This window comes from Micromonospora sp. NPDC049903, assembly GCF_044460945.1.
GTDB lineage: Bacteria > Actinomycetota > Actinomycetes > Mycobacteriales > Micromonosporaceae > Micromonospora.
On the sequence record NZ_JBITKL010000033.1, the window covers coordinates 1 to 54,899 of the forward strand.

At 72.7% G+C, this 54,899-nt stretch carries 45 protein-coding genes, 1 other RNA gene and 3 pseudogenes; 19 read left to right on the forward strand and 30 right to left on the reverse strand.

Going from position 1 to position 54,899, the window contains the following annotated elements; translation table 11 throughout:
- From ACIBO1_RS29225 to ACIBO1_RS29235, 3 genes and pseudogenes are all read left to right on the forward strand, one after another.
- Nucleotides 1–612, forward strand: a pseudogene (locus ACIBO1_RS29225) (type I glutamate--ammonia ligase); the annotation flags it as partial.
- A gap of 88 nt (nucleotides 613–700) precedes the next feature.
- Nucleotides 701–1,069, forward strand: a complete 369-nt coding sequence (locus ACIBO1_RS29230; RefSeq protein ID WP_396752104.1) for a PadR family transcriptional regulator — start codon at nucleotides 701–703, stop codon at nucleotides 1,067–1,069.
- Nucleotides 1,066–2,040 carry a hypothetical protein gene (locus tag ACIBO1_RS29235; RefSeq protein ID WP_396752031.1) on the forward strand — a complete coding sequence of 325 codons (975 nt, stop codon included), beginning with the start codon at nucleotides 1,066–1,068 and terminating at the stop codon, nucleotides 2,038–2,040. The genes ACIBO1_RS29230 and ACIBO1_RS29235 overlap by 4 nt, the downstream gene beginning before the upstream one ends.
- A gap of 533 nt (nucleotides 2,041–2,573) precedes the next feature.
- Here the strand turns inward: ACIBO1_RS29235 and mptB (ACIBO1_RS29240) are convergent.
- Together mptB (ACIBO1_RS29240) and mptB (ACIBO1_RS29245) are read right to left on the reverse strand one after the other, a co-directional pair.
- A complete protein-coding gene (gene mptB, locus ACIBO1_RS29240; RefSeq protein ID WP_396752033.1) occupies nucleotides 2,574–4,370 on the reverse strand; it encodes a polyprenol phosphomannose-dependent alpha 1,6 mannosyltransferase MptB in 1,797 nt (598 codons plus the stop codon).
- A gap of 14 nt (nucleotides 4,371–4,384) precedes the next feature.
- The gene (gene mptB, locus ACIBO1_RS29245; protein WP_396752035.1) at nucleotides 4,385–5,794 is read right to left on the reverse strand and encodes a polyprenol phosphomannose-dependent alpha 1,6 mannosyltransferase MptB; all 1,410 of its coding nucleotides are present in this window, start codon (nucleotides 5,792–5,794) and stop codon (nucleotides 4,385–4,387) included.
- A gap of 35 nt (nucleotides 5,795–5,829) precedes the next feature.
- Here mptB (ACIBO1_RS29245) and ACIBO1_RS29250 point away from each other — a divergent pair, with 35 nt between their 5' ends.
- Nucleotides 5,830–7,599: a hypothetical protein gene (locus ACIBO1_RS29250; RefSeq protein WP_396752037.1), complete on the forward strand. Its 1,770-nt coding sequence runs from the start codon at nucleotides 5,830–5,832 to the stop codon at nucleotides 7,597–7,599.
- A gap of 72 nt (nucleotides 7,600–7,671) precedes the next feature.
- On the opposite strand, the gene ACIBO1_RS29255 is transcribed toward ACIBO1_RS29250, so the two are convergent.
- Nucleotides 7,672–10,791 carry a bifunctional [glutamine synthetase] adenylyltransferase/[glutamine synthetase]-adenylyl-L-tyrosine phosphorylase gene (locus tag ACIBO1_RS29255; RefSeq protein WP_396752039.1) on the reverse strand — a complete coding sequence of 1,040 codons (3,120 nt, stop codon included), beginning with the start codon at nucleotides 10,789–10,791 and terminating at the stop codon, nucleotides 7,672–7,674.
- The gene (locus ACIBO1_RS29260; RefSeq protein ID WP_350700664.1) at nucleotides 10,791–11,558 is read right to left on the reverse strand and encodes a type 1 glutamine amidotransferase; all 768 of its coding nucleotides are present in this window, start codon (nucleotides 11,556–11,558) and stop codon (nucleotides 10,791–10,793) included. Before ACIBO1_RS29260 ends, ACIBO1_RS29255 begins: the two co-directional genes overlap by 1 nt.
- A 126-nt stretch (nucleotides 11,559–11,684) precedes the next feature.
- Here ACIBO1_RS29260 and ACIBO1_RS29265 point away from each other — a divergent pair, with 126 nt between their 5' ends.
- Nucleotides 11,685–12,560, forward strand: a complete 876-nt coding sequence (locus ACIBO1_RS29265) for an LD-carboxypeptidase (RefSeq protein ID WP_396752106.1) — start codon at nucleotides 11,685–11,687, stop codon at nucleotides 12,558–12,560.
- 134 nt (nucleotides 12,561–12,694) lie between these two features.
- On the forward strand, nucleotides 12,695–13,192 hold the full coding sequence (locus ACIBO1_RS29270; RefSeq protein WP_396752041.1) for a hypothetical protein: 498 nt from the start codon (nucleotides 12,695–12,697) through the stop codon (nucleotides 13,190–13,192).
- A gap of 54 nt (nucleotides 13,193–13,246) precedes the next feature.
- Here ACIBO1_RS29270 and ACIBO1_RS29275 read toward each other — a convergent pair whose 3' ends face one another.
- The 3 genes from ACIBO1_RS29275 to glnA form a co-directional block, all read right to left on the reverse strand.
- Entirely contained in the window at nucleotides 13,247–15,958 is a 2,712-nt protein-coding gene (locus ACIBO1_RS29275; RefSeq protein ID WP_396752043.1) for an alpha-amylase family glycosyl hydrolase, read from the reverse strand.
- A gap of 263 nt (nucleotides 15,959–16,221) precedes the next feature.
- On the reverse strand, nucleotides 16,222–16,647 hold the full coding sequence (locus ACIBO1_RS29280; RefSeq protein WP_350698551.1) for a DUF350 domain-containing protein: 426 nt from the start codon (nucleotides 16,645–16,647) through the stop codon (nucleotides 16,222–16,224).
- Nucleotides 16,648–16,745: 98 nt separating this feature from the next.
- Nucleotides 16,746–18,095, reverse strand: a complete 1,350-nt coding sequence (glnA, locus tag ACIBO1_RS29285) for a type I glutamate--ammonia ligase (RefSeq protein WP_131054872.1) — start codon at nucleotides 18,093–18,095, stop codon at nucleotides 16,746–16,748.
- A 205-nt stretch (nucleotides 18,096–18,300) separates the two neighbouring features.
- Here glnA and ACIBO1_RS29290 point away from each other — a divergent pair, with 205 nt between their 5' ends.
- The 3 genes from ACIBO1_RS29290 to ACIBO1_RS29300 all read left to right on the forward strand — a co-directional run bounded on the left by ACIBO1_RS29290 (nucleotide 18,301) and on the right by ACIBO1_RS29300 (nucleotide 21,668).
- A complete protein-coding gene (locus ACIBO1_RS29290; RefSeq protein WP_396752046.1) occupies nucleotides 18,301–20,082 on the forward strand; it encodes an NAD+ synthase in 1,782 nt (593 codons plus the stop codon).
- Nucleotides 20,083–20,193: 111 nt separating this feature from the next.
- Nucleotides 20,194–21,039: a 3-methyl-2-oxobutanoate hydroxymethyltransferase gene (gene panB / locus ACIBO1_RS29295; protein ID WP_396752049.1), complete on the forward strand. Its 846-nt coding sequence runs from the start codon at nucleotides 20,194–20,196 to the stop codon at nucleotides 21,037–21,039.
- 107 nt (nucleotides 21,040–21,146) lie between these two features.
- Nucleotides 21,147–21,668: a hypothetical protein gene (locus ACIBO1_RS29300; RefSeq protein ID WP_396752051.1), complete on the forward strand. Its 522-nt coding sequence runs from the start codon at nucleotides 21,147–21,149 to the stop codon at nucleotides 21,666–21,668.
- Between the two features lie 58 nt (nucleotides 21,669–21,726).
- Here ACIBO1_RS29300 and npdG read toward each other — a convergent pair whose 3' ends face one another.
- The 4 genes from npdG to ACIBO1_RS29320 form a co-directional block, all read right to left on the reverse strand.
- On the reverse strand, nucleotides 21,727–22,425 hold the full coding sequence (npdG, locus tag ACIBO1_RS29305) for an NADPH-dependent F420 reductase (RefSeq protein WP_350698541.1): 699 nt from the start codon (nucleotides 22,423–22,425) through the stop codon (nucleotides 21,727–21,729).
- 283 nt (nucleotides 22,426–22,708) lie between these two features.
- Nucleotides 22,709–24,142, reverse strand: a complete 1,434-nt coding sequence (locus tag ACIBO1_RS29310) for an RNB domain-containing ribonuclease (protein ID WP_396752053.1) — start codon at nucleotides 24,140–24,142, stop codon at nucleotides 22,709–22,711.
- 602 nt (nucleotides 24,143–24,744) lie between these two features.
- Entirely contained in the window at nucleotides 24,745–26,415 is a 1,671-nt protein-coding gene (locus tag ACIBO1_RS29315; RefSeq protein ID WP_396752055.1) for a hypothetical protein, read from the reverse strand.
- A gap of 76 nt (nucleotides 26,416–26,491) precedes the next feature.
- Entirely contained in the window at nucleotides 26,492–26,701 is a 210-nt protein-coding gene (locus ACIBO1_RS29320; RefSeq protein WP_396752057.1) for a hypothetical protein, read from the reverse strand.
- A gap of 330 nt (nucleotides 26,702–27,031) precedes the next feature.
- Here ACIBO1_RS29320 and ACIBO1_RS29325 point away from each other — a divergent pair, with 330 nt between their 5' ends.
- Both ACIBO1_RS29325 and ACIBO1_RS29330 read left to right on the forward strand, forming a co-directional pair.
- Nucleotides 27,032–27,541 (forward strand): NUDIX hydrolase, encoded by a 510-nt coding sequence (locus ACIBO1_RS29325; protein ID WP_396752059.1) that lies wholly within the window; start codon nucleotides 27,032–27,034, stop codon nucleotides 27,539–27,541.
- On the forward strand, nucleotides 27,534–28,328 hold the full coding sequence (locus ACIBO1_RS29330; RefSeq protein ID WP_396752061.1) for a nucleotidyltransferase domain-containing protein: 795 nt from the start codon (nucleotides 27,534–27,536) through the stop codon (nucleotides 28,326–28,328). The genes ACIBO1_RS29325 and ACIBO1_RS29330 overlap by 8 nt, the downstream gene beginning before the upstream one ends.
- 4 nt (nucleotides 28,329–28,332) lie before the next feature.
- Here the strand turns inward: ACIBO1_RS29330 and ACIBO1_RS29335 are convergent, their stop codons facing one another.
- The gene (locus tag ACIBO1_RS29335) at nucleotides 28,333–29,199 is read right to left on the reverse strand and encodes a GyrI-like domain-containing protein (RefSeq protein WP_396752063.1); all 867 of its coding nucleotides are present in this window, start codon (nucleotides 29,197–29,199) and stop codon (nucleotides 28,333–28,335) included.
- A 395-nt stretch (nucleotides 29,200–29,594) separates the two neighbouring features.
- Here ACIBO1_RS29335 and ACIBO1_RS29340 point away from each other — a divergent pair, with 395 nt between their 5' ends.
- Complete coding sequence (locus ACIBO1_RS29340) at nucleotides 29,595–29,966, forward strand: hypothetical protein (protein ID WP_396693278.1); 372 nt, start codon at nucleotides 29,595–29,597, stop codon at nucleotides 29,964–29,966.
- Entirely contained in the window at nucleotides 29,963–30,427 is a 465-nt protein-coding gene (locus ACIBO1_RS29345) for a roadblock/LC7 domain-containing protein (protein ID WP_396752066.1), read from the forward strand. Before ACIBO1_RS29340 ends, ACIBO1_RS29345 begins: the two co-directional genes overlap by 4 nt.
- Nucleotides 30,428–30,540: 113 nt before the next feature.
- Here the strand turns inward: ACIBO1_RS29345 and ACIBO1_RS29350 are convergent, their stop codons facing one another.
- Both ACIBO1_RS29350 and ACIBO1_RS29355 read right to left on the reverse strand, forming a co-directional pair.
- Nucleotides 30,541–31,224, reverse strand: coding sequence for a hypothetical protein (locus ACIBO1_RS29350; protein ID WP_396752068.1), 684 nt, complete (start codon nucleotides 31,222–31,224; stop codon nucleotides 30,541–30,543).
- Nucleotides 31,225–31,456: 232 nt separating this feature from the next.
- Complete coding sequence (locus ACIBO1_RS29355) at nucleotides 31,457–31,681, reverse strand: winged helix-turn-helix domain-containing protein (RefSeq protein ID WP_396752070.1); 225 nt, start codon at nucleotides 31,679–31,681, stop codon at nucleotides 31,457–31,459.
- A gap of 513 nt (nucleotides 31,682–32,194) precedes the next feature.
- Between ACIBO1_RS29355 and ACIBO1_RS29360 the strand changes: the two genes are divergently transcribed.
- The 3 genes from ACIBO1_RS29360 to ACIBO1_RS29370 all read left to right on the forward strand — a co-directional run bounded on the left by ACIBO1_RS29360 (nucleotide 32,195) and on the right by ACIBO1_RS29370 (nucleotide 34,800).
- Nucleotides 32,195–33,382, forward strand: a complete 1,188-nt coding sequence (locus tag ACIBO1_RS29360; protein WP_396752072.1) for a helix-turn-helix domain-containing protein — start codon at nucleotides 32,195–32,197, stop codon at nucleotides 33,380–33,382.
- A 122-nt stretch (nucleotides 33,383–33,504) separates the two neighbouring features.
- On the forward strand, nucleotides 33,505–34,224 hold the full coding sequence (locus ACIBO1_RS29365; RefSeq protein ID WP_396752075.1) for a GntR family transcriptional regulator: 720 nt from the start codon (nucleotides 33,505–33,507) through the stop codon (nucleotides 34,222–34,224).
- Nucleotides 34,225–34,440: 216 nt separating this feature from the next.
- Nucleotides 34,441–34,800: a hypothetical protein gene (locus ACIBO1_RS29370; protein ID WP_396752108.1), complete on the forward strand. Its 360-nt coding sequence runs from the start codon at nucleotides 34,441–34,443 to the stop codon at nucleotides 34,798–34,800.
- A 65-nt stretch (nucleotides 34,801–34,865) separates the two neighbouring features.
- Here ACIBO1_RS29370 and ACIBO1_RS29375 read toward each other — a convergent pair whose 3' ends face one another.
- The 3 genes from ACIBO1_RS29375 to rnpB form a co-directional block, all read right to left on the reverse strand.
- Nucleotides 34,866–35,423 carry a DUF6036 family nucleotidyltransferase gene (locus ACIBO1_RS29375; protein WP_396752077.1) on the reverse strand — a complete coding sequence of 186 codons (558 nt, stop codon included), beginning with the start codon at nucleotides 35,421–35,423 and terminating at the stop codon, nucleotides 34,866–34,868.
- On the reverse strand, nucleotides 35,420–35,917 hold the full coding sequence (locus tag ACIBO1_RS29380) for a helix-turn-helix domain-containing protein (protein ID WP_396752079.1): 498 nt from the start codon (nucleotides 35,915–35,917) through the stop codon (nucleotides 35,420–35,422). The genes ACIBO1_RS29375 and ACIBO1_RS29380 overlap by 4 nt, the downstream gene beginning before the upstream one ends.
- A gap of 157 nt (nucleotides 35,918–36,074) precedes the next feature.
- Nucleotides 36,075–36,491, reverse strand: an RNA gene (gene rnpB, locus ACIBO1_RS29385) — RNase P RNA component class A.
- A gap of 151 nt (nucleotides 36,492–36,642) precedes the next feature.
- Between rnpB and ACIBO1_RS29390 the strand changes: the two genes are divergently transcribed.
- On the forward strand, nucleotides 36,643–37,101 hold the full coding sequence (locus ACIBO1_RS29390) for a DinB family protein (RefSeq protein ID WP_396752081.1): 459 nt from the start codon (nucleotides 36,643–36,645) through the stop codon (nucleotides 37,099–37,101).
- A 135-nt stretch (nucleotides 37,102–37,236) separates the two neighbouring features.
- Here ACIBO1_RS29390 and ACIBO1_RS29395 read toward each other — a convergent pair whose 3' ends face one another.
- The 5 genes from ACIBO1_RS29395 to ACIBO1_RS29415 form a co-directional block, all read right to left on the reverse strand.
- Nucleotides 37,237–38,439, reverse strand: coding sequence for a bifunctional RNase H/acid phosphatase (locus tag ACIBO1_RS29395; protein WP_396752083.1), 1,203 nt, complete (start codon nucleotides 38,437–38,439; stop codon nucleotides 37,237–37,239).
- A gap of 3 nt (nucleotides 38,440–38,442) precedes the next feature.
- A complete protein-coding gene (locus tag ACIBO1_RS29400) occupies nucleotides 38,443–39,180 on the reverse strand; it encodes a zinc ribbon domain-containing protein (protein WP_396752085.1) in 738 nt (245 codons plus the stop codon).
- Nucleotides 39,177–40,064, reverse strand: a complete 888-nt coding sequence (locus tag ACIBO1_RS29405) for a Nif3-like dinuclear metal center hexameric protein (protein ID WP_396752087.1) — start codon at nucleotides 40,062–40,064, stop codon at nucleotides 39,177–39,179. Before ACIBO1_RS29405 ends, ACIBO1_RS29400 begins: the two co-directional genes overlap by 4 nt.
- 375 nt (nucleotides 40,065–40,439) lie before the next feature.
- Nucleotides 40,440–41,012, reverse strand: a complete 573-nt coding sequence (locus ACIBO1_RS29410; protein ID WP_396693296.1) for a flavoprotein — start codon at nucleotides 41,010–41,012, stop codon at nucleotides 40,440–40,442.
- Between the two features lie 13 nt (nucleotides 41,013–41,025).
- Nucleotides 41,026–42,255: a helix-turn-helix domain-containing protein gene (locus ACIBO1_RS29415; RefSeq protein ID WP_396752090.1), complete on the reverse strand. Its 1,230-nt coding sequence runs from the start codon at nucleotides 42,253–42,255 to the stop codon at nucleotides 41,026–41,028.
- A 251-nt stretch (nucleotides 42,256–42,506) separates the two neighbouring features.
- On the opposite strand from ACIBO1_RS29415, the gene ACIBO1_RS29420 reads away from it, so the two are divergent.
- Nucleotides 42,507–43,178, forward strand: a complete 672-nt coding sequence (locus ACIBO1_RS29420; protein WP_396752092.1) for a bifunctional DNA primase/polymerase — start codon at nucleotides 42,507–42,509, stop codon at nucleotides 43,176–43,178.
- 281 nt (nucleotides 43,179–43,459) lie between these two features.
- Here ACIBO1_RS29420 and ACIBO1_RS29425 read toward each other — a convergent pair whose 3' ends face one another.
- From ACIBO1_RS29425 to ACIBO1_RS29445, 5 genes are read right to left on the reverse strand one after another with little or no spacing between them, the layout of a single operon-like run.
- On the reverse strand, nucleotides 43,460–44,182 hold the full coding sequence (locus ACIBO1_RS29425) for an FAD:protein FMN transferase (protein ID WP_350698573.1): 723 nt from the start codon (nucleotides 44,180–44,182) through the stop codon (nucleotides 43,460–43,462).
- A 50-nt stretch (nucleotides 44,183–44,232) separates the two neighbouring features.
- Nucleotides 44,233–44,817, reverse strand: a complete 585-nt coding sequence (locus tag ACIBO1_RS29430) for an FMN-binding protein (RefSeq protein WP_396752094.1) — start codon at nucleotides 44,815–44,817, stop codon at nucleotides 44,233–44,235.
- Between the two features lie 19 nt (nucleotides 44,818–44,836).
- Nucleotides 44,837–46,246 (reverse strand): ferric reductase-like transmembrane domain-containing protein, encoded by a 1,410-nt coding sequence (locus ACIBO1_RS29435; protein WP_396752096.1) that lies wholly within the window; start codon nucleotides 46,244–46,246, stop codon nucleotides 44,837–44,839.
- A complete protein-coding gene (locus ACIBO1_RS29440; protein ID WP_396752098.1) occupies nucleotides 46,243–47,622 on the reverse strand; it encodes a DUF1501 domain-containing protein in 1,380 nt (459 codons plus the stop codon). Before ACIBO1_RS29440 ends, ACIBO1_RS29435 begins: the two co-directional genes overlap by 4 nt.
- An 8-nt stretch (nucleotides 47,623–47,630) precedes the next feature.
- Entirely contained in the window at nucleotides 47,631–49,700 is a 2,070-nt protein-coding gene (locus tag ACIBO1_RS29445) for a DUF1800 domain-containing protein (protein WP_396752100.1), read from the reverse strand.
- A 487-nt stretch (nucleotides 49,701–50,187) separates the two neighbouring features.
- Here ACIBO1_RS29445 and ACIBO1_RS29450 point away from each other — a divergent pair, with 487 nt between their 5' ends.
- Nucleotides 50,188–50,445: a DUF3040 domain-containing protein gene (locus ACIBO1_RS29450; RefSeq protein ID WP_131056949.1), complete on the forward strand. Its 258-nt coding sequence runs from the start codon at nucleotides 50,188–50,190 to the stop codon at nucleotides 50,443–50,445.
- Nucleotides 50,446–50,457: 12 nt separating this feature from the next.
- On the opposite strand, the gene ACIBO1_RS29455 is transcribed toward ACIBO1_RS29450, so the two are convergent.
- The 3 genes and pseudogenes from ACIBO1_RS29455 to ACIBO1_RS29465 all read right to left on the reverse strand — a co-directional run.
- A complete protein-coding gene (locus ACIBO1_RS29455; RefSeq protein ID WP_396752102.1) occupies nucleotides 50,458–51,426 on the reverse strand; it encodes a hypothetical protein in 969 nt (322 codons plus the stop codon).
- Nucleotides 51,423–54,128: pseudogene (locus tag ACIBO1_RS29460) on the reverse strand (DEAD/DEAH box helicase); the annotation flags it as partial. The pseudogene ACIBO1_RS29460 and the gene ACIBO1_RS29455, both read right to left, overlap by 4 nt.
- Nucleotides 54,129–54,256: 128 nt before the next feature.
- Nucleotides 54,257–54,719, reverse strand: a pseudogene (locus ACIBO1_RS29465) (ATP-dependent helicase); the annotation flags it as partial.
- Between the last annotated feature and the right edge of the window lie 180 nt (nucleotides 54,720–54,899).

Sequence of the window (54,899 nt, forward strand, 5' to 3'; positions counted from 1 at the left end):
CACACCCACCAAAGCCTCTGGCTCGGCGGCGAACCCCTCTTCTACGACGAGACCGGCTACGCCGGCCTGTCCGACACCGCCCGCTGGTACATCGGTGGTCTCCTGCACCACGCCCCGTCACTGCTGGCCTTCACCAACCCCACCGTCAACTCCTACCGCCGCCTCGTGCCCGGCTACGAAGCGCCGGTCAACCTGGTCTACTCCCAGCGCAACCGCTCCGCCTGCACCCGCATCCCCGTCACCGGCAGCAACCCCAAGGCCAAGCGCGTCGAGTTCCGCGTGCCGGACCCGTCGGCGAACGTGTACCTCGCCTTCTCCGCCATGATGATGGCCGGCCTCGACGGCATCAAGAGCAAGATCGAACCACCCGCCCCCATCGACAAGGACCTCTACGACCTCCCGCCCGAGGAATGGGGCGACGTCAAGCAGGTCCCCGGTTCGCTACCGGCCGTGCTCGACTCGCTCGAAGCCGACCACGACTACCTCCTCGAAGGCGGCGTCTTCACCCCCGACCTCATCTCCACCTGGGTCGACTGGAAACGCGCCAACGAGGTCGACCCGGTGCGTCTGCGGCCGACCCCGCACGAGTTCGCCATGTACTTCGACTGCTGACACCCATCAACACCGCTCGGGCCGGCTCCGCTACCGCGGAGCCGGCCCGAGCGTGTTACGGGCATCGGCATACCTTCGCGTCCGATATATTCACGGCGCGCACACCCCGTTACGTGAACCGACGTCCCTCATCCTCACCGCGCTGGCCCGAGAGCCGATGCACGGGTACGCGATCATCGGTGAGGTGGCCGCCCTCTCCGACGGACGGCTCTCGCTGCGCCCCGGCACCCTCTACGGCGCACTGGACCGGTTGACCGACGCCGGCCTGGTGGAACTCGACCGCGAGGAGACCGTCGACGGTCGACTGCGGCGCTACTACCGGCTCTCCCCCGCCGGAGGCAGCACGCTGGCCGCCGAGACCGAACGGCTGCGGCGCAACGTCGAGGCCGCCACCGCGCGGCTGCGTGCCCGCACGGCGCGACCGCTGGCCCCGCGTACCGCCGGTGGTCTGGCATGAGCGGGCTCGAATCTCGCTACCGGCATCTGCTGCGGGCCTACCCGGCGGACTACCGCCGCGAGCGGGGCGAGGAGATCGTCGGCACGTACCTCGACCTCGCCGATCCGGGACGGCGCTGGCCGTCGGTCGCGGACGCCGCCGACCTCGTGCGGGGTGGCCTCCGTCAGCGCCTCCGGGCCGCCGGGGCCGGCGAGGTAGTCCCCGGCGTACGTCTCGCCGCCCTGCTCGCCCTGGCCACCGCCGCCTTCCTCGCCGCCTTCTGGGCGCTCGCCGAGGTGCAACCACCACCGGCCGCGTGGGGTGTCCCGAGCTTCGGGCCGTTCGTCTCGGTCGGCATCGTCGCGTGGCTCACCTGGCTGGTCGCCGCTTCGCTGCTGCTCGTCGCTCCGGGCCGACCCGCCCGGCTCGGGATCACCGTGGCGGTGCTGGCCACCACGGCGGTGCCGGTGGCGAGCCTGGTCGCCGACGTCGGTCGGCCCCCGTTGTCCGTGCTGGTGCCGCAGCTCGCCCTCGGGGCGCTGGCACTCGCGGTGGACACCCGGTCGCCGCTGCCGGTGCGGGCGTTGCCGACCGTGGCGGCGCTCGGCGGTGCCGCCACCGCCTCCGTCATGGTCGGACAGTCCTACTGGGGCTGGTACGGCTGGACGGCCGAGCAACTCCTGCCGGCCACCGGCGGCGTGCTGCTGGCGGTCGCCGTGCTGCTCGCCGTCGGGCTGACCATGCGTCAGGACCGGCGGGGCCAGTGGTCGGTGGTGGCCCTGCTCACCCCGATCGGCCTGCTCAACGTGCACATCCTGGCCGGCATGGTGGACGGTCTCGGCGGTGCGCCGCGCCCGACCCACCCGACCATGGTCGCCACGGCCCTGGTCGTCGGCCTCCTCGGACCGGCCCTGCTGCCGATCACGGTCGCCCTGCGCCGCCGCACCCCCGCGTCTGCGGCGTCCTGCCCGACCTGCGGCGCACACGGCTGACCCCTACCTGCCTTCTCTGTCCGCACCCTCCGCCCCCTGTGCCCTCCGCCCCTGCGCCCGTGCGTGCCACGCAGGGCGGCGTTGGTGTGCGGGCTGGTTTGCCGGCCTGGGTGGAGATGGTGGCCCGATGGTGGCCGGCCTGGGCCGCGCCGGGCCGCGCCTGGGCCCGGGCCGGGCCGGGCCGCGCCGCACGGGGGCCGGGCCGGGCGGGGGCCGGGCCGGGCGGGGGCCGGGCCGGGCGGGGGCCGGGCCGGGCGGGGGCCGGGCCGGGCGGGGGCCGGGCCGGGCCGGGCAGGGGCCGGGCCGGGCCGGGCCGGGGGCCGGGCCGGGCCGGGCAGGGGCCGGGCCGGGCAGGGCAGGGGCCGGGCCGGGCAGGGCAGGGGCCGGGCCGTCGTAAGAGATTGCGGCGCGGCCGGTGGGGCTGACGTTGTCCGCGGTGGGAGGTGGGTAGATCTGTTGTCGCTGGAGCGACAACAGATCTACCCACCTGCGGCCGCCGAGTGGCGTGCGGCTCGGGTTCGCGGCAACTGGGCTCAGCGCGACTCGCGGTTCCGGCGCATCCGGGACAGGAACCGGACCGCCAGGACGACCATCAACAGGGTCATCGCCACCGCGCCGGGCGCCTTCACCAGTCGGGCCACGTTGGTGCCGTCCGGCAGGGCGAGGAAGGACGCCGCCGCGACGGGCACCAGGAACCAGGTGGTCCGGGTCGCCGCCAGCGCGAGCAGCGCCAGCGGCCAGGTCGCGTACCAGGGATGGAACACCGGCGCGAGGACGACGGTGAGGGCCAACGCCAACCCCGCGCCGAGCAGCACCGAACGGCGCCGGCTCACCCCCGCGCTCACCGTCGACGGGCCGACACCGACCGCAGCAGGCGGGCCGTTGCCGGTCGCGCTGGCAGCAGGCGGGCCGGATGGCGCGGCGTCACGGAAGCCGTGCAACGTCTCCGGCGGCGCGGCGTCACGGAAGCCGCCCCGTGTCTCCGGCGGTGCGGTGACGCGGGAGCCGTGCAGTGTCGACCAGGTACGCCACCAGAGCAGCACCAGCAGGACCGCCAGCAGGAGCAGCGCCGCGATCCGGGCCACCGGCACACCGACGGGCGGCAGCCCGACCGCTTCGCCGAGGTAGTCCACGAGCATGCCGACGGCGGTCGGCGGCGACGTCCACTGCACGGTGTCGCCGCTGCTGCCCAGTCCACCGATCCAGCCCAGCCCGAGACTGGACACCAGCGAGGACACCAGCAGCGCGCCCAGCACACCGGCGGCGAGCAGACCGCCGTCGCGCAGCAGGGCCGCGACCGTGTACCGGCCACGGACCGCCGCCAGCGCCGCGAACGGCAGCACCACCACGGCGGTCGCCTTCACCGAGACCGCCAGGCCGAGCAGCACCCCGGCGACCAGCAGAGCTCCGACCGCAGGCCACCCCGCGACGCCCGGCGGAAGCCCGCCGCCAGGCGACCCAGCCACGCCCGGCGGCACCCTGGCGGTCGACGGCTGACCCGCGCCGGACGTCCTCCCGCCGGTCGACAGCCCAGCACCGCCGGGCAGAGCAGCGACGCCCGACGACCCAGCGACGCCGGACGACCCAGCGACGCCCGGTGATACGCCAGCGGCCGACGTCGGGCGGCGGACGAGCAGCAGGAGGCCGAGCAGGAGCAGACCGAGCATCACGGCGTCGTTGTGCGCGCCGGACACCAGGTGCACGCCGACCAGTGGGCAGGCGAGCACCAGCCAGGTCGCCCGCGCAGGCGGCACCCCCGCCGCCCGCGCCAGGCCGGGCAGGCAGAGCGTGGCCAGCAGCAGTCCGGACACCGCCAGCACCCGCAACAGCACCAGCGTGCCGGCCAGGCTGCCACCGAGGACCACCGCGAGTGCGGCGAGGAGGACGAAGAACGGGCCGTACGGTGCGGCGGTGTCCCGCCACACCGGGGCGACCGCGTCCAGCCATGGACAGCCCGCCTCGGCCACACCGGTGGCGTACGGGTCACCGCCCTCGGCGTACACCCAGCCCTGACAGGCGTACGAGTAGACGTCCCGGCTGCCCAGCGGCGCGCTGACCAGCAGCGGCATCGTCCACAACGCGGCGGTCCGTAACGCCCACCCGGTCGACCGGGCGCCAGCGCGCAGCGTCCACCAGGCGCCCACCATGGCGGTGGTGCCGAGCAGCCACAGCAGTACGGCCGGAAAGGGGTGGCCGGCCCGGGTGGTGATGCTGTCGGGCAGGGCGCCGCCGGCGTACGCGGAGACGGTGAGGGCCACCGCCCCCAGCAGGCCGACGTACCGCACGCGGCGGTCCCGGGTGGAGGCGGGTCGGACGCCGGTCTCGGTCACCGGCGTGCTTCTCCTCAGTCGACGGGAACCGGGCGGCGAGCCGCCCGAGCCGACCGTACCAAGCGGACCGCCACCCAGATCACGAACAGCGTCATCAGCGGCGCACCCACCGTCTTGGTGTACCGGGGCAGGCCGGTGCCGTCGGCCAGCACCTGGAACGCGGCGAACACCGTCACCGCGCTGAACCACCAGGTGCGGTGGGCGGTGGCGGCGAGCAGCGCCAGCGGCCAGAACCAGTACCAGGGGTGGAACAGCGGCGCCAACGCGACCGTGGCGGTCAACGCCAGCGCGGCGTGCCAGAGCGGCTCGCGGTGACGTGCCCGGAACCACAGCCACACCAGCAGCGCCGCCAGCACCACCATGCCGATCCCCCGGGTGACCGGCAGCGCGTCGACGTGCAGGCCGAACGGCAGCAGCACGTACCCGACGGTCTGCCCGACGGCGGTCGGCGGCGAGGTCCAGGCGATCACCTCGTTGCCGTGCGACAGCCCGGTGATCCAGCCGAGATTCAGCCCGGCGCCGAGGGTCACCGCGATGAGCGTCGCCACCGCGCCGCCGACCACGGGGGTGCCGTGGCGCAGCAGCCCGCGCAGGGAGAACCCGCCACCGATCGCGAGCAGCGCCGCGAACGGGACCACCACCAGGGCGGTCACCTTGATCCCGGCGGCCATGCCGAGCACGATCCCACCGGCCAGCAGCGGCCACGGCCGGGCCGGTCGACTGACCACGATCGCCAGGCCGGCCACCATGAACCCGACCATCAACGCGTCGTTGTGCACCCCGGAGATCAGGTGTACGCCCACCAGCGGGCCGGCCAGCGCCAGCCAGAGCGCCCGGCCGACCGGTACCCCGCAGTGGCGGGCCAGCACCGGCAGGCTCACCGCCGTCAGCAGCACACCGGCGACCGCGAGTACCCGGAACAGCGCGATGCTGGCGATCAGCGAGCCGGTCGCGGCGACGATCGCGCCGGAGAGCACCACGAACAGCGGCCCGTACGGCGCCGGGGTGTCCCGCCAGATGAAGGACATGGTGTCCAGCCACGGACACGGCAACGTGGAGACGCCGTACTCGTACGGGCTGATGCCGTTGGCGAAGCTCGCCCCCTGACAGGCGTACGCGTAGGCGTCCCGGCTGCCCAGCGGCGGCGTGAACAGGAACGGCACGAGCCACAGCCCGGCGGTGACCAGCGCCCAGCGCGCCGACGGCACCCGGTCCCGCAACGTCCACCACGCGAACGCCATCGCGGCCGTACCGAACAGCCACAACGCGATGATCAGCGGTCCGTACGGCCCCTGCCAGATGCGCAGCGGAGTGGGCCGCAGATCGCCGTCGGGCAGGGCGCCACCGAGGAACGCCGCCACGGCGAGCATGATCGATCCGGCCAGTCCGGTCCAGCGCACGAGGTGATGGGGCACGTCCGACATGCTGCCAGTACCGTGAGCGCGGTACGGAGGTGGGCATGCGGGGCAGTCGGGTGGTGGCGCTGGCCGCCGCGTGCGCCGGGGCGCTCGGTGTGGCGTACCTCATCCTTCCGGTGATGGGTTCGGACCTGGCGGCGCAGGTGGCCCGGGCCGACTTCTTCGCCACCCACGGCGCGACCCCGGTCGACCTGCGCTGGTACGCGGGGGTCCAGCAGTTCGGCTACAGCCTGCTGACCCAGCCGGTGATGGCTCTGCTCGGGGTACGCCTCACCGGCGTGATCGCGGTGGTCGCCGCGGCGGCCCTCTTCGCCGCGCTGCTGGTCCGCACCGGGGTGCCCCGGCCGCTGCTCGGCAGCCTGGTCGGGGTGGTCACCATCGCCGGCAACCTGGTCTCCGGCCGGGTGACGTACGGCCTCGGGGTGGCCTTCGGCCTCGCCGCCCTGCTCGCCCTCACCTGGCGCCGCGGATCGCCGGCCGGCTCGTCCGTGCCCGACCTCGCGGCTCGTGCCGGAAGTCGGGGCCTGGGCGCCAGCATCGGCAGCTCGTGGCGACCGCTCGTGGTGGCCGGGGCGGCAGCGCTGCTGGCGTCGGCGGCCAGTCCGGTGGCCGGGCTCTTCGTCGGCCTCGCCGGGGTCGCCGTGCTGCTGTCCGGTCGGTACGCCGACGGGTTGACCGTCGCGGTCGCGGCGGCGGTGCCGTTGGGCGTGACCGCGTTGCTGTTCGGCGACGGCGGCTGGATGAACATCAGCCGGACCGACACCATCCGGGCGACGGTGACCGCCCTGCTGGTGGCCGTGCTGGTCGGCTACCGCCCGGTGTGGTCGGGTGCGTTGCTGGCAGCGGGCGGGGTGGTCGCGGCGGCGCTGGTGCACACCCCGGTCGGGCTGAACGCCACCCGGCTGGCGACCATGTTCGCCCTGCCAGTCCTGGCCGCCGCCGCCCGTCCCCCCGCCTGGCTGGTCCGATCGGCACGACACCTCACCGTCACGCCGCGACCCGACACCGCCGTCCGACCCGACGTCAGCGGGCGACCCGAGGTCACCGACCGACCCGAGGTCACCGGGCGGCCCGAGGTCACCGGGCGGCCCGAGGCGGCGGCGCGGCCAATGCGGCGGGGCGTGCCGGCGGTGGCGCTCGCCGTGCTGCTGGCGGCGGTGTGCTGGTGGCAGCCACCGGTGGTCTCCGCCGACCTGCGCAGCATCGGCGACCCGACCAGCCAGCCGAGCTACTACGCGCCACTGCGCGCCGAACTCGACCGGCGCGGGCTGACCGGGCGGGTGGAGGTGCCGCCGACCCGCAACTACTGGGAGGCCGCCCGGATGGGTGACGTGCCGCTGGCCCGGGGCTGGCTGCGGCAGGCGGACATCGACCGCAACCCGATCTTCTTCACCACCGTGCCCGGGGCCGCCGGCACCGGCGTACCGCTGACCGCCGACAGCTACCGGGCCTGGCTCGACGAGTACGCCGTGCAGTACGTCGCGGTACCCGACGCACCACTGTCCTGGGTCGGTCGCGCCGAGGCCGAGTTGGTGACCGCCGGCCTGCCGTACCTGACTGAGGTCTGGTCCGACCCCGACTGGCGGCTGTACGTGGTGACCGACCCGACTCCCCTGGTCGGTGCCCCGGCCGAACTGGTCCGCGCGGGCGGCGCCTCGGTCACCTTCCGCACCTCGGACGCGGGCACGGTGCCGGTCCGGGTGCGGCACAGCCGGTGGCTGACCGTGTCCGGCGGCGCCACCGTCACCGCCGAGGGGGGCTGGACGACGGTCACGGTGCCGCGCGCCGGCACGTACACCCTCGGTAGTTGATCGGGCGCTGCGGTCGTCGGGTGTTAATAAGGGGCCCTTGCTCTACCGGAGGCGTTAATAAGGTGCCCTTCCTTACATCTCCAGGACGCGTTCCATGGCGGTGCGGGAGCGGCGGCCGGTGCGCAGGTACTCGTCGAGGAACTCGCCCGGGTCGTCGCGGCCGAGCAGCCGGACCACGCCGGCCAGTTCCACGCCGTGTCGGGGCAGTTGGTCGCCGGCCCGGCCCCGGACCAGCATGAGGGCGTTGCGGACCTGGGCGGCCAGGGTCCAGCCGGCCGTCATCGCCTCGGCGTCCGCCGGGTCGATCAGGCCGGCGTCGCGGGCGGCGACGAGGGCGTCGAGGGTACGGGTGCCGCGCAGCGACGGGTGGGCACCGGCGTGCTGCAACTGGAGCAGCTGCACCGCCCACTCGACGTCGGCGAGGCCGCCCCGGCCCAGTTTGGTGTGGGTGGCCGGGTCGGCGCCCCGGGGAAGTCGTTCGGTCTCCACCCGGGCCTTGATCCGGCGGATCTCGACGACCTGTTCCCGGGTGAGGCCGTCGGCCGGGTAGCGGACCGGGTCGACGAGTTGCTCGAACCGGGTGCCCAGGTCGGCGTCGCCGCAGACGCAGCGGGCCCGCAGCAGCGCCTGCGACTCCCAGACCCGGGACCAGCGGGCGTAGTACTGCTGGTAGGCGGCGAGGCTGCGGACCAGGGGCCCCTGTCGGCCCTCGGGGCGCAGGTCGGCGTCGACGCCGAGCGCCGGGTCGGGTGCCGGCATGCCGAGCAGGCGGCGCAGTTCCTCGGCGATGGCGTGGGCGGCGGCGCTCGCCGCGCTCTCGGCGACGCCCTCGGGGGCCTCGTAGACGAAGAGGACGTCGGCGTCGGAGAGGTAGTTCGACTCGTACCCGCCGAGGCGGCCCATGCCGATCACCGCGAACTTCAGGTCGGGCATGGGCGGCTGGGCGGCGCGGGCGGTCCGCAGCGCGGCGGCCAGGGTGGCGTCGGTGACGGCGGCCAGTGCGGTGCCGACGGTGATGATGTCGCCGAGCGTCGAGCGGTCCGTGTCCGGGCGGGTGGGGGTCAGCGAGCCGGCGCGGCTGAGCACGTCGGCGCAGGCGAGCCGGAGCAGTTCCCGGCGACGCAGCGCACGGACCGCCCGGATCGCCTCGACCGGGTCGGTGTGTCGGGCCGCCGCCGCGGCGAACCCGTCGCCGAGCACCTCACGGGGCCGGGGGGTCAGTTCGCTCTCCTCGGCCAGCAGTCGCAGCGACTCGGGTTCCCGGCTCAGCAGGTCGGCGACGTACCGGGAGGAGGAGAGCACCCGGGCCAGCCGGCGGGCCACCGGGCCGGAGTCGCGCAGCAGGCGCAGATACCAGGGGGTGCTGCCGAGGGAGTCGGAGACCTGGCGGTAGTTGAGCAGGCCACGGTCGGGTTCCGGGGCGTCGGCGAACTCGCTGAGCAGCACCGGCAGCAGGGTGCGCTGGATGGCGGCGGTGCGACTCACCCCGCCGGTGAGGGCCTGGAGGTGGCGCAGGGCCCCGGCCGGGTCGGCGAATCCGAGGATCTCCAGCCGGTTGCGGGCCGCCTCCGGGGTCAGCCGAAGGCCGTCGGCGGGTACCCGGGCCACCGACTCCAGCAGCGGCCGGTAGAGCAGTTTGGCGTGCAGTCGGCGTACCTCGGTGGCGTGGGTGACCCACTCGGCGCGGAACTCCTCGACGGCGCTGCGGCCCGGCGTGGCGGTGTAGCCGAGCGCGGTGGCGAGCCAACGCAGCGCGCCCGGCTCGGTCGGCACGGTGTGGGTGCGCCGCAGGCCCTGGAGTTGCAGGCGGTGCTCGACGCCGCGCAGGAAGCGGTAGCCGCGCAGCAGCGCCTCCCCGTCGGCCCGGCCGACGTAGCCGCCGGTGACCAGCGCCCGCAGGGTGGGGATGGTGCCGGGTGCGCGCAGGGACTCGTCGCCCCGGCCGTGCACCAGTTGCAGCAACTGCACCGCGAACTCGATGTCGCGCAGGCCGCCGGGGCCGCGCTTGATCTCGCGTTCCTGCTCCTTGGGCGGGATGTTGTCGATGATCTTCCGACGCATGGCCCGGACGTCCTCGACCGCCTCGGGCCGCTCGGCGGCGTGCCAGAGCAGCGGCGCCAGCTCGTCGATCCACTCCCGGCCGAGCGCCAGGTCACCGGCGGCCGGACGGGCCTTGAGCAGCGCCTGGAACTCCCAGGTGCGGGCCCAGCGCCGGTAGTACGCCAGGTGGCTGGCGAGGGTACGCACCAGCGGCCCCCGGTTGCCCTCGGGACGCAGCGCGGCGTCGACCGGCCAGGCGACCAGCCCGCAGATGTGGATCAGCCGGGTGGCGACGGTGGTGGCCGCCGCCAGGTCGTCGTCCTCGGCGGCCACGAAGATCACGTCGACGTCCGAGACGTAGTTCAGCTCGCCGCCGCCGCACTTGCCCATCGCCACCACGCCCAGGCGGGGCTTGCGGGTGCCCTCGGGCAGCTCGGCCACGGCGGTCGCGTAGGCGGCGGAGAGGGTGGCGTCGGCCAGCGTGGAGAGCGCCGCCATGGTCTGCTCCAGGCCGCGTCCGCCGGTCAGGTCGGCCGCCGCGACCCGCAGCAACGCCAGCCGGTACGCACGGCGCAGCACCGCCACCGGGTTGCCCTCGCCGGTCAGGTCCAGCCGCCCGTCGGCGGTCGGTGCGAGCCCGTCCGCCTCGGTGCGCAGCACCGACCACTGGTCCGGGTTGGCGACGAGGTGGTCGCCCAGCGCCGAGGAGGCGCCCAGCACGGCGATCAGTCGACGGCGCAGCCCCGGGTCGTCGTGCAGCGCGCCCAGCAGCTGCGACCCCACGCCGATGCCGCCGGTCGGTGCGGCGGCGGCCGGGCCACCGTCGCCGGAGGCGGTGGCGGTGGCTCGTCCCGGTCCGGCGCCGCGTTGGCGTACCGCCGCACCGGTGCCGCCGTTCGGGTCGGCCACGGCACGGCGCTCGGCCTCCACCATCCGGTGCAGTTGGCGCAGCGCCAGGTCCGGGTCGGCGGCCCGGGACAGCGCGGTGAGCAGCTCCCGGGCCTGGTCGCCGGTGGGTTCCTGGGTCTGCGGGCGCCACAGGTCGAGCCCGTCCGGGCCGAGCAGGTCGGCGGCGCGGGCACCGGCGTCGTCGTCGGTGATGCCGAAGCCGTACCGGGCGAGCCGGCCGGTGGCGTTGCTCGGGCGGCCCATCAGTGCCCGAGCAGCGGCAGGCTGCGGCGCGACCCGCTGTCGTCCAGTTCACCCAGGGCCAGGGCGGCGAACCTGGCGGCGAAGGGCTGCCAAACGTCCTCGATGTCGGCCAGCACCGCGGCGCAGGCGGCGACGACCAGCTCCGGGTCGTAGTCGAGCTCGGCCAGCACCGCCGAGTCGGTCGCCCACTCGGCGATCATGTCGGCGTCGCACTCGATGTGGAACTGCAGGCCCCAGGCCCGGTCGCCGAGGCGGAACGCCTGGTGCGGGAAGCGGGTGGAGGCGGCCAGCAGCGTCGCGCCGGCCGGTAGTTCGGTGATCTCGTCGGTGTGCCACTGGAGCACGTCGGGGATCAGCGGGACGTACCGGAACAACGGGTCGTTCTCGGCGGCGTCGCGCCGGCCGACCACGGCGGGGCCCACCTCCGGCCCGGAGGTGCTGCGCTCGACGGTGCCGGCGTGCGCGGTGGCGAGCAGTTGCGCACCGAGGCAGACCCCGAGTGTCGGGACGCGGTGCCGGACGGCCTTGCGGAGCAGCCCCTCCACCGCCGGCAGCCAGGGCGCGCCGGGCTTGCCGTCCGGGTACGGGTAGGCCTGCTGGTCGCCGCCGAGCACCACCAGCGCGGCGTACCCGTCGAGGTCGGCGGGGAGCGGGTCGCCCGCGTGCGGGCGGGTCACCGACAGCTCCAGACCGGCCTCGGTCAGCCACTCGCCGAGCCGTCGCGCATCGTCGGTCGGGTCGTTCTCGATCACCAACGCGGTTGCCACGCCGTCGAGGCTATCCGGTCTCCCCGACGGACCCGGCGCGCGGGACTAGGCTCTGCCGCTGTGTCCCACCACACCGCACCCGATCACGTCGTACGCCCGCCGGCGCTGCGTCCCGGCGACACCGTGATGCTGGTCTCGCCGTCCGGGCCGACCCGTCCCGAACGGGTGGCCCGGGGCATCGAGCTGCTCACCGGCTGGGGCCTGCGGCCGGTGCTCGCCCCGCACGTCTATGCGCGGCAGGGCTATCTGGCCGGCACCGACGCGCTGCGGGCCGCCGACCTGAACACCGCCTTCGGCGACCCGACGGTACGCGGGGTGATCTGCACCCGGGGCGGGTACGGCGCGCAGCGGGTGGTGGACGCGATCGACATGGCGGCGGTGCGTCGCGATCCCAAGGTGGTGGCCGGGTTCTCCGACATCACCGCGCTGCAACTGGCGCTGTGGCGAGGCGCCCGACTGGCCGGGGTGCACGGGCCGGGGGCGGCCTGGCGGGACGAACGCACGCCGTTGGCCTCCGCCGAGTCCCTGCACGCGGCGATGACCACCACCGCACCGGTCACCGTGCGCGCGGTCGAGACCGAGGACACCTTCCCGGTACGCACGTCGGGCCGGGCCGTCGGCCGACTGCTGGGCGGCAACCTCTGCCTGGTGGTGGCCTCGGTGGGCACCCCGGACATGCCGGACCTGACCGGGGCGGTGCTGTTGCTGGAGGACGTGCAGGAGCCGCCGTACAAGGTCGACCGGATGTTGACCCAGTTGCGTCGGGCGGGCGCGTTGGAGGGGCTGGCCGGGGTGGCGGTGGGCCAGTTCACCGACTGCGCGGACGGCTGGCCGGTGGGGGTCGCCGACGTGCTCACCGAACGCCTCGGCGATCTGGGCGTACCGGTGCTGGGCGGGCTGCCGATCGGGCACGGGCCCGGTCAGCTCAGCGTGCCGGTGGGCACCCGGGCCGTCCTCGACGCCGACGCCGGCACGTTGACCGTCGACCCCGCCGTCCGCTGAACCGCCTGAATGTCCGGTTCTACCGAAATTTGGGCTGACTTTGCCAGCTCGCTGACAGGTTCGCCACGGCTCGGCCCCAGCCAGGCTGGTCACTGTCGGTGACGTCATCGCATCACCGACGAGTTGGAGGACCGATGTCCCGCACGATCTCGAAGAAGCACCTGCTGGCCGGACTGGCCGCCGCGGGTGTCCTCGGCGTGGGGATCGCCGCCCCCACGGTGGCGCTCGCCGACGACAAGGCCACCCCGAGCGCCAGCGCGAGCGCCGAGCAGCAGGACGAGAAGCGGCCGGAGCCGGGCGCGCACCGGACGCAGTTCGCCGAGGCCCTGGCCGAGGAGCTGGGCGTACCCACCGAGAAGGTGACCGAGGCGCTGGAGAAGCTCCGCGAGCAGCGCAAGCAGGATCGCCCGGACGGCGAGGGTCGCGAGCGTCCCGACGGGGACCGGGGGCCGAAGGGCTCCGCCGAGGACCGCAAGGAGGCGCTGGCCGAGCGGTTGGCCAAGGCGGTCGAGGACGGCAAGCTCACCCAGGAGCAGGCCGACGCGATCACCTCGGCCGTGGAGGCCGGCGTGTTCGGCGGGCCGGGCGGCTGGGCCGGCCGGGGCGGCCCCGGCGGGACCGCCGGGAAGTGACGCCGTGCGGGGCGGCATCCGGGTGGATGCCGCCCCGCGGTCGTGGCGCGCCGGTCAGCGCAGGTACGGACCGGTGTCGCCGATCTTGCCGGGGGCCGGGTTTCCGGGCCGGGCCAGGACGTAGACCCGCAGGTTGCCCTTGCCGCTGACCGACGCGGTGAGGGTGCCGTTGGTGACCACCTTGACGTCCCCGGTCACGGCGTCGGTCCAGGTGCCGTTGGGGATGCCGCTGAAGGTGGCCCCGCCGGAGACGGTGACCAGCGCGAAGCTGTCCACCCCGCCGGCCGTGTACCGGCGTTTGTACGCGAGCTGGTTGCCGCTGATCCCCTCGGTCGAGTACTGCCCCTTCTGCAGCGCGGGGACGGCCCGACGGATCTGGTTGAGCCGTTGCACGTGCTTGACCAGCGGCTTCTGCAACGTCTGCGCGACGGTGCCGGTGGCGTTCGCGACCACCCCGAAGTCCGCGGCGGTGACGTTGCCCGCCAGGTGGGCGCCGTAGTAGGCCCGGCCGGTGGTGGCCAGCGGGCAGCTCGGGCCGCAGTCGATCCGCGCGCCCTTCTGGAACTCGATCTCCGAGCCGTAGTAGAGCGTCGGGATGCCCCGGAACGTCCACATCAGGCTCATGTTCTCCGCCCACGCGTCGGTGCCGCCGGTGTATCGCACCGAGGACTTGTTCGGCCCGTAGTCGTGGCTGTCGACGTAGACCACGTTGTAGGTGGCGTCGTTGTAGCTGTCGTCGGAGTCCCGGCCGTTGCCGAAGGCGTTGTGCGCGTCGCCGAAGTTCATGTGCATCCGCATGTCGATCACGTGCATGCCGGAGAACCGCGAGTGGTCGGGCACGTGGTAGTCGTTGCCGCGCAGGAAGGCGTTGTCGCTGGTCGGCTGGTTGCCGGTGCCGAGGAGCTGCTCGTAGTCGTACTGCTCGATCGCGGCGCGGACGTCGTCAGGGCTGTACTCCCGGCGCTCCTTCCAGGTGAAGAACTGCGCGGAGTGGTTGACCGAGCCCCGGTTCCACTTGTCGTTGACGAACGCGGCGACCTCGCCGAAGACGTAGAAGTCCTTGCCCTTCTCGCCGTGCCGGGCCACCGCGTGCTGCTGGATCGCCGGCAGGAAGCGCCGGTTCCAGGTGACCCGGGGGATGTGCACGGCGGTGTCCACCCGGAACCCGTCCACGCCCATGTCGATGAACCTGTTGTAGACGTCGATCAGGTACTGCTGCACCTGCGGGTTCTCGGTGTTGAAGTCGGCCAGGTCCTCGTGCAGCCAGCAGCTACGCGAGTCCTCGCCCTCCCAGTTACCGATCCAGCACTGGTGGTAGAGGTCGGCGGGGAACAGGCCGCTGGTGGGGACGGGCCACTGGCAGTGGTGCACGGTGTACCCCTCCCGGCTGTACGTGCCGTTCGGGGTGCCCCAGCGCAGGCACCGGTTGTCGGGCGGCGCCTGCGACGACCAGAGGTCACCGGTGTACGTCCGGCCCTTCGCGAGCGCGTTCTGCGCCGGGGTCAGCGTCGGGTCGGCACCGTCGTGCTCCACCATCGGGTCGTACTCCCGACCGGCCTGCGGCTGGTCGTAGTACCACTTCCACTGCTCGTCGCGGACGCCGTACACGGTCGGGGTGAACAGGCCCTTGGCCCCCCACCGTGAGCTGTGGTTGTAGACCACGTCCTGGAAGATCTTGATGCCCTTGGCGTGCGCGGCGTTGATCAGGTCCTGGTAGCTGGCGCCGGGGCTCTCCAGTCGCGGATCGACGCGGTGGAAGTCCCAGCCGTGATAGCCGTGGAAGTCGTAGTCGGAGCGGTTCAGGACCACCGGGGTGATCCAGAGGGCGGAGAAGCCGAGCGCCTTGACGTAGTCCAGCTTGTCGATCAGCCCCTGGAAGTCGCCCCGGAACATCGGGTCGTCGTTGGCCGCGTTGCCGGAGCGGACGTGCTGGCTGCCACCCCGGTTGTTGCTCGGGTCGCCGTCGGCGAACCGGGCGGTCATCACGAAGTAGATGCTGTCCTCGCGAGGATCACCGCCGAGCGGCGAACCGCCGGCCGAGGCGGGCGGGGCGTCGCCGCTGGTCGCGGTGACCGGCGCGCTCGCCGCCGACCAGTTGCCGGCCGCGTCGCGGGCCCGCACCGTCCACCGGTACGCGGTGCGGGGTGCCAGGCCCCCGGCGACGTGCCGGGTGCCGGTCGCGGTCACGGTGACGGGCCCGGCGGTGCCCCCGGTACGCGTCACCTCGTACCCGGTCACCGCCCGGTCGTCGGTCGACGCCGCCCAGGTCAGGGTGACGGTCACCGCGTCCACGGTGGCCCGTAGGCCGGTCGGCACGGTCGGTGCGGTGGTGTCCGGCGCGGGCGGCGGCCCGCACGGGTCGGGCGCGGCGGGGGTGACCCGGCCACCGGCCACGGTGACCGTGCCGGTGCCGAGCCGGTAGTTCGCGCCGTTGTTGTTGTCCCAGGTCCCCGTGCCGTTGGTGAAGACCACCTGGAGGCCGGTGGCGGCGCCCAGGTCGATCGTCTTGCGACGCCAGCCCGTGCAGGCGGCGTCCATGGCGACACCGGGCACCGGCGTCCAGGCGGCCCCGTCGACGCCATAGTGGATGTTGACCGACGCGCCCCAGGCCGCCGGTGGTTGGTAGTAGACCGTGACGGTGTTGGCGGCCGAGGCCGCGGTCACCGGCAGCAGGCCGGCGACGAGTCCGGCGACCAGGGCGACCACGCCCCAGCGCGCCCGTCTCCGGCCGGACACCCGTACCCGACCCCACGAACGACGTTCCATGGCTCTCCTGACACCCCGCGTCGGGCTCGGCCCGGCGCATTGACGCGAAAGGTGTTGCAAGCCCTTGCAGCAAAGGTTGCGAGGAAGTTACCAGCATGTATCTCGAATAGCCAGAGACAACCTCCGATATTCGGAGCTTTCGCTGGTCAGAAACATGGAAGGTGGCCGCAAGACTTTTCAGTGGCGATGCACCGCGCCGCACACGACGACGACCCCGGCCGGGCCGACGGGCCCGACCGGGGTCGTGGTGACGCGGGTTCAGCTCAGGCGATACAGGCGCAGACGATCAGCGCGGCGCCGAAGTGGGTGGCGGCGCTGACCTTGGCGACCGGGTGCGGCTCGTCGGAGCAGATCACCTCGCCCAGCTTGCCGGGGGTGAGCAGGTCGAGCACGAAGAAGGCCAGCGCCATGATGCCCAGGCCGATCACTCCGAACAGGACGGTCGAGGCCAGCCCCTTGGCGAAGTCGCTGTAGCTGGTCAGGATCGCGGTGAAGACGATCCCGGCGACGCCGAGCTGGTTGGCGGCGAGCAGCAGACCGGCGTTGGCGTTGCGGCGTATCCAGATCAGGTCCCGCAGCTTGCCCGGGGTCAGCAGGTCGACCAGGACGAAACCGGCGGCCATCAGCCCGACGCCGACCACCCCGAACACCACGCTCTGCCAGGCTCCGCTGAGCAGATCCTCCAGCACCGACTGCCTCCCCCACCGTCTGCGGCCGGCGGGCGCCGGCACGGTGATCGAGACGATAGCGGCACCGCGCAACGCCCGCCCGGGCGGTGGTGGCAGTCCTACAGCGACAGGTACCGCTGGCGCTCGTACGGGGTGACCTCGCGGCGGTACTGCTCCCACTCGGCGCGCTTGTTGCGCAGGAAGAAGTCGAAGACGTGCTCGCCGAGCACCTCGGCGACCAGCTCGGAGCCGGCCATCACGTCGATCGCCTCGGCGAGGTTCTCGGGCAACGGCTCGTACCCCATGGCGCGGCGTTCGGCGCTGGTCAGCGACCAGACGTCGTCCTCGGCGCCCGGCGGCAGCTCGTACCCCTCCTCGATGCCCTTCATCCCGGCGCCGAGCAGCACCGCGAAGGCGAGGTACGGGTTGGCGGCCGAGTCGGGCGAGCGGACCTCCACCCGAGCCGAGTTCGGCTTGCCGTACGCCGGGACGCGGACCAGCGCGGAGCGGTTCAGGTGCCCCCAGCACACGTACGCCGGGCTCTCGGTGACCCGGTCCGGCAGCGCCTGCGGGAAGAGCCGCTTGTAGGAGTTGACCCACTGGTTGGTGACCGCCGTGTACTCCCGGGCGTGCACCAGCAGCCCGGCGATGAAGGCCCGGGCCACCTTGGAGAGCTTCATCGGGTCGCCCGCGTCGTGGAACGCGTTGCGCTCCCCCTCGAACAGCGACAGGTGGGTGTGCATGCCGCTGCCCGGCTGGTCGGTGAAGGGCTTGGGCATGAAGGTGGCCTGCACGCCGGTGGAGAGCGCCACCTCCTTGACCACGTGCCGGAAGGTCATGATGTTGTCGGCGGTGGTCAGGGCGTCGGCGTAGCGCAGATCGATCTCCTGCTGGCCGGGGGCGACCTCGTGGTGGCTGAACTCGACCGAGATGCCGATCCGCTCCAGCGAGAGCACCGCCTGGCGGCGGAAGTCACGGGCCACCGCGTGCGTGGTGTGCTCGAAGTAGCCGCCGCTGTCCACCGGCACCGGCACGCTGCCGTCCATCGGGCCGTTCTCCAGCAGGAAGAACTCGATCTCCGGGTGGGTGTAGAAGGTGAAGCCCTTCTCCGCCGCCCGGGACAGCGCCCGGCGCAGCACGTGCCGGGGGTCGGCCCAGGAGGGCCCGCCGTCGGGGAGCAGGATGTCGCAGAACATCCGGGCGCTCTCGCCGCTGACCCCGCCCTCGAACGGGAAGACCTGGAAGGTGGTCGGGTCGGGCATGGCGACCATGTCCGACTCGAAGACCCGGGCGAAGCCCTCGATCGCCGAGCCGTCGAACCCGATGCCCTCCTCGAAGGCGGCCTCCAGCTCGGCGGGGGCGACGGACACGCTCTTGAGCGTGCCGAGCACGTCGGTGAACCACAGCCGGACGAAACGGATGTCCCGCTCTTCGAGCGTGCGGAGGACGAACTCCTGCTGACGGTCCACTGCCCCAACCTTCCGCGACACGCTATGTCCGGCTTCGGACGGTGATTACCCGACCTGACCGACCAGTCTCCACCGACCCGATTACGCAGACGTTAACCGACCCACGGCCACCGCGTCCCGCCCAGTCCCGACCCACGGTCGCCGGGTGGCGTGGTCTGCGCGGACACCACGTGTCGAGGCCGCCCGCCGTGGGCAAGATGAGGACATGCCCACCCTGCGTCTCGCCCTGTGCCAGGTCAACCCCCGGGTCGGCGACATCGCCGGCAACGCCGAGATGATCCGCTCGTGGACCCGGAGATCCGCCGACGCCGATGCCCGACTCGTGATCTTCCCGGAGCTGGCGCTGACCGGCTACCCGGTCGAGGACCTGGTGTTCCGGCGGTCCTTCGTCGCGGCGTCGCAGGCGGCGCTGCACCGCCTCGCCGCCGACCTGGCCGCCGACGGGCTGGGCGACCTGCCGGTCGTGGTCGGCTACCTCGACGCCGACGGTCCGCCCCAGGTCAGCCCGGACGCCGAGCCCGGCCGGGGCGCCCGCAACGCCGCCGCGCTGCTGCACCGGGGCGAGGTGGTGGTCACCTACTTCAAGCACCACCTGCCCAACTACGGCGTCTTCGACGAGGACCGCTACTTCGTGCCCGGCGACACGCTGACCGTCGTCCGGCTCGGCGGGGTGGACGTGGCGCTGACCATCTGCGAGGACCTGTGGCAGGCCGGCGGCCCGTTCGCCGCCGCCCGCGACGCCGGGGTCGGGCTGGTGGTCAGCATCAACGGCTCGCCGTACGAGCTGAACAAGGACGACCTGCGACTGCCGGTGGTCCGCCGACGCGCCGCCGAGGCCGAGGCGACCATCGCGTACGTCAACATGGTCGGCGGCCAGGACGAACTGGTCTTCGAGGGTGACTCCATGATCGTCGCGGCGGACGGCACGCTGCTGGCCCGCGCACCGCAGTTCGTGGAGCACCTGCTCGTGCACGACGTGGAGCTGCCGGAGACGGGCAGCGGTCCGGGCGCCACCCTCGGCGGCGCCCGCGACGGCGCGGAACTCACCGGCGGGCTGCGGATGGTGCGGCGCGCGATCGACGGCCTGCCCCCGGCACCCGACGGCCCGCCGGCGCACGGCGGGATCATCGAGCCGGTCGCCGACGAGGCCGAGGTGTGGCAGGCCCTGGTGCTGGGGCTGCGCGACTACGTCGACAAGAACGGCTTCCCCTCGGTGGTGCTCGGGCTCTCCGGCGGCATCGACTCGGCGGTGGTGGCCGCCATCGCGGTGGACGCGCTCGGTCCCGACCGGGTGGTCGCCCTCTCCATGCCCAGCCAGCACTCCTCCGAGCACAGCCGCGACGACGCCGCCGACCTGGCCAAGCGCACCGGTCTGGACTACCGGATCGAGCCCATCCAACCGATGGTCGACACCTTCCTGGCGAACATGTCGCTGTCCGGGGTGGCGGTGGAGAACCTCCAGGCCCGGATACGCGCCGTCATCCTGATGGCCCTGTCCAACCAGGAGGGCCACCTGGTGCTCACCACCGGCAACAAGAGCGAACTGGCGGTCGGCTACTCCACCCTCTACGGCGACTCGGTCGGCGGCTTCAACCCGATCAAGGATGTCTGGAAGACGCTGGTCTGGCGGCTGGCCACCTGGCGCAACGCCGAGGCGACCCGGCGGGGCGGCACGCCGCCGATCCCGGAGAACTCGATCGGCAAACCGCCCAGCGCCGAGCTGAGCCCCGGCCAGCTCGACAGCGACGCGCTGCCCGACTACGACGTACTCGACCCGATCCTGATCGGCTACATCGACGGCGACCTGGGCCGCGACGGCCTGGTCGCCTCCGGGCACGACCCGGCGGTGGTGGAGAAGGTGCTCCGGCTGGTGGATACCGCCGAGTTCAAGCGCCGCCAGTCCGCGCCCGGGGCGAAGATCTCGATGAAGGCGTTCGGGCGGGACCGCCGGCTGCCGATCACCAACCGATGGCGCGAGGACGGCTGACCACCGGCGAGTGACATCCTCCACTGCGCTCTGCCGCGACCGGGGCCGCCGGTGCGACGATCGCGGCAGAGCCCGGGGACCGCGTACGCGGCCTCGAGGAAGGAGACAGTCATGGTGGAGTCCACCCCGCCCGAGGTGACCGCCCTCTACGGCGGCCCGGTCACCCGACGGGTCCGCACCCGCGACCTGATCGCCGCCAAGGAACGCGGCGAGAAGTGGCCCATGCTCACCTCGTACGACCAGTACAGCGCCTCGATCTTCGACGCCGCCGGCATCCCGGTGCTGCTGGTCGGCGACTCGGCCGCCAACAACGTGTTCGGCTACGAGACCACCCTGCCGGTGACCGCCGAGGAGTTGCTGCCGCTGGTCCGGGCGGTCGTCCGGGCCACTCGGCAGGCACTCGTCGTCGGCGACCTGCCGTTCGGCTCGTACGAGGAGGGTCCCACCCAGGCCCTGCGCACCGCCGTCCGGTTCATGAAGGAGGGCGGCTGCCACGCGGTGAAGTTGGAGGGCGGCCGGCGCTGCGCCGACCAGATCGCCGCCATCGTCGGCGCCGGCATCCCGGTGATGGCGCACATCGGGTTCACGCCGCAGAGCGAGCACACCATCGGCGGCTACCGGGTGCAGGGCCGGGGCGACACCGCCGAGGACGTGCTCGCCGACGCGCGGGCGGTGGCCGAGGCGGGCGCCTTCGCGGTGGTGCTGGAGATGGTGCCCGGTGAGGTCGCCAAGCGGATCACCGCCGAGCTGAGCATCCCGACGGTGGGCATCGGCGCCGGTCCGGAGACCGACGCCCAGGTGCTGGTCTGGCAGGACATGGCGGGGCTGCGTACCGGCCGGACGCCCCGGTTCGTCAAGCGCTACGCCGACCTCGCGGGCGTGCTCGGCGAGGCCACCCGGCGCTTCGCCGACGAGGTACGCGGCGGCGAGTTCCCCGGCGCCGAACACACCTTCTGAGCAGGACGCCGGTGCGCGTCGCGGCCTGTGACGCGCACCGGCCCGGCGGCGGCACCTCCTCGGAACCGGGCAGCGGGATCCCGGCAAGGCGGCTAACGTACCGGCCCGTGAAGCGAATGCACACCTCCGTCCTGGCCCTGGCGTGCGCCTGCCTGCTGGCGCTCACCGCCTGCGGCGGGGACTCGGCCGACACCGCCGCCGACACCGCCCCGTCCGCCGTACCGCCCTCCTCGGCCGCGCCCTCGGCCACCTCCGCCGCACCCGACGCCTCCGCGCCGTCCACGGCCAGCAACGCCGACGTGGTCGGCGACAAGAAGCTGTGCCAGTCGGCGCAGGCGGCCAGCGACGAGATGCGGGGGGCCTTCGTGAAGGCCGTCCAGTCCGGCGACACCTCGGCGGCCACGATGAAGAAGATCCTGGGCGGGCTTGAGGAGAAGATGACCGAGCTGGCGTCGCAGGGCGGCGGCGACAGCAAGGTGGCCGCCGCGCTCGGGAAGTTCAGCACCGAGGCGGGGCGGGCGGCAGCCGCCAAGGATCCGGCCGCCGCCGCCGACAACCCGACCTTCGAGAAGGCCGGCGTCGACCTGACCGCCGCCTGCAAGGCGGCCGGCGTCAGCGTCACCTTCTGACCTCTACGTACGCCAGCGGCCCGCCGGAACTCCGGCGGGCCGCTGCGCGTACGGTCGCTCAGACGTCGGTGACGCGGACGCCCGCGTGCGCCTTGTAGCGCTTGTTGATCGCGATCAGGTTGGCGGTGAACGCCTCGATCTGGTGCGCGTTACGCAGCCGACCGGCGTAGATGCCCCGCATGCCGGGGATACGGGCGGCGAGCGCGCCGACGATCCCGACCAGTTCCCGCTCCTCGGTGCAGATCAGCACGTCCAGCTCGATCCGGTCGATCTCCGGGTCGGCCAGCAGCGGCGCGCTGACGTGGTTGAACGCCGCGCAGACCCGGGAGTCGGGCAGCAGCGCGGCGGCCTGCTGGACGGCGCTGCCCTCCGCCACCGGCAGCGCGTACGGGCCCTGCTTGTCGAAGCCGAGCGGATTCACGCAGTCGACCACGATCTTGCCGGCGAGCGGTGCGGCGAGCGCGGCGACGATGGCGGCGTGCCCGTCCCACGGCACCGCGATGATGACCACGTCACTGCGGCGGGCCACCTCCTCGTTGTCCGCCCCGGTCACGCTGCCCTCGGCCGGTACCCCCGGCAGGGCGGCGATCTCCGCCGCCGACTCGGCCGCGCGCTGCGCGGAACGGGATCCGATGAGCACCGTCTGACCGGCCCGGGCGAACCGGTAGGCGAGCCCCCGGCCCTGGTCACCGGTGCCACCGATGATGCCGACGGTGAGCCCGGAAACGTCGGGCAGGTCGCTCGCGTCATATGCCATGGTCGCCATCCTCGCAAATCCAGCGGCCGCGCAGCAGCGCCCTGAGCTGTGACAAACCCCCTTGGGTGGGTCCGTCGACGACCGCCCGCAGCGACTCGACCACGCACCGCCGCACCTTCGACGGCCGGGTCGGGTCCAGGTGATCCAGGGTCGCGGGGAGCCGCTCCCGTAGCGGGTCGGCTCCGCGCCGGGCCGGTTCTCGTGGCGGGTCGGCTCCCGTAGCGGGTCGGCGGCTCCGCGCCAGGCCGGTTCTCGTGGCGGGTCGGTTCTCGTGGCGGGTCGGTCAGGCGAGGTCGAACGTGACCGTGCGGGTGGTCGGGTCGGCCGTGACCAGCCGGACCCGGACCCGGGTGCCGAGCGTCAACTCACCGGTGCACCGGGCCCGTACCGGCGGATCGTCGAGGGCCACCGCACCACCGGGCGGACGGTTCGCGCGCCCCTTGCCGTTCGGCGGCGCGTCGACGTCGAGCACCGCCGCGTCGAACGTCTCCCCCACCCGGTGCGCCAACAACACCGCCTCGGCCAGGTCGATCGCACCCCGGCTGGCCGCCGACGCGGCCCGGTCCGTCGTCGACATCACCGCCGGCAGCCGGGGCAACGCCTCCCGGGCCCAGTCCGGCACCGCACGGCCGTCGTGCAGGGCCAGGCAGACCTCCGTGGCGTACCGGTCGGCCAGCCGTCGCAGCGGCGCCGTCACATGCGCGTACGCGGCCGCCACCCCACCGTGCGCCGGCTGCTCCGGGACCTCGCCGTCGAACGCCGTGTACGCCGCCGACCGCATCAGCTCCGCCGCCTGGTCGACGAAGGCGGCGGCCCTCGGTTGCGCCGGGTCCAGCCCCAGCAGCAACTCCCCGACGCTCATCCCCTCCGGCCAGTCCACGCCCAGCGGCCCCGCCGCCGCCCGCAGCCGCTGCACCGCCTCCGGCTTCGGCGCCGGCATCGTCCGCAACAGGCCGATCCCCCCGGCCAGCATCAGGTCCGCCGCCGCCATCCCGGTGAGCAGCGAGATCTGCGCGTTGTGCTCCTCCATCGGCACCGGTGCCCGCAGCACCAGCCGCCACCCGTCGCCGTCGGCCTCCACGTCCTGCTCCGGGATCGGCAGGTTGATCGCACCCCGGCGCAGACCCCGGGCGGTCAACAGCGCACCGATCTCCGGCAACAACGCGATCGGCTCCGGCAACCGACCCGCATCCGCGTCGGCCTGCACACTCGGATAATCCAACTGGGCCCGGCTGCGCACCAGCGCCCGCTCCAGCGAGACAGCCGTGGTCGCGCCGTCGGCGTCCAGGTCGATGGTCCACAGCACCGCCGCCCGGTCCACGTCCGGCAGCAGGCTCGCCGCCCCCTCGCCGAGACTGTGCGGATGCAACGGCACGTTGCCGTCGGGCAGGTAGACCGTCTGCCCCCGCCGCCAGGTCTCCTCCTCCAGGGCACCACCCGGGCGTACGTGCGAGGCCACGTCCGCGATCGCGTACCGCACCCGGAACCCGCCACCCGTACGGCGGCTGAGGTGCATCGCCTGGTCCAGGTCCCGCGACCCCGGCGGGTCCACCGTGACCAGCGGAACGTCCGTCCGGTCCACCGTCGGCCGAGGCGGCGCGGCGACCGCCTCGTCGGCCTCCCGCTGCGCCTGCTCGGGGTACGCCTCAGGCAGCCCCAACTCACGACGTAGCCCACCGAAGTCGATGCGAGGTGCGACAACCCGTCGGATGACCATGGGCCAATCCTGACAGCCTCCCGCACCCCCCGCCCTCCCCCGACCGACCCCCCGCCACCACACGTCCGTGGTGGATCAGGCGAGCCGCCTGGCGCAGACGCCGACCAGGGGTGGGCGGGCAGCTCTCCATGCCCCGCGGTGTCCGCCCGACCGGCCGCCCTCACCTGCCCGACCCTGCTCACCTGTGCAGCTCGGGCCGCGAAGATCCGCACAACATCCTTGATACTGCTGCCTCAACTGGGCCGCGAGGCAGCAGCATCAGGGATATTGCTGCCTCGCACGTGGCCACGGCCCTCCGACGGCACCCGAAGGGACCAAATCACAGCCCAGGACAAGCCTCCTCCGAGCGCACCCCATGAAGACGACCCGCCAACGCCGTGCCCCGCACACGCCATGGCCCGCACACGTCGTAGCCCGCACACGTCGTAGCCCGCACACGTCGTAGCCCGCACACGCCGATCATGGAGTTGTGGCTGTCGCTTTGCCCACTTTCATGGCTTTCGCGGGGGCCACAACTCCATGATCGCGCGTCGATGGCCGGCCGGGTGGGCGGGCAGGGAGACCTGCTCAGCGGAAGGCGCTGGAGGCTGGGTCGAGGTCGGCTACTTGGCGGGGGTGGCCTTGCGGGCCGAGGTCGCCGAGGTCGTCGTCCGCTTCGCGGTGGACTTGGCCGCCGGACCAGTGGACTTGCGGGCACGGCTCGCGGCGCTCGTCGTGGCCTTCTTCGCCGGGGCCGTGGACTTGCGGGCCGCCGCCCTGGTCGTCGCGCTCGCCGTGGACTTCCGGGCCGGTGCCGTGGACTTCCGGGTCGACGCTGTCGACTTGCGCGCCGAGGCGGTGGACTTCTTCGCCGGGGCGGTGGACTTCCGGGCCGCCGTACCGCTGCTCGTGGCCTTCGCCGCGGACTTCTTGGCCGGTGCGGACTTGCGCGCCGCTGTGGCCCGGGTCGTCGTCTTCTTCGCTGCGGTCGCCGTCTTGCGGGTCGCGGCCGGCCGGGTCGCGGTCGCCTTCTTCGCCGGAGCGGTCTTCCTCGCAGGAGCGACGCGACCAGTCGCCACCTTCTTCGCCGGAGCGGCTTTGCGCGCCGGAGCGGCCCGACCAGTCGAGGCCTTCTTGGCGGGAGCGGTCTTACGGGCCGGAGTGGCCCGACCCGTTGCCGTCTTCTTGGCGGGAGCGGCCTTGCGGGCGGAGACGGTCCGACCGGCCGTCGTCGTCTTCGCCGGGGCGGCGCGACCCGTGGACGCCTTCTTCGCCGGGGCCTTCTTGGCGGGTGCCTTCGCCGCCGTCGTACGGGCGGAGGTCCGGGTCGACGCCGTGGTGGTCTTGCGCGCGGGGGCCTTGCCGGCCGCTGCGGTGGTCTTCGTGGCCGGGGCCTTACGCGCCGCGGTGGCCCGCGCCGTCGCCGTCTTCCGCGCGGGAGCGGTCTTACGCGCGGCGGGAGCGGCCTTGCGCGCGGGCGCAGTCTTACGCGCGGCGGGAGCGGCCTTCCGTGCGGGCGCAGTCTTGGACGCAGCGGAAGCAGCCTTGCGCGCGGGCGCGGTCTTGGACGCAGCGGAAGCAGCCTTGCGGGCAGGAGCTGTCTTGCGCGCCGGGGTCGCCGCGCTCGTGGACGCCTTGGCGGCCGTGGTGCGCGCTGCCGTGCCCCGGGCCGCTGCACTGCCGGGCGCCGCGCTCCGAGTGGCCGTGCTCCGGGTACCCGTGCTGCGCGCCGCCGTGGTCCGGGCCGCTGTCGCCGTCGCTGTCGTGGCCTTGGTTGGTGCCCGCTTGGCCGCCGTCGTCGTACGCGCCGGAGCCGTCCGACCCTCGCTCGACCCGGCCCGCGCCGAGGTGGTCTTCTTCGCCGCACCGGCAGCGGCAGCCGTCGTCTTCGTCGCCGCAGCGGCGGTTGCGGACTTCGTGCCGACGGCAGCCGCAGCGGACCCGGGTGCGGTCTTCCGACCGGCAGCCGCAGGGGTCGCTGCGGTGATCTGGCTGGCGGGGGCCTTCACGGCAGCGCGCTTACGCGCCGGGGCCGTCATGCCATCTGACGCGGTCGCCTGCGGGGCCGGGGTCGCCGTGGTGGTGCTCCTGGTGGCCGGGGTCGTGGCGGTGGTGCGCTTGGAGGCCGGGGCCCGGCCGGCACCACCGGACGCGGTACGGGTGGCCGGGGCGGTGCCGTTCGCGCGACGTGTGGTCGGCGTACGGGTGAGGCCGGCGGTGCGGTCCGTGGCGGCAGTCTGCCGGGCAGGTGTACGCGTCGCGGCCGGTCGGGTGGCCTGTTGTGCTTCGGCCATCTCGGTTCCTCCTTGGGGACGTGCCACCGCCCTCGCGGCGCACGTGGTGTCGCGACGCGAGGTCGTCCCGCGTCGGCTACTTCTCCTCCCCGTCCTCCTCGGCCCTACGGGCGTCCTCGGCCTCCCATGCTTCGTTGCGCTCCCGCACCTTCTGCAGGGCGTTCTCCGCGTCGGCTGCCGAGGCGTACGGGCCGAGGACGTGCCGGGCAGGGCACACGTCGGCTTCGTGCTCGACCCGGTGGTGCCGCGTACACCAGAAGTAGCGCCCATGTCCGATGTCGTTCATGGGATCACTGTGCATCGGGATGCGACCGCCCGCCACCGGAACACTGCAAGTCACCAGGCTTTTCCACAGTAGACCTGCATGTGGCTTTACGTGCGAAAACAGCGAAAAACACAAAATGTCGCAGCAGCCCTATCACTCTCCGTACACGAATGAATGTCACTGCGACGACGGACGCGGACGCCTGCCGCGCGAATGTCGGCGCGCCGCGACGGTGCGCGCACCGAGCGCGTCCGAGTAGCCGAAATCCAACTCTGCCAGGGGAATCGGGTCACTCGTCACTTCGTCCTGACCGGATGCACGGGCCGATCGGCGCCCGGCTAAGGTCGCCGGATGGGCGTACCGGAATACATCCTGCGGATGCGTGAACACGTCGGACACGAGCTGATTTGGCTACCCAGCGTCAGCGCGGTGGTCCGAAACGACGCGGGCGAGCTGCTGCTCTCCCGACTCGCCTACGACGGGCGATGGTCGGTGGTGAGTGGCTTCGTCGAGCCGGAGGAGCAGCCGGCGAGCGCGGTGGTCCGCGCGGTGCTGGAGGAGACCGGTCTGGAGGTCGAGCCGCTGCGCCTGAGCAGCGCGGTGACGCACCCGCGCACGTACCCGAACGGGGACCGCTGCGAGTACCTCAACCTCGGCTTCCGCTGCCGTCTGCTCGGCGGCGACCTGCGGGTCGACGACGAGGAGTCGCCGGACGTGCGGTGGTTCGCCCCGGGGCGGCTGCCCGACCTCGACGAGCACGCCCGAATGGTGATCCGGCACGCGCTGGGCACCGAGGTCTCGGCGTACTTCCTGCCCGCCGGGATGCGCTGGGGAGCGCCGGGCGAACTCGAACATGCCTGACGCGCCACTGCGCTACCTGACCGATCTGGTCGCCGCCGCCCGCGAGGTGCTCGGCGACGACCTGCGCGGCGCGTACGCGGCGGGCTCGGTGGGGTTGGGCGCGTACCAGCCGGGGCGCAGTGACGTGGACGTGGCGCTGGTCTGCGGCGGCCCGCTGGACCGCGCGACGGCCGGTGAGCTGGTGGCGCGGCTGCGGCACGAGGCGCTGCCCTGCCCGGCGCGCGGGCTGGAGCTGGTGGTGTACCGGTGGGAGGTGGCCCGATCGGGCACGCCCGAGCCGGGGTTCGAGGTGGAGCTGAACACCGGCGCGGGAATGGACTTCCGGGTGTCGTACGGCCCGGCGGACCGGCCGCCCGCCGACGGGATGTTCTGGTACGGCCTGGACCGCAGCATCCTACACCAGGGCGGGCGGGCCCTTCTCGGCCCGCCCGCCGCCGACGTCTTCGCCGACCTGTCCCCCGACGACCTGCGGCGGCTCATGGCGGAGGCGCTGCGCTGGTGGCTGGCGCTGCCGCTGCCGGCCGGCGACGTGCCCGCACCCGGAGCGGAGGACGCCGTGCTCGGCGCGTGCCGGTCTTGGGTACGCCTGCACCACGGGGTGTGGCTGCCCAAGGTGGCCGCCGGCCGGCGGCTGTTGGACGGGGCCGGACCGCTCGTCGACGCCGCGACCACCGACCTGGTGACCCGGTCGATCGCCGCCCGCGACGGCGGCCCACCCCCGTCCGGCCCGCAGGCCCGCGCCTTCCAGCGCCGGGTGCTGGCCGGCCTCACCGGTACGCCGACCTGAGCCGTCAGGCCGCGACCGGCTCCACCGGGATCCACAGCTCCGCGTCGGCACGACTGCCGTCGGCCGAGATCCGGGTACGGGAGATCTCCGGCCCGGGCCGGGACCGGTACGGGTTGGACGGGAACCACTGCGTGAACACGTCCCGCCACAGGTCCTGCACCGCCTCCGGAACGGTCCCGGAGCTCTCGAAGACCGCCCAGGTGCCCGCCGGCACCGGCATGGCGTCCAGGTCGTCGGGCACGTCGGCGCCGGTGACCACGCCGTACCAGTAGTCCAGTTCGGTGCCCTCGGCGCGGCTGTCGGCGAGGCCGTCGCCGACGTTGACCACACCTGCCGGCTCCTGGTCGGACAGCGCCTCGATCCGGTCCCGGGTCGCCGGTTCGATGCTCTTGACGAACGCCACGATGGCCGGGTTCATGCCCTCGTGCACCAGCGGCACCCGGGCCTTGCGGCCGACGAGCCGGAACGGCTCCTTCTGCACGATGCGGTATCGCATGCTGCTGCTCCCTTCGACGATCAGTCGGAAGGACATCCGGGGCTGGGCCTGCAACAACGCGCCGGTACGCCGGGCCTCGCCGGGTCCGACCCCGTGCACCGCCTTGAACGCGCGGGCGAACGCCTCGGCCGAGCCGTACCCCCAGCGGACCGCGATGTCGAGCAGCGTCCGCTCCCCCGCGACCACCTCCGCGCCCGCCACGGTGAGCCGGCGACGCCGCACGTACTCGGAGAGCGGAACACCGGCCAGCGCGGAGAACAGCCGCCGGAAGTGGTACTCCGACGTGACCGCGATCCGCGCCAGCTCACCGGCGTCCACCGGCCGGTCGAGATGCCGCTCGATGTGCTCCATGGCCTGGTTGAGTCGCTCCAGCACCCGGTGCCTCCTTCCTTGCGCCACCCAAACTATGGGCGCGACGGCAACGCGCACCCGACATGCTGTGCCCGGTGCGGTCGGGTGGTCGGCGGCGGTACTCCTATGCTCGCGCCCGGATACCCGCCATCGCCCCGGAATGAGGTCGGCCGGCCAGGGATGCCCAGGTCGCGGACTGAGTAGCAGACAACATCGGCACCGAGACATCAGCCGCAGCGACGAACTCGTCCGGCCCGCCGGTCACCGAGCGTGGCCCGCTCAGTCCGATCGCGCTGCCCCGGGTGCACAGCACGTGTCGCGTGTGCCACCCTCGTCCGAGATTTCCTCACCCGGGGCCCGGCCCCGGTGAAGACCACGAGCTGGCGCGGACTCGGACGCCAGTCGAACCTGGAGGCACCATGGCCAACCTCGACACCGCCCTCAAGGACGCCATGACGATCGACGGCGCGATCGGCGTCGCGCTCGTCGACTACACCAGCGGGATGACACTCGGCGTCGCGGGCGGCACACCGGAGATCGACCTGACCGTCGCCGCCGCCGGCAACACCGACGTGGTACGCGCCAAGATGCGGACCATCGAGATGCTCAAGCTCAACGACGAGATCGAGGACATGCTGATCACCCTCGGCGGTCAGTACCACATCATCCGGCCGCTGAACGGCACCAACGGCAAGGGCCTGTTCCTCTATCTGATGCTGAGCAAGACCCGCTCGAACCTGGCTCTGGCCCGGCACCAGTTGCGCAGCATCGAGGAGCGCCTCGAACTGTGAGCGAGACCTTCTTACCCCGCCGCACCGCGCAACGCCCGGCCGCCCCACCACCGCCCCGGCTCCCCCCGTCGCTGGCCGGCAACCCGAAACTGCCGTACCCGGCCATCGGCACCGAACTCGCCGAGCTGCGCCTACAGATCCCCGGCGTGCAGGGAAGCGTCCTCGGCGGCGTGGACGGCCTGCTCATCACCCACGACGTACCACCAGGGCTGGACCCCGACGACCTGGCCGCGATGGCGGCGGCGACCTTCGGCCTCGGCCGGCAGGTCAGCCTCCGACTCGGTCAGGGCGAGTTCCAGCAGTCCACCGTCCGCAACCAGGCAGGCTACTTCTCCGTGTACGCCGTCGGCCCGCAGGCCCTGCTCTCCGTGGTCGGCGCCGACGCGATCAACGTGGCCCGCCTCCACCTGCACGCCCCACCCGTGGCGGCGCGCCTCGCCGCCCTGCTCGCGCAGGTCTGACCGAAGTTGCCCGTCCAGGTCTGACGTCCTGCCGCAAGCCGGGCTCACCGCCATCGTGTGCGCCACGCGCCGCGCGTGATTCCTCGCCACACGATGGCGGTGAGCCCACCACCCTAGTCACCTGTCGCGTTCATCGCCCGACGACCATCGTCCCGCCCGCGCGGAGTCCGCACCCACAGGGGAGCGCCGATCAGCACCCGGTCGACCGACGCCCGTTCGGTCCACGGACGCGGGATGACCACCACGTCGCTGTAGATCTCGGCGAACCACTCCGCGTCGGTCACCTGGTCGAAGCTGAACTCCGGCTGTTCCCGATCACGCCGCGACGGCCCGCCGCCAACAGCATTGTCGAACGCGATGGACACCGCCTCACGCGAGACCGACTGCGGGTTGATCCTCCGGGACCGGCCCTCCGGGAATCCGCTCACCAGCCACCTGCTGATCGACGACCCCGCCGAAGTGGCACCAAAATCAGTACCGAAATGCTGCTCACCCGCGCTCACGGAGCCGGCGAGATTGTCCGTACTGCCGAAAAGGCAGACGGCGACGCGGCTACCGTCGGACGCCACCGACCGGACGCCGACGACGACGCGCGGCGGCTGGCAGCCGACCAGACGCGTGAACTCGACCTGGCCCCGCCCCTTGGCGAAGCGAGCCTTGGGCGGCGTCACGAAGTCCTCCACCGCCAGATCCCCGATCCCGCGCTCGATCCGGTCCGCGATCTCGTTGCGAAAGAGCGCACGAGGCTCCCGCCCGAACTCGGCAGTGGAGCTGAGAAGCGGCACCGAGAGGGCCACCTTCGACCACCACCGTGGCCTGAGGTCGATCCCACCGTCCTCGGCGATGGACCGCACCCGCCGCTCCGACCAGTACGCGTACCGGGTGAGGTCGCCTCTCTCGCCCATCCCGCCAACCCTCCACCAGTCCCGCACCTCGGCACGGAACGCCCACTCGCGTCCGTCGAACTGTCTACCGCACGAACGCCACTAGCGAAGCCCTCAGCAGGCGGGTCGGCCCGTAGGCGAACTGCTACTTGGGAAGCGGGTTGGCGATGTACACGCCCTTGCCCTGCCGACCGTCGATGAGTCCTTCGGCCTTGAGGATGAGCATGGCGGCGCGGACGACCGTGTTGCTGACCTGATAGTGCTCGCAGAGCGCGGCGAAGGACGGCAGCTTGTCGCCCGGATTCAGTTCGCCGGAGCTGACCTGCTCGCGGATGTCCCGGGCGACTTGCAGATATGCGGCTTCAGACATCGGTGGTGCTCCCAGCTTGGCGGCTGGTCCAAGGAGATCACGCCGAAGCCCCGACTTGCAACGCTATGTGCGCCAGCTGTTGACCCTGCGCACATTGCGTCCTAAGTTGCTCGTGGGGCTACTCAGCTTGGCGGCCGGGTCTCCCCACCGTGGGCACTCCGTCTCCTGAATCTGCAGGCGGGGTGCCCACGGCCCTCGAAGCGCTGGCAGGAGGCGTGGTGATGACACAGGACGAGGAGACTGCCCGAAATCCTTCGGGCTCAGTTCACCGGACGGGTGGTGCGGACCGGCCGGCGAGCAGGAGACACCGGTCCGGGGCCAGTCGCCAACGGGTCTCCTACGACGAATACCTCTTGGCGGTGGCACTCACCATCGCAAGCCGACATCGGCCGGTGTGGTCCTGGCAGCGATGGCGACGCGTCTGCCGGTGCGGCAACGACCTCCCCTGCCGCAACCGCCACCGAGTCCCGATCAACCGAGGCCACTGGCTTCCGTCTGACCGGTCGTGGTCCCGTGGGTCGTGACGCGGTGCCGATCGGACGACGGGTCGCGTACCTGCGCGTGCAACGCAAGCTGTCACAGCAGACGTTCGCCGACCGTCTGGGCAAGTCGAAGAGCTGGGTGGACAAGGTCGAACGCGGCGTACGGTCATTGGAGCGTGTGTCGGTGATCCGTGACATCGCCACCGTGCTGCGGGTCGACGCCGCAACCCTGCTCGGAAGCGACAGCCGGAGCACCGAAGCCGCCGAACGCAGCGGAGGTGTCGCCCGGATCCGGGCCGCGCTGTCGACCTACGACATGGTCCTGCGCCACTCCGGCGCGCGCGAGACGATGCCACCAGCCCGGTTGGGCTACGAGATCGAGCACGCGTGGACGACCTACCAGCACGCCCGGTATCCACAGCTCACTGAGCTGCTGCCCGCACTGTTGAGCGAGGTCCACCATGCTCAGATTCAGGCTCCGGACGCGTGCCGGATCGCGATGGTCGAGGCGTACCGACTCACGGCGGCGCTGCTGGTCAAGCTGGACGAGGCAAGCCTCGCCTGGTTGGCCGCCGACCGGGCAGTAGCCGTCGCGAGTGATGATCCGGTCCTGCTGGCCTGCGCTGCGGTGCAGCTCGGCCAAGTCCTGCGCGGGTCCGCACGGGCGAAGTCCGTGATGCTGGCTGCCGCCTACCAGATCGCTCCGCCCGACCTCGACGCCGGATCACCGCAGGAGTTGTCGTTGTGCGGGGCGCTGCTGGTGCAGGCCGCCCTGATCGCGGCGACCGCCGGCGACGACCGCGCCGCCGCTGACCTGCTGGAGGAAGCCGCCGAGATGGCCACCCGGATCGGCGATCGGCACGACCATCATCGGACCGCGTTCGGGCCGACGACCGTCGAGCTGGCCCGCGTTGCCGCCGCTATCGAACTGGGCGATGCGACGGAGGCCATCTCCCGGCACCGGAAGGCCATCGGGATGGACGGTTGGCGGTGGCTGCCCGTCGAACACCGCGCCGCGCATCTCATCGACGCTGCCCGTGCGTACTTTCACGCCGATGACCCCGCGAACGCTGCTCGACTGCTCGTGCAAGCGGACACGATCGCGCCCGCTGAAATCCGCCACCGACCTATGCCGCGCACCCTCGTTGCCGACGTCGCACGGACCGCAGACACAACGGCCTCGATCAGCCAACTCGCTCTGACGATCGGAGCAATTTGAGCCTCTTCGACGCAGGTCCGGTCCGTTCAACCCGGGAAAGCATGGCCACTGACGGCCGGAGAAACGGCGGTACCGTGACGGACGTGCCTACCGCGCACCCAGAGCCACCCCGATACCGGTTGATGGCGGAAGAACTGCGCCGCCGAATCATGTCCGGCGCGATCCCGCCTGGGGCGCTACTGCCCAGCGAAGCGACCTTGATGGCCGAGTTCTCCGTGGCGCGCGGAACAGCCAGGGAGGCGCTCGCCCTGCTGCGCGCCGAGGGCCTGGTGGTGACCGAGATAGGGCGCGGCACATACGCGCGACCCGCCACGCCCGTACGGCGTATCAGCTCCGACCGCTATCGCAAGGAACTCGACCAGGTCCGCTCCGGCGAACTGGGTACGTCGTTCACGGCGGACCAGCAGATCCCGTGGTCGGCGTACACCCTGGACAAGACCTTCCACGAGACGCCTGCGAGCGAGACGATCGCCGACCTCTTCGGCGTCGAGCCGGGCACGATGCTGCTCGAACGTCGCTTCGTCTTCCGGGTCCACGGCACGCCGCAGCAGATGTCGACCTCATACCTGCTGCTGGAGATGGTGACCGGCCCCCCTGTGGCCGACCCCGCCAACGAGCCGTGGCCCGGCGGCAACACCGCACAGCTTCACAGCCTGGACCACACGATCACGTCGGTGCGGGAGCAGGTCCGTGCGAGGATGCCCGTAACCGACGAGGTCGACACCCTGCGGATTCCGGGCGGCGTCCCGGTGGTCGTCCTCACGCGGCAGACCTACGCCGGAGAGCGGGTGCTTGAGGTCGCCGACAGGGTCAGCCTGGATTATCGAATCGACCTGGGTTAGATCGCTGCCGGATGCCGGCGGAATCCACCGGCACCTACCGCCACGAACGAGAATGCTCGCCGACAGCCAGCGCGAGCCGCCGTCCGAGGTTCGAGGCGATCGAGCAGCGCTTGGGTCAACATCGGCTCACCGTGGCCAGCGGTGAATGCGGTGGTGTCGGTCGCGGCCAGCTCGGTACTGTCCGGGCTCACGATCGACGGGAGCAGCGAGGTCGCGATGAGCAGTGGCGTGGGTACGACATTGTTGTGGCGCCCGACCGGGCCGCAGGAACTGGAGCTTGTCCGCGCCTCGGGGTGGCGGCAGTGGCCGCCGCGCCTGCCCGATCAGCCGATCTTCTACCCGGTGTTGAACGAGGACTACGCGATCAAGATCGCCCGGGACTGGAACGTGCCCGCATCCGGTACGGGGTACGTGACCCGTTTCCAGGTCGAGACGGGGTTCCTGAGCCGCTACCCCGTTCGCCAAGTCGGCGGCGACACCATCTTGGAACTGTGGGTACCCGCCGAGGAACTGGACGAGTTCAACAAGCACATCGTCGGTGCGATCGAGGTCGTCCACGAGTTCCGGTCGCAGTGATCAGGAGGGCCAGCGGTTAGCGGACGCCCCCCGTCCTGCATCGCAGCAGGTTCGCGCGATCCGTCTTAACCGACGGCTTCAGGCCCCGGCTGATACGCGGCGATCCAGTCCCGCAGGCGCTTCATCACCAAGGGATGCACGTCGGCCAGGAGTTCGATTCGCTCGGCGACCACGTCCGGTCTTACCAGGCCCGCTCGGAGCAACGCGTCAGCGAACTTGGTGTCCTTCTCCCTGCCAGCCACCAGCTTGGACACCACGCAGTCGTGCGGTTCGAGTGCATAGCCACGTCCCGGCTGGGTGTTGTCGGACTCCACCAGTACCAAACGGTCGCGCCAGCCATCAGGCAACACCGCAGTCGACACACTCACACCCTGGGCGTAGTAGCCGAACGTCTCATGGAACGGCGAGAACTCGCCGATGAAAGCGTCGATCTGGTCGGACTTCTGATCGTCCGGGTCGTCGAAGAACGCCACATCTACCTCCATCGAGGCAGTGGCTTCCAACGGAAGATCACCTTCCGGAATCGTCCCCAGCACCGACTGACTGCCGATGATGAGGACGTTCCGGTCTTCGACAATCCGAGCCGTCGCTCTCAGGACGTGCTCCAGCTCTGCGCGCCTCATGCCGCCCGGTCTCCGCCGCTGCGCTTGAAGGACTCAAGAATCTTCCGACGCTGCGGCTGCGAGAGCACGCCTGCAAAGGGCGAATTCTGCCGCAACTCGACAGCCTCCGGGTCTTCCGATGTCAACGACCGCAGGACAGAGCCCACGCCTTCGTTCATCTTGTCCTGCCAGCGCCTCAACCAGACCTCGGCCATAGTCCCCCGATGCTGCCGGAGCAGTCGATCAAGGTTCTTCGCAGCCTTACCCAGCACTTCGTCAGGATCGACGACCAGGCCGCCCGCCACCGCTTGGTGCAGCCACAGCGACTTGAGCTGATCACGGGTCAACGCCCGCTTGGGCCGCAACAACGCCTCGACATGCTCCCGCCTGACCTTGCGGTGCGCCCCCACCCGCACGAACGGCAGGTCCCCACGTTCACACAAGTTGACCACCTGCTGACGCGACGACCCCAGCAAACTGGCCGCTTGGCCAGTGGTCAGAAGTTCCCCGCTCATACTTGCCAGCATGCGCCGTAAACGCCAAAAACGCAACTCGGCGACCCCATCTGCGCCGCTCACACCGCATCGTCACTGGGAAGAAAAGCCCGTCGATCGCGTTGCGAGTGCGCTCCTCGGCGGCCGGCATCAGGTCAGGCGCTGAACTGGTGGGCGACGGACGAGTCGACCTGTACGCCGGATTCTGTGCGCGGCGCGTACCCCTTGCGGGGTTCGCACCGGCGGCGGCCATCCATCTCGGCCTGCCGTCGCCGACAGGCTCGTGCGGCCTACCCGCAGACATCGGGCGGGCAGCCCTCAAGCGTCTGCGCAGGTCGTCATCTTGCGGTGACGGCCCTACTTGGCCTTGCTCCGGGTGGGGTTTACCGAGCCACCCCGGTCACCCGGGGCGCTGGTGGGCTCTTACCCCACCGTTTCACCCTTACCGTCCCCGTTTGGGGTCGGCGGTCTGTTTTCTGTGGCACTGTCCCGCGGGTCGCCCCGGGTTGCCGTTAACAACCACCCTGCCCTGTGGAGTCCGGACGTTCCTCGGCGGCGGGCCGCAGCCCGCCGACGCGACCGCCCGGTCGACTCGTCCGTCGCACGCTCATCCTAACGACACCGGGTCGCCGCCTATTGCGCCGGCAGGACCGCAGGCCGGGTCGTCCGGGGGTACGCATAATGGGCCGATGACGACGCTGCCGCCGTTTCCCGAGCCTACGGTCCCGGCCGACGGGCGGGCTGAGGTGTTCTTGCGCTACCTCGACTATTTCCGGGAGAGCGTGCTGGCCAAGGTGTCGGCGCTGCCCGAGGCGGAGGCGCGGGCGAGCCGGTTGCCGTCGGGCTGGACTCCGGTGGAGCTGCTGCGGCACCTGCGCTTCGTCGAGTTGCGCTGGATCGAGTGGGGCTTCCAGGGCCAACCGGTACCGGAGCCGTGGGGCGACTGGCGGGACGGCCGCTGGCACGTACCGCCGGAGACGAGCGTGGCGGACCTGGTGGCTGAGCTGCGCGCGCAGGGCGCCCACACCCGCACGGTGGTGCAGAGCGCCGACCTGACCGCCGTCGGCGCCCCCGGCCCCCGCTGGAACGGCGCAGAACCGGCATCCCTGGAACGGGTGCTGTTCCACCTGGTCCAGGAGTACGCCCGCCACCTGGGCCACCTGGACATCGTCACCGAACTCGCCAACGGCCCCCTCGGCGAGTAACACCCCCACCACCCGTACCCCCTGGGGTTGATCAAGAGGTTTGGTGGTGATTCACCGACGAACGGTGACCAAAAGCTCTTGATCAACCCCGCAGGCCGACCGCGCAGGCCGACCGCGCGGGCCGAACCCGGCTGGTTAGGGGAGGTAGGGGGTTTCGTTGACGGAGCGGACGGCGATGCCGCCGTCGGGCCAGCGGTCGAGGATGGAGATGCCGGCGGCGTCGAGGTAGAGGCGGTGCAGGAAGGCGTCGGTGGCGGCGAGCGCGTCGCGCAGCATCAGCTTGATCGGCGAGACGTGCGAGACCACGACCACGGTCTGACCGGGGTACGCGGCGAGCAGCCGCTCCACCACCCGCGTGCAGCGTTGGGCGACCTCGTCGAAGGACTCGCCGTCGGGTGGGGCGATCCTCGGCGAGGAGAGCCAGGCGTCGAGTTCACCGGCCCATCCTTCGCGTACCTCGGCGAAGGTCCGGCCCTCCCAGGCACCGAAGTCGCACTCGATCAACTCGTGGTCGCGGCGTACCGGGATGTCGCCGATCGCGGCGGCGATGGCCTCGGCGGTCGCCGTACACCGGGACAGCGGTGAGCTGACCACGGCGGCGGTGTCGGGGGCGAGCGCGGCGACCCGGGCGGCGGTGGCCCGCACCTGGTCCTTGCCCTTCGCGGAGAGCGGGATGTCGCCGCGCCCGGAGTAGCGGCCCTGTTCGGTGTACTCGGTCTCGCCGTGCCGGACCAGGATCAGCCGGGTGGCGGTGAAGCTGGGGCGCGGCTCCCAGGAGACCGGGGCGCTGCTCGGGTCGGTGCCGGGCGACTCGGCCCGGGCGGCGACCTGGGTCGCGCCGCCGCCGGCCGGTTCCGGGCCGCCGAGGCGGCGCGGTGACTCGACGGTACGCGGTGGCGTGACGCTCGGGGTGGCGGTGCCCGACATGGCGGCGGCGTCCATGGCGGCGTTGGCCAGCCGGTCGGCGTGGGTGTTGCGGTCCCGGGGGATCCAGGTGAAGCGGACCGTGTCGAACCGGCTGACGATCTGGGCGGCCTGGGCGGCGAGCGGACGCAGCCCGGGGTGCTTGATCTGCCACCGGCCGGACATCTGCTCGACGACCAGCTTGGAGTCCATCCGGATCTCGACCTCGCTGGCGCCCAGTTCGGCGGCGGCGGTCAGGCCGGCGATCATGCCCTGGTACTCGGCGACGTTGTTGGTGGCGGTGCCGATCGACTCGCTGCACTCGGCCAGCACCTCGCCGGTCGCCTGGTCACGGACGACCGCGCCGTAGCCGGCCGGGCCGGGGTTGCCCCGGGAGCCGCCGTCGGCCTCGACCAGCACGGTACGCGGTGCCACCGGCTACAGCCCGGACTCGTTGGTCCGGACCATGATCCGGCGGCAGTCCTCGCAGCGGACCACCTCGTCGGGGTCGGTCTTGCGGATCCGGGCCAGGTCGGCACCGGAGAGGTCCAGCCGGCAGCCGCCGCAGCGGCCGGCGGTCAGCAGCGCGGCGCCCAGCCCGGTGTCGGTGCGGATCTTGTCGTAGAGCTGCACCAGGTCGCCGGGAAGGTCACCGGCGAGCGGCTGCCGGGCGGAGCGCTTGAACTCCTCCTCGCGGCCGATCTCGGCCAGGGCCTCGTCGCGGCGCTGCTCGGTGGCGGCCCGCCGCTCACGCACCTCGGCCAGCCGCTGCTCCACCCCGTCGAGCGTCGCCTGGGCGGTCTCCCGCTGCTCCATCAGCTCCAGCTCGGCGTCCTCCAGGTCGCTCTGCCGGCGGTTCAACGAGACCAGCTCGTGCTGGAGCGCCTCCAGCTCGCGGGCCGGACCGCCACCGGCGGCGAGGCGGTCCTCGTCCTTCTTCTTGCGGGCGCGGACCTGGTCGACGTCCTTCTCCAACCGGGCGATGTCCCGGTCCAGGTCGTCCACGGCCACCTGGGCACGGACCCGCTCGTCCTCCAGCGACGACAACTCCCGGGCGAGGGCCTCCAGTTCGGCGCGCTCGGGCAGCGCCCGGCGGCGGTGGGCGAGCTGGGCGAGGGCGGTGTCGATCGCCTGGAGGTCGAGCAGGCGGCGCTGGACCTGGGGGTCAGCCTTCACGGTCGGGGCTCCTTGTCGTCCGCTGCGGATCGCTCCGGAGCGGCGGGTGAGGCGGCGTGTACGGTCCACGGGTCGGTGTCCAGGTCGGACACCAGGGTCTCGACGTCGGGCATCGTGGCGCGCAACCCGGTGGCCAGGTCGTCGAGCCAGGGCCGTTCGGTGGCCCAGTGGGTGGCGTCGAGCAGCGCCGGTCCACCGGTGGCGAGGTGTTCGCCGGTCGGGTGGTGACGCAGGTCTGCGGTGAGGTACGCGTCCACCCCGGCGGCGGTCGCGTCGGCCAGGAAACTGTCCCCCGCGCCGCCGCAGACTGCCAGCGTACGCACCGTGCGGTCCGGGTCGCCTGCGGCGCGTACGCCGATCGCGGTGGGAGGCAGCACGGCGGCGGCGTGCCGGGCCAGCTCGGCCAGGGTCAGCGGCTGCGGCAGCTCGCCGATGCGCCCGGCCCCCCGGCCCTCACCGGCGGCGGGCGTGCCCGGTCGGGACGGCACCAGCGGACGCAGGTCGGTCAGGCCGAGCCGGTCGGCGAGGGCGTCGGAGACTCCGGGTACGGCGACGTCGGCGTTGGTGTGGGCGACGTAGAGCGCGACGTCGGCCTTGATCAGTTGGTGGATGATCCGGCCCTTGTACGTGGTCGGCGCCACCGACGAGACGCCCCGCAGCAACAGCGGGTGGTGCGCGATGATCATGTCGGCGCGGGCGGCGAGGGCCTCGGCGACGGTCTCCGGGACCACGTCGACGACGCAGAGGATCCGGCGGACCGGGGCGTCGGGCTCGCCGAGCACCAGCCCAACCTTGTCCCACTCCTCGGCCCAGGCGGGCGGATAGCGCCGCTCCAGCTCGGCCACGACGTCGGCGACGGTCGGCACGGCTGCGGTTGTGCTCACGGCGCGCCAGCTTACCGGCGTCGGCGGCACTCCGGGACGTCACCCGGCCGACCCCGGACATCTCACCCGCTGCCACAGTCGCCACCGGCGTCGACGCTTACGGCGGACGGCTCCCGGCCTCGGCGCTCGCGGCGGGCGTGCTCCCGGCGTCGGCACGCTCCCGACTGGCGGCTCCCGGCGCGGGGTGGTGGGGGACGGTGCCCGGGCCGTGGCGGTGGCCACGGCCCGGGCTGCGGGTTGCAGGTTGCGGCATCCGGGGTGGTGGGGTGATTGCAGGGGACCCCTGTACTACCGGAGGCGTTAATAAGGTGCCCTTCCTTTCACCAGTCCCGCCCGGCGTGCCGCTCGGCGTTCATCCGGCGTGCCGCCCGGGGTTCACCCGGTCCGGCAGAGCTGGTCGCGCAGGGCGGTCAGCGGCAGTGCCCAGGGGAAGGCGTGCTGATGGCGTTCTCCGGTCCCGGGCGGGTGCAGGGGGAAGACGTCGTCGCCGAAGAGCACGGTCACCCCCCACTCCGCCAGTCGGGCGATCCCGGTGCGGAAGGCCGGGTGGGCGGCCATCGCCGCGTTGGTGTACGGCACGGCGACCAGTGGCACGCCCCGTCCCTGTGCCTCCACCAGCAACCCGAGGGCGAGGGTGTCGGCGATGCCGGCCACCCACTTGTTGACCGTGTTGACGGTGGCCGGGCATACGATGATGGCGTCGGCCGACGGCAGGACGTCCGGGTCCCCCGGGTTCTTGTAGTGCGTACGCACCGGGTGGCCGGTCTGGCGGGCCAGCGAGGTGCGGTCGACGAACTTGGCGCCGTCCGGCGTGGTGATCACGCAGACGTCCCAGCCGTCCTGTTGGGCCAGCTCGACGAGCCGGCCCACGTCTCGGGCCAACGGCGAACCGCAGGCGATGATGTACAGCACCTCTTGGTGCCCGTCGTGGCGGTGCGAACCGGTCATGCCGGCTCCGAGTTCATACTCCTACTCCCATGTGCTCAGCCAACTCCGCGATCGGAGAAGGCGGCGCACCCCGTGTGCGACGCAGGACCTCGGACATGACCACGTGGGCGATCGGCCGACAGCGGATCTCCGACGCCGCCAGACGGTCACCGCGCAGCAGCATCTCCCCGGCGTTGGCCATGTCGCCCATCTGGTTGTAGGCGCGGGCCTGGTCGAGCAGGTGATGGGCGCGGCGTTCGGGCAGCATGGCGTCGAACGGCAGGTTGACGATCCTGGTGCGGTGGATCTCGACGGCCCGCCCGCCGTCGCCCAGCTCGACGGCGGCCGCCGCCCGGTGCAACTCGACGTTGGTCGGCCCGAACGACGTCCAGTAGTGGTTCTGGTCGCTGCCGAGTTCGAGGGCGGCCTCGCGGGCGCCGGCGAGCAGGTCCGCGCAGGTGGAGGTGTCGCCGGTACGCGCCGCGGCCATCGCGCCCTGCAACAGCAGCATCCCGTAGACCGAGACTCGGTCGGCCTTGCTGTCGTTGCCGCCGCCCGGCGCGATCCGGTCGGCGATGCGGACGTTGAGTTCCAGCGCGGAGCGGGGACGCCCCATGGCGAGCAGGGCGTTGCAGACCCGGGTGGTGGCGATCCCGGCGAGCAGTTGGTCGTCGGCGCGTTGGGCGACCGCGATGGAGCGGTCGGCGGCCAGCCAGGACAGGTCGCACTCCCCCAGCTTGCGCAGCACCGAGGAGGCGATCTGATAGACCTGCGCGAGCAGGTTCGCGGCGCGTCGGGCCTGTTCACCGCCGTACGCGGCGTCGGCCGCCTGGGCGTCGCGCAGCAGCTTCGGCAGCGCCCGGGTCAGCATGCCGTAGCGGCCGTACTGGTAGGTGAGCCAGGCGTGGGTGACGGCCTTGCCCATGTCGGCGAGCGGCGGCGGGTCCGGCTTCGCGTCGAAGTAGGCGCTGATCGAGTCGTACCGTTCCAGGGCGGCCCGGATCTCCTCGACCTCGACCTGGTCGATGCAGTTCATCGTGTCGGTACGCCGCTCCGGGTCCTTGCCGAGCAGCAGTTGCACGTCGATCTGGAGGATGTCGGCGATCTCGTAGAGCACGGAGAACTTGTCCAGCCGCCGCACTCCGCGCTCGATCTTGTCGACCCAGCTCTTGGACTTGCCCAGTCGGTCGGCGAAGACCTGTTGCGACATCTTGCGTCGCCCACGCCAGTAGGCCACCCGCCGCCCGATGGGCAGTTCGTCCATGTCGCCAGTCCTCCCCTTGCTGCTGGAGCCCTGGCCAGGAGCCGGGGGCTGATCCGCGGGTGCGGCCATCCATCCGTACGTCAGGTTTTCGCTGGTCGCACTGCTTGTGCGTCAGCCGTACGGCCGATCCTCGTACTTTTCGTGCAAGTTGCATCGGCCACTTTGTCAAATAAACGATCGCAGACCACGGCAGTGACGCTGTTCGACGTATGTGCTGGTGCCGGTCGGCCCGGCGAGGGGAGATGGCACCAATGTGGGGGAATGTCGCACCGAGCGTGGCACGACTGTCGCCGTTGGAGCGGGTCCGGCTGCGCCGCGTCGCGGTGCGGTACGCGCTGCACGGCTGGGAGGTGACCCCCGGCGCCTGCCTGGCGCGCAGCCGCTTCGTCTGCGGCCGGGCCGGTTGCCCGACGGTCGGCTGCCACCCCGCGTTGGAGGACTGGGAGCACGCGGCCAGCGCCGACCCGGCCCGGGTGGCCACCTGGTGGCGGTCCCGCCCGCACGGCATCCTGCTGCCCACCGGCCGCGCGTTCGACGTGCTGGAGGTCGCCGCCCACCTGGGCCGACGGGTGCTCGACGCGGTCCGGTCGCACCCGGTCGGTCCCGGCGTACGCGGACCGGTGCTGGTCACCCCGATCGGACGCTGGATGTTCCTGGTCCGCCCCGGTGACCCGCTGCGCCCCGAGCTGGAGCACTGTTTCCACGTGGTGCGGCACGGGCCCGGATCGTGGGTGCCGGCACCACCCACCCGGCTGCCCGAGGGGCCGGTCCGCTGGGCGGTCGCGCCGGAGCAGGCCCGCTGGCAGCTCCCCGACTCGTACCTGGTGCAGAACACGCTCGTCGACGAGTTGCGGGCCAGCGGCGTCACGCTGACCTCCGCGCTGGTCCCGGGCCACCTGCCGCTGCCCCGACGCGGCCGCTGAGCCACCTGACGACTCGGTGGGGTACCCGACAGCGACGCCCGACGGGAATTGCTCGTTGAGCACCACGACGGCGCGCCCGCGCCGGGAGCGGGGATCCGATGTCCACCGACCACACGGAGCAGCACCAGGGCGGGGCCGAACCGCCTCGCCGGCACCGGCCCGGACGCCGCTGGGCGGCCACCCGACCACCGGGCTCGCGTCCCGGACGTCCCCGGCCGCTCGGCTCCCGGCCCGCGATCCTGCACCGACCGGCCCGCTGGCCCTGAGCGCCCGTCCCACCGTCAGTCGGCCAACGGCAGGTCGGTGGAGCGCAGGCAGCGGGCGTCCTCGGTGACCACCGCGTGCCGGTGCCCCGGCAGCCGGTCCACCCAGCCGATGCCGGTCACCCCCATGGCCAGGGCGGCGGTCGAGTACGCGTCGGCCAGCCCCAGGTCGTGTCCGACCACGGTCACCGACCGCAGGCCCTTCGCCGGTGCGCCCCGCCGGGGGTCGCGCACGTGGTGACCGCGTTCGTAGACCCCGGAGGTGGCCACCGCCAGGTCGGTGCCGGTCAGCACCAGGCAGACCGCCGACGGGTCCCACGGGTGCCGCACCCCGATCCGCCACGGTCGCCCGGTCGACGAGCGACCGCGCACCCGCACGTCCCCACCGGCGTTCACGCAGTGGTTCACCGCACCGGCGGCGAGCAGCCGGTCCGAGGCCACCTGGGCGGCCCAGCCCTTGACGTACCCGGACGGGTCGAGCCCGCCGGTGGCGTACGCGTCGAAGAAGCCGTCGGTGTCGCCCCACAGGTCGGCGCAGCGTTCCAGCACCCGCCGCAGGTCCGCCGACGCCTCGGAGAGCAGCAGCTCACCCCGCTCGAAGCGGCACACCTCGCTGTCCGGAAGGTAGGTGCTGAACCGCGCGTCCACCTCGCGCAGCCACCCGAACACCTCGTCGGCGAGCCGGGTCAGCTCGGCGGCGGGCAGGTCGTCGGCGATGTCCAGGCTGATCGGCGTACCCATCACGTGCTCGACCCGGCGCAGGCCGGGGCGGGTCGCGGTGCCGGCGGCCATCAGCGGGCCCGGTCGATCGCGGCCTGGAGCGACTGGCGGTAGGACTCGCTCGTCGCGGTCGCCCCGGAGACGGTGTCCAGGTCGGCGCTCTGCCGCGCGACCACCAGCCCCGCGACGCCGCTGTACCGGCTGTCGACCAGGTCGCTGCGGTGCTCGGACTGGGCGGTCCGTTCCGGCAGTTCCAGCGCCGTGGCGTCGACGATGCGGCTGCCGTTCACGGTGATGCGGACCTGCACGTTGCCGAACTCGTTGCCGACCACCGGCCCGCTGACGGTCCGGGTGGTGGGCCGTGGGGCGGCGGTGGTGGTGCGGGGGGCCGAGGGGGTCCGGGCGGCGTCGGACGGGTCGGTACGCCTCGCCGGGGCCTCGGTGCTGCGTGCGGGCTTCGGTGACCGGGAGGCGCGGGGTTCACGGCTCGGCGCCGCCGACTCGACGTCGACGTGCGGCGGGGGCCCGTCCGTGGTCGGTGCCGTGCCGGGCGGTGGCTCCTGGGCGGCCTGGCCGGTGCCCGGGGCGGCCTTGAGCACCACCATCGCGGTGGTGCTGGCGGCCAGGCCGGTGATCGCGAACAACGCGCGACGCATCGGGGTGGTACTCCTCTGCCTAGAGCTCGAAGGTGCCGACGTGGATCTGGCGGCGTGGCACGCCGATCCGGCGCAGCAGCCGCCGGCTCTGCTCGACCAGGCCCGGCGGGCCGCAGAGGTAGACGTCGCGGCGGGCCACGTCCGGCACGAGCCGGCGCAACCCGTCCGGCGACATCACCTGACGCGGGCCGGGGTCGTTGCGGGAACCGACGACGTACCAGATCCGGACGCCCCGGGCCTGGGCCAGCCAGTCCAGTTCCCGGTGCAGCAGCACGTCGGCCGGGGTGCGGGCCCGATAGATCAGCGCCGCGCCGGGCGGCAACTCCTCCAGCATCGCCCGCAGCGGGGTGATGCCGCTGCCACCGGCGATCAGCAGCGCCTGCTCGCGGACCCGGTGCGCGGCGGTGAAGGTGCCCGACGGCCCCGCCGCCCAGACCCGTACGCCGGGGTCGAGGTCACGCAGGTCCCGGGTGTACGCGCCGACCACCTTGACGGTCAGCCGCAGCCAGCGGCCGTTGGCGGCGGCGGAGACCGAGAACGGGTGCGACTGCCACCAGCAGCCCCGGGTCAGGAAACGCCAGCGGAAGAACTGTCCGCCGAGCAGGTCCAGCCGGTCCAGCCGGGCGCCGGTCAGATAGATCGAGACGGTGTCCGGGCTCTCCGCCACCACGTCGGCGACCCGCAGCCGGTGCCGCAGGTTGAACACCATCGGCCCGACCAGCCGTCCCCACACCAGGGCGGCGACCACCAGCCCGTAGCAGGCGATCCAGCCGGTGCGGACCGGGCCGGGGCGGAACAACTGGGTGCCGTTGCTGAACTGGTGCGCGAAGCCGAGCAGCAGCACCGCGTACCCGGCCAGGTGGGTGGCGTGCCACAGCTCGTAGGGCAACGCCCGGCGTACCGCCCGGACGCTGGTCAGCCCGACCAGCACCAGCAGACCGGCGGCGGCGAACGCGGAGACCATGTCCTGGTACTCGCGCAGCATCACCCCGGCCTGGTCCAGCGGCGAGCGGCCGGTCAGGCCGCCGTAGCCGACCAGGACGAAGGCGGTGTGTGCGAGCACCGCGACCAGCAGGGTGACCCCGAGGTCCCGGTGCCAGGCGGCGATCCGCTCGCCGCCGGCCACCCGTTCCAGCACCGGCAACCGGCTCATCATCAGCACCTGCACCAGCAGCAGGTAGCCGGCGAGCAGGCCGGTGATCTGACCGGCGGCGGTGGTCATCGCGGTGGCGTCGGTGAGCGAACCGGCCGGGGTGTCGAGCCACCAGGGCAGCACGCTGGCAACCAGGCCGACCAGGAACAGACCGGTCAGCAGCCGTCGACCGGCGGGCCCGCGTCGGGCCGCCACCGGCAGCGACGGCACGGGCGGACGACCGTCGGCGCGGGGCGGTGGCTCGGACCGGCGGTCGGCGTACGCGTGATGGGTCACGCGTACAGCTTCATCGGGGCGTACTTCATCCGGGGGAAGATCTTGTCCACCTCCGCGTTGGTGAGCCCGAACCGGCCCTGGGCCACCGAGCCGTAGACGTTGAACATGTTGTTGTACTCGGGGACGTCTCCGGAGTCGAGTGCGTTCAATCCGTTCCAGGTGCCGAGCAGCGGACCGGCGAGTCTGCGGCCGGACAGGATGGTCACCACCCCGCCGTGCCCGTGGTCGGTGCCGCCGCTGTTGGAGGCGACCCGCCGCCCGAACTCGCTGGACACCATGACGGTCACGTCGTCGGCGGCGTCACCGAGGTCGGTGAAGAACGCGGCCAGCGCGGCGGCCAGTTCGTTGAGCCGTCGATAGAGCTGCCCGCCGTCACGGGTGCCCTGGTTCTCGTGGGTGTCGTACCCGCCCATGCCGACGGTGGCCACCCGGACGTTCGCGCCGCCCTTGATGAGCTGCGCGAGCTGCTGGAAGGCGAAGCCGACGCCCCGGTACTCCACGCCTCCGGCCGGCCGGTACGGCTCGGCGGAGAGCCGGCGCGCGGTGGCCAGCGCACCGAGCCCGGAGCGCACCGCCTCCTCGACCGGGTGGTTGATGCCGGTGAACAGGCCCCGGATCGCCTTCTCGGTGCCCTCCCGGTACCGCTCGTCACCGGCGAGGCGCAGCGAGCCGACGCTGTTCAGCGAGATGGCCCCGTTGTTTCCCACCAGCGAGCGGGGCAGCGTGCTGCCGACACCGACGCTGCGGAACGCGGTGCCCTTGCCGAGCGCGTCGACCAGGCTGTCCAACCAGCCCCGCCCGCCGGTCTCGCCGGGCAGCCCGCCGAGGTTGCAGGCGTCGGCGGCCTGGAAGTGGCTGCGGGACAGCCGCTCGTCGGAGACGCCCGGGACAAAGCCGAGCTGCCCGGCGCGCAGCCACCGCTCCAGCGGCCGGAACGCGCTGGTCAGCTTGAAGCCCCGGCCGAGCGCCAGCGAGTCGTCGGGCAGCAGCAGGTCCGGGCGGGCCCGGTCGAGCACCGGGTCGTCGTTCGGCGCGACCAGGCTGAGCCCGTCCAGGCCGCCGTAGAGGAAGACGTGCACGAGCGTGCCGGTCTTGGTGGCCGCGAACGACGCCGAGGTGGTGACGAACTGGGCGGTGGCCAGCGCGGTGGCGGTGGCGGCGGCACCGGCGACGAAGGTCCGCCGGGTCACCCCGCGTCCGTCCTGCTGGGCCTCCTCCAACTCCTCCAGCCGCCGGTAGCGGTCCGCCTCGGCGGCGTTCTCGGCGGCCACCACGTCGGCCTCGGCCCGGAGCAGGGCCTCGGTCGGGTTGTCGGCCAGTCGCCGCACGTCGGGGCATTCCGGGTGCAGGGGGTACGAGTACACGGGCTCCTCCATCGGGTGCCTCAGCGGAGGTGGTGCTGGGGGGAGGCGAGGATCGCCCGCGCGACGGCGGTGATCGCCCCCTCGAAGTTCGCGTCGACCCTCGTGCCGGCGGAGACCCCGGCCACGTCGAGGATCAGCGCCCGTTCCCGGTCGGACAGCTTCTGCCGGACCAGCCGTCGGGCCAGCGCGTCCACGTACGCCCCGGCGGTGGCGGGCGGGTCGGCCACCAGCTTCTCCGGCCGGGTGTGGGTGAACACGGTGCGGTTGGCGGCGAGCAGCTCGTTGGCCTCGTTCCAGCCGTTGACCATCGTGCCCGCCGACGTCCAGGCCACGTAGACGTCCGGGTAGCCGTCCGGGGTGGGCTGACCCATCGGGTGGTGGCCCAGCTCGCGCAGCTTGTCGGAGACCTGCCGCAGGCCGCGCGCGTACGGGGTGCGGCGGTTGTCGCCGTTGTCGTGGTCCGGTGCCGCGTCCGGGGAGACGCCGAGGGTGCGGTACGTGGCGACCAGGTACTCCAGCGGGCGGCGTACCTTCTGCCCCACCGCCGCCCAGAACTCCGAGGAGCTGAACAATGTCATCAGCACCGGCTTGATCTGGCCATGGTTCGCGCCGTAGGTCTTGGCCAGCCGGTCCACCAGGGACTTCGGCGGGGTGTCCGAGACGAACCGGACGGCCAGGTTCTGTGCCACGTACTTCGCGGTGGACGGGTGCAACGCGATGTGGGTGAGGTACGCGTCGATCGCCGCCTCGGCCCGCTTCGGGTCCGCCGAGTCGTTGGCGTGGCGGAAGCCGAGGATCTTGACCTTGCCGACGTAGTGGCGGTCGGGGCGGAAGACGTACGCGCCGTCCTGGACGCCCCGGCCGGTCTGGAGCAGCGCGGCCTGGCGGACGTCGGCCTCGGTGTAGCCGCCGTCGACGCCGACCGAGTACAGCTCCAGGTTCTCCCGGGCCAGGTTCTCGTTGACCGCGTCCGCCCGGGAGTCCACCTGGTTGAGATAGAGCAGCAGGGCCGGGTGCCGGTTGGCCGCCAGCAGCATCTGCGGGTAGCTGCCCAGCGCGTGCTTGCGGACCACGTCCCGGTCGAACGAGTTGCGGTACACCTCACCGCCGTCGAACTCGGCGGCGACGTGCAGGAAGTCGTTCCAGAAGTCGACCATCACCTCGAAGAGCTGGCGGTCCGACCAGATCTGCCGGGCGACGGTGGCGTCCACCATCTCCCGCTCCGGTTGGGCGCCCCGCTCGTTGAGCTGCTCCCGCTGCTCGCGTAGCTCCTTGACCGAGAGGTTCAGGGTGGGCAGTTCGGCGAGCTTGAGTTCCGCCCGGGTCGGGGCGATCTTCTCCGGCTCCAGTTGCCAGCGCACCCAGCCGTCGATGCCGCGCTGCTTGATCTCGGCGAGCACGGCGGCGGTCGGCCCGAAGGTCAACCGGCGGGCCAGGTGCGTCGCCGGGTCCTTGCTGAGCACCGTCTTGACGGTCACCTTGGTCTCCGCCGCGGCCTGCGCCGGGCCGGAGTAGACGCGACCACCCTTGGGGGCGTTCTTCTTCAGCACCTCACCGGCGCGGGAGCCCATGTAGCTCTCGTTCTGCTCGGTGTAGGTGCGGACCGTACTCGGTCGCTGTCCGCTGGGACGGGCCGGCGTACCGTCGGTCGTGGTGGTTCCGGTGGCATCCCCGGCGACCGCCGCGCCGTCGCCGAAGAGGCCGCGCACCTGCGGCGTCATCGCCAGGGCCGCGCCACCGGCGACCACGGCGGCGGTACCGCCCAGCGCGGCCAGCGCCCGACGCCGGCCGACCCGGCGACCACCGTCGCCGTCACCGTCCGCATCGGGCGGTCCGCCCACCGGCATCGGCGGTACCCCGTGCCCGTCCGGCCCGATCCACTGCGGGCGACCGTCATGGCCGTACGGGTCGACCTGGTACTGCTGCCGGGGTGCGGCGTGGGGGTCGGCCGGGTGCGGCCCGGGCCGGGGGTACGGGTCGACCTGGTGCGGCCGGGGTGCGGGGTGCGGGTGGGGCTGGCGGGATCGGGGGTACGGGCGGGGGTCGTGTCCGCGTTCGTCGCGGCGGGGTGGCACATGCTGGTCGGCCATACCGTTCCCGTTTCTACCCAGCGTCGCGCTCACGGCCGAGCGGGGGTGGTGAGGTGCGACGACTGCTGCCGGAGGGGGTTGCCCCGGCAAGGTAGTCAGCGGCATGTGACCCGACAAGACAGGCCGTCGGGCCCGCCGGGGGCGACTTAAGGCAACGCTCAACGCGAACGGAGGTCGCCTACCGCACCGGTCACCCAGGTACGCACCTCGCGAGCAGCACGGACGACCCGAGCCACCGACCGTAGGTGACAATCCCACCTGCCCGGTCGACGTCGGACCGGTTCGACCCCACAGGCAGATTTAAGGCAGGACTAAGGCGGCGCTCAGGCGTCCGGACGCGCTCCCGCCGCCGTTCTTTCGCGCTTGCGCCGCGCTCCCGCCGGTGCGGGCGACCGGACCGGCCAAAGTAGGACCAGCAGGAGAGCGTGAGCCGTCTCCGCAGTGGGTATTCCGCCGCGCCGTTGCTGAACGCGTGAGGGGAAGGCACATGCTCAGCAAAGAGGACCAGCGCCGTTTCGAGCAGATCACCCGCAATCTCCGGGAAAGCGATCCGGCGTTCTTCGCCCGGCTCGACAACCGCTCCCGGATGCGACGCGGCCGGATGCTGCTGTTGATGACCATCGTGTTGTGGGCGGCCCTGCCGGCCACGACCGTACTCGCCGGCCGACTGGCCGGGGCGGTGTACGCCGTCCTGCTGGTCGTCAACACCGCCCTGATGTGGCGGTACCGGCACCGCTGGGTCTGACCAGCGGTCCGTTCACTCGCCGAGCTGCCGGTACGCCTGGCGCAGACGCTCGGCCAGACCCGGCCCGCCGATCGCCGGTGCGGGTGCGCCGAGTTGCCGCAACAACAGGTCCGGCCGGCTCGCCAGGCTCGGCGGGCGGTCCGGCAGCGGCACCGGCGGCAGCCAGAACCGGTCGACCGTCTCGGCGAGCGGCGGGGCCGGCAGATCGGTGAGGACCCGTGCCGCACCGGCCGCCGGGAGACCCACGTCGCCGCCGGACGACCGGTCGGCAGCACCGTTCGCTGCCGGGCCGCCTGCCGGCTGTGCGCCTGCGGTCGGGCCGCCTGCGCTCGGGCCGCCTACGCTCGGGCCGCCTGCATGCGGGCCGACGTGGACGGACCCGGTCGGGGTGCCGCGCAGCTCGCGCAGTCGGGCGAGCAGGTCGTCCCGGCTGCGGCCCCGCCAGTGCAGCAGGGCGAACGGGTCCGCGTCGAACGCCTCGGCCAGCAGATAGAACGTGGCCGCGAGGTGTTTGCAGGGCACCGCCGCGTCCGGGCAGGAACAGTGCTGCTCCAGGTCGGTCACCGCAGCGGGGAACAGCGGTGCGCCGAGCGTGGCGAGCAACTCCTCCAGCTCGGCCGGCAGGTCACCGGCGAGCAGCCGGGCGCTGAAGAACGCCTGGGCGGCCAACGCCGTCTCGATCCGCGTCCAGAGGTCGGCCGGGAACGGCGGCAACGCCACCCGGACCTGGTACGGCCGAGGCCGTGAGCCCTGCACCACCGCGTCCACGCGTCCGGGGTGGACGTCGAGGCGTACCACCTGGCCGGCTCGCGCGTACGCCCGGCCCCGGGTGAGGCGGGTGCCGAGCGCGAACGACTCCAGCACCTCCAGGAACCGCCGCGACCACCAGGACACCCCGATGGCGCCCCGGGTGCTGCGGGCGCGCAGCCCGCCGTCGACTCGACGCGGCGGACCGTAGTCGGCGAACCTGCCCTCGGTCACTCGGCCACCGCCCCGGCCTCCAGCGCGAACAGCTCCCGCAACTGGGTGGTGGACAACTCGGTGATCCACTGCTCGCCGGTGCCGACGACCGAGGCGGCCAGGCCACGCTTCTCGGCGATCAGCGCGGCGACCTTCTCCTCCACCGTGCCGGCGCAGACGAACTTGCGGACCTGGACCCGTCGACGCTGCCCGATCCGGAACGCCCGGTCGGTGGCCTGGTCCTCCACCGCCGGATTCCACCACCGGTCGACGTGCACCACGTGGTTGGCGGCGGTCAGCGTCAGGCCCGTCCCGCCGGCCTTGAGGGAGAGCACGAACAGGGCGGGACCGTCGTCGGACTGGAAGCGGGCCACCATCTCGTCCCGCTCGGCCTTGCCGACCCCGCCGTGCAGGAACAGCACCTCCCGGCCGAACCGGGCCGCCAGGTGACCGCGCAGCATCCCGCCGAACTCGGCGTACTGGGTGAACAGCAGCGCCTTCTCCCCCGCCGCCAGGACCTCGTCGAGGATCTCCGCCAACCGGGCCAGCTTGCCGGAGCGTCCGTCCAACGGGGAACCGTCGCGCAGCAACTGCGCCGGATGGTTGCAGACCTGCTTGAGCCGGGTCATCGTGGCCAGCACCAGACCCCGCCGCTCGATGCCGTCGGAGGACTCGATCCGGGCCATCATGTCGTCGACCACCACCCGATAGAGCGCCGCCTGCTCGGCGGTGAGGTTGCAGACGACCTCCATCTCCAGCTTCTCCGGCAGGTCCGAGATGATCGACGCGTCCGTCTTGAGCCGACGCAGCACGAACGGGCCGGTGATCCGGCGCAGCCGCTCGGCGGTGTCGGCGTCGCCGTGCCGCTCGATCGGCTCGGCGAACCGCTTGCGGAAGGTCGCGGCCGGACCGAGCAGCCCCGGATTGGCGAACTGCATGATGGACCAGAGGTCGGCGAGCCGGTTCTCCACCGGCGTACCGGTGACCGCCAGCCGGTGCCGGGCGGGCAGCAACCGCACCGCCTCGGCCTGCCGGGTGGCGGCGTTCTTGATCGCCTGCGCCTCGTCCAGCACCACCCGGTGCCAGTCCACCCCGGCCAGGTCCACCGCGTCCCGCGCCGCCACCGAGTACGTGGTGAGCACCAGGTCCGCCTCCTGCGCGGCGGCACCGACGTCGTCGCCCCGCGCCCGCTGCGCGCCGTGGTGCACGTGCACACGCAGCTCCGGGGCGAACCGGGCCGCCTCCCGCTGCCAGTTGCCCACCAGCGACATCGGGCAGACCAGCAGGGTCGGCCCGGCCTCGGCCGGGTCACCGGCCAGCAGGGCCAGCAACTGCACCGTCTTGCCCAGCCCCATGTCGTCGGCGAGCACCCCGCCGAGCCCCAGCGACTGGAGGAAGGCCAGCCAGGCCAGCCCCCGCCGCTGGTACGGCCGCAGCGTGCCGTGGAACGACGGCGGCGGGTCCAGCGGCGTGAGCCGACGCTCCACCGCCCCGGCGAGCAGGTCACCCAACGCCCCGTCGGCGGTCACCTCCAGCACCGGCAGGGCGTCCGGCTGCGTACCGTCGGCGAGCCCGAGCCGCAGCAGGTCGGCGACGGTCAGCTCGCCGGTGGACCGCAACAGGCGCAGACCGGCGGCGAGCCGCTTCGGGTCCAGCTCGACCCACTGGCCGCGCAGTCGCACCAGCGGCGTCTTCACCTCGACCAGCCGGGCCAACTCCTCCTCGGTCAACGGATGGTCGCCGAGCGCCACCTCCCAGCGGTAGTCCACCAGGGCGTCCAACCCGACCCGGTCGGTCGGTCCGCTGACCGTGCCGGGCGCGGCCCGCGAGCCCGCGCGCAGCCGCGCGCCCAACCGCGACGCGGGCCGCTGCCACCACGACGGCAGCAGCACCGTGAACCCGGCGGCGTGCAGCATCGGCGCGCCCTCGCGCAGGAACCGGTGTGCCCCGTCGGCGTCCAGCTCCAGCGCCTCCGGGGTGGCGGTCCGCAGCGCCGTGTCCAGCTCCGGCCAGAGGCGGCTGGCCCGGCCCAGCTCGGCCAGCATCGTCTCCTGCGGCTGGGCGCCCGCGACGGCGTCGCCCTCGCCACGCCACACCTCACCGGCGTCGACGTGCAGACCCGACTCGTCGGCCGCGCGCAACCCGAACTCCACCCGCCACCCGCCCGGGTCCGCCACCGCCGCGTCCAGGTCGAGCGGCACCACCGTCACCGGGCCGGACACCTCCTCGGTCGACGGCTCCACCAGCCGGAAGCTCGCCCGTACCGTCCCGCCTGCGGCGTCCCGTTGCCAGGCGTCCAACTCGGAGCGGAGCAGGTCAAGCGCCGCCGGCTCGGCGGTGAACTCACGGTGCGGCCCGGTCAGCGCGCCGAGCCAGGACGCCACCGCCGTGCCGGGGCGTACGCCCTTGGCCAGCGCGGTCTCCGGCAGCGCCGCCCGCACCGCCGCGTCGGTCACCACATCCAGCGCATCCCCCAGATGTAAGGAAGGGCTCCCTGTTAACGCCTCAGGTAGAGCAGGGGACCCCTGTTCACTTTCACGCCGGGCGGTGCGCGCCGAGCCGCTCGTCCGGCGCGCCGGGGAACCGACGGCACTGCCGGGCGTCGGCAGGGCGGGCAGGTCCGTCTCGACCACCGCGCGGGCGACCGGCGGCAGGGCCAGCGCCAACGACCGCGCCCAGGCCGCGTCGGTGCCGGTGAGCAGCGGACGCCACACCGCACGCGCGGGTACGCCGTCTCCCGGTCGCCCGGCGCCAGCCGCCGTCGACCCGGTCCGGGCAGTGGACCGTCGTCGGGGCTGGCGGGCCTGAGGGGCCTCGTGGGCCGGGGAGGGCGGGTGAGGGGTCGGCGGGGCGGTGAGGCCGGGCAGGACGCGGCCCCGACCGGCCAGGTCGACGGCGAAGGCGGCCACCTCGGCCAGGTGTCGCAGGGCGGCACCCGGTACGGCGGACACGCCGTCGAGGCCGCGGAGCAGCACCAGGGCGGCGTCCGGACCGTACGCCAGCACGGGCACCCGCCAACCGGCCAGGGTGACCCGGCCCCGGGCCGGTGCCACGACGGTGGTCCGGACCAGTTCCGGCGAGTCCACCGGCGCGCCGCCCCGGGTGGGCAGGCTCAGCAACACGGTGCCGAGGTCGGCCGGTTCGGCGGCCTCGCCCACGACGGCGGTCAGCGCGGCGTGGTCGGCGGCGAACGGGTGGGGCCGTTCCCGGGGTGCCCGCCCCGGTCGGCGCGGCGTCTCCGGGTCCCGGGTGCTGTCCTCGGCCCAGACGGCGAGACCGCGACCAGGCAGCCACACCCCGTGCACGACCAGCACGCCACGCCCCCTCGTCGGGTAAGGAGGGGACCCCTGCTAACGCCTCCGGTAGAGGAGGGGTCCCCTGCTAACAACCGGGTCAGCTTAGTACTCCAACGTCACTTGGCTTCGGCGTTGGGCGTGGCGTGGGCATGAAGACGGCCACCGCGTTGATCATCGATGGTTTGTGAGGACAATCGA

What these genes read in the sequence shown, in the direction of transcription:
- ACIBO1_RS29235 (WP_396752031.1), top strand. Translation starts at nt 1,066, where the DNA reads ATGAGCGGGCTCGAATCTCGCTACCGGCATCTGCTGCGGGCCTACCCG.
- mptB (WP_396752035.1), bottom strand. Translation starts at nt 5,794, where the DNA reads ATGTCGGACGTGCCCCATCACCTCGTGCGCTGGACCGGACTGGCCGGA.
- ACIBO1_RS29250 (WP_396752037.1), top strand. Translation starts at nt 5,830, where the DNA reads ATGCGGGGCAGTCGGGTGGTGGCGCTGGCCGCCGCGTGCGCCGGGGCG.
- ACIBO1_RS29255 (WP_396752039.1), bottom strand. Translation starts at nt 10,791, where the DNA reads ATGGGCCGCCCGAGCAACGCCACCGGCCGGCTCGCCCGGTACGGCTTC.
- ACIBO1_RS29265 (WP_396752106.1), top strand. Translation starts at nt 11,685, where the DNA reads ATGCTGGTCTCGCCGTCCGGGCCGACCCGTCCCGAACGGGTGGCCCGG.
- ACIBO1_RS29270 (WP_396752041.1), top strand. Translation starts at nt 12,695, where the DNA reads ATGTCCCGCACGATCTCGAAGAAGCACCTGCTGGCCGGACTGGCCGCC.
- ACIBO1_RS29275 (WP_396752043.1), bottom strand. Translation starts at nt 15,958, where the DNA reads ATGGAACGTCGTTCGTGGGGTCGGGTACGGGTGTCCGGCCGGAGACGG.
- ACIBO1_RS29290 (WP_396752046.1), top strand. Translation starts at nt 18,301, where the DNA reads ATGCCCACCCTGCGTCTCGCCCTGTGCCAGGTCAACCCCCGGGTCGGC.
- panB (WP_396752049.1), top strand. Translation starts at nt 20,194, where the DNA reads ATGGTGGAGTCCACCCCGCCCGAGGTGACCGCCCTCTACGGCGGCCCG.
- npdG (WP_350698541.1), bottom strand. Translation starts at nt 22,425, where the DNA reads ATGGCATATGACGCGAGCGACCTGCCCGACGTTTCCGGGCTCACCGTC.
- ACIBO1_RS29310 (WP_396752053.1), bottom strand. Translation starts at nt 24,142, where the DNA reads ATGGTCATCCGACGGGTTGTCGCACCTCGCATCGACTTCGGTGGGCTA.
- ACIBO1_RS29315 (WP_396752055.1), bottom strand. Translation starts at nt 26,415, where the DNA reads ATGGCCGAAGCACAACAGGCCACCCGACCGGCCGCGACGCGTACACCT.
- ACIBO1_RS29320 (WP_396752057.1), bottom strand. Translation starts at nt 26,701, where the DNA reads ATGAACGACATCGGACATGGGCGCTACTTCTGGTGTACGCGGCACCAC.
- ACIBO1_RS29325 (WP_396752059.1), top strand. Translation starts at nt 27,032, where the DNA reads ATGGGCGTACCGGAATACATCCTGCGGATGCGTGAACACGTCGGACAC.
- ACIBO1_RS29330 (WP_396752061.1), top strand. Translation starts at nt 27,534, where the DNA reads ATGCCTGACGCGCCACTGCGCTACCTGACCGATCTGGTCGCCGCCGCC.
- ACIBO1_RS29340 (WP_396693278.1), top strand. Translation starts at nt 29,595, where the DNA reads ATGGCCAACCTCGACACCGCCCTCAAGGACGCCATGACGATCGACGGC.
- ACIBO1_RS29355 (WP_396752070.1), bottom strand. Translation starts at nt 31,681, where the DNA reads ATGTCTGAAGCCGCATATCTGCAAGTCGCCCGGGACATCCGCGAGCAG.
- ACIBO1_RS29365 (WP_396752075.1), top strand. Translation starts at nt 33,505, where the DNA reads ATGGCGGAAGAACTGCGCCGCCGAATCATGTCCGGCGCGATCCCGCCT.
- ACIBO1_RS29370 (WP_396752108.1), top strand. Translation starts at nt 34,441, where the DNA reads ATGAGCAGTGGCGTGGGTACGACATTGTTGTGGCGCCCGACCGGGCCG.
- ACIBO1_RS29375 (WP_396752077.1), bottom strand. Translation starts at nt 35,423, where the DNA reads ATGAGGCGCGCAGAGCTGGAGCACGTCCTGAGAGCGACGGCTCGGATT.
- ACIBO1_RS29380 (WP_396752079.1), bottom strand. Translation starts at nt 35,917, where the DNA reads ATGAGCGGGGAACTTCTGACCACTGGCCAAGCGGCCAGTTTGCTGGGG.
- ACIBO1_RS29410 (WP_396693296.1), bottom strand. Translation starts at nt 41,012, where the DNA reads ATGACCGGTTCGCACCGCCACGACGGGCACCAAGAGGTGCTGTACATC.
- ACIBO1_RS29415 (WP_396752090.1), bottom strand. Translation starts at nt 42,255, where the DNA reads ATGGACGAACTGCCCATCGGGCGGCGGGTGGCCTACTGGCGTGGGCGA.
- ACIBO1_RS29420 (WP_396752092.1), top strand. Translation starts at nt 42,507, where the DNA reads ATGTGGGGGAATGTCGCACCGAGCGTGGCACGACTGTCGCCGTTGGAG.
- ACIBO1_RS29425 (WP_350698573.1), bottom strand. Translation starts at nt 44,182, where the DNA reads ATGGGTACGCCGATCAGCCTGGACATCGCCGACGACCTGCCCGCCGCC.
- ACIBO1_RS29430 (WP_396752094.1), bottom strand. Translation starts at nt 44,817, where the DNA reads ATGCGTCGCGCGTTGTTCGCGATCACCGGCCTGGCCGCCAGCACCACC.
- ACIBO1_RS29440 (WP_396752098.1), bottom strand. Translation starts at nt 47,622, where the DNA reads ATGGAGGAGCCCGTGTACTCGTACCCCCTGCACCCGGAATGCCCCGAC.
- ACIBO1_RS29445 (WP_396752100.1), bottom strand. Translation starts at nt 49,700, where the DNA reads ATGGCCGACCAGCATGTGCCACCCCGCCGCGACGAACGCGGACACGAC.
- ACIBO1_RS29450 (WP_131056949.1), top strand. Translation starts at nt 50,188, where the DNA reads ATGCTCAGCAAAGAGGACCAGCGCCGTTTCGAGCAGATCACCCGCAAT.